This window comes from Streptomyces uncialis (genome assembly GCF_001905345.1).
GTDB classification, from domain to species: domain Bacteria; phylum Actinomycetota; class Actinomycetes; order Streptomycetales; family Streptomycetaceae; genus Streptomyces; species Streptomyces uncialis.
The window spans coordinates 230,687-288,357 of the sequence record NZ_LFBV01000006.1; the positions used below are offsets into that span (position 1 = coordinate 230,687).

A 57,671-nucleotide genomic window follows, 5' to 3' on the forward strand; every position below is an offset into this window, starting at 1 on the left:
CTCCCTTACGCCTTCGGGACCGCGCCGCCGCCCGGGGGGACCCGGATGCCGCACCGCCCGGTGCGCGACAGTTCCTGGTGGTGCCAGGACAACGACTCGGCCGCGTACAACCGCTGGACCGACCCCCGTCCCGCCGACTGCCGGCCGACGGAGGCCGAACGCCTCGCCGACTACCGCACGCAGTACGCCCACGCGCTCGTCGTCGCCTTCAACTACGACCGGCCGGTACGGGGCCGGGGCGCGGGGATCTTCCTGCACGTGGACGGCACGGGTCCGACGGCGGGCTGTGTGTCGGTGCCCCGGCAGGCGATGGCGGATCTGCTGCGCTGGGCGGACCCGGCCCGCCGCCCCCATATCGCGATCGGCACCAGGACCGGGGCCACGGCGTTGTACCGCTACTAGCCGGGTTCACAGCCTTCTGCGCAGGCCGTCAGGACGGTGGCCGCGAGTTCGTCCGGCTGGGCGTACTCCGTTCCTGTGCCGTCGCTCGTGGGTTTCGCGCAGTTCCCCGCGGGTCGCCTTCGCTTGCGCTTCCGAGGTTCGTCCGGCTGGGCGTACTCCGTTCCTGTGCGGTCGCTCGTGGGGTGCGCAGTTCCCCGCGGGTCGCCTTCGCTTGCGCTTCCGAGGTTCGTCCGGCTGGGCGTACTCCGTTCCTGTGCCGTCGCTCGGTGGTTTCGCGCAGTTCCCCGCGCCCCTTTGGGGCGCGTCCTGCTTGTTCTTCGGGTCGGTGCCGGTCGGGATTCTCCGTCCTCGATCCGACACGCTCGGTAAGACGTTCCGTGACTCGACTGAAGAGCATCGGAGTCTGCGGGCAGAGATTCCCGCCCACCCCCTCCCGCAGCAGCGCGACCGCGCGAGGAGGAGGGTATGAACCCCGGCCCCCGCTCGCCGACAGCCCGCAGCCTGCCGACAGCCCCAGGTGGGCGCCCCTTCAGGGGCGCGGGGAACTGCGCGAAAACGAGGACCGCTCCGCACCCGAAGAGCGACGGCAAGGGGGCAGCGCCTAAGGGGCGCGGGGAACTGCGCGAAAGACGAGGGCGGACCCTCACCCGAAGAGCGACCGCAAGGGGGCAGCATCCAGGGGCGCGGGGAACTGCGCACCCCACGAACGACCTGTGCGGGGACAAGTACGCCCAGCCGGAGAGACCTCAGAGGCGCAAGCGAAGGCGACCCGCCAGGGTGGGACGGGGCCGAGGGGCTGTCACGCAGCTCGCAGCTACCCCGTGTTCTGCGCCAGCCGCAAGAGGTGCTCGGCCAGCGCCTGCCCCCCCAGCGGATCCCTGCTGATAAGCATCAACGTGTCGTCCCCCGCGATCGTCCCGAGGATGTCGTGCAACTCGGCCTGGTCGATCGCGGAGGCGAGGAACTGCGCGGCGCCGGGCGGCGTCCGCAGGACGACGAGGTTCGCGGACGCCTCCGCGGAGATCAGCAGCTCCCCGGACAGCCTCCGCATCCGCTCCTCCTTCGCGGACTCCCCGAGCGGTGCCCGGGGAGTCCGGAACCCGCCCTCGCTGGGGACCGCGTAGATGAGGTCCCCGTCGGTGTCCCGGATCTTCACCGCGTTCAGCTCGTCGAGGTCCCGGGAGAGCGTCGCCTGGGTGACGCTCAGCCCGTCGTCGGCGAGCAGCTTCGCGAGCTGGCTCTGGGAGCGGACCGGCTGCCGGTTGAGGATGTCCACGATCCGGCGGTGCCGCGCGGTCCGGGTCTGCGGCACCGCGGGCCCGGCCTGCTCGTTGTCCTGCGCGTGCGTCATCGTCGCTTCATTCTCCGGCTCGTCCGTCCCCGTGGGCTGCGTCGAGAACACCCGGCAGCGCCCGCAGGAACGTCTCCGCCTCGTCGTCGCGGAAGTTCAGCGGCGGCATCAGCCGGACGACATCGGGGGCGGGCGCGTTGACGAGGAGACCGGCGTCCTGGGCCGCGCGCTGCACCTGGGCGGCGAGCGGTTCCGTGAGCACGATACCCAGCAGGAGCCCCGCGCCCCGGACCCGGCGGACCAGCGGGTGTCGGAGCGACTCGATTCCGTCCCGGAGTGTCCCGCTCTGCCGCTTCACGTTGTCCAGCAGTCCCTCGGCCCCGATGGTGTCAAGGACGGCGAGTCCGGCGGCGCAGGCGACGGGGTTGCCGCCGAAGGTGGTGCCGTGGTGGCCGGGCTTCAGCAGGTCGGCGGCGGGGCCGAACGCGACGGTGGCGCCGAGCGGGAGCCCGCCGCCGAGCCCCTTGGCGAGGGTGACGACATCGGGGCGCACCCCTTCGTGGGCCTGGTGCTCGAACCAGTGGCCGGTGCGGCCGACGCCGGTCTGCACCTCGTCGAGGACGAGGAGGGTGCCGGTGGCCTCGGTGATCGCGCGGGCCGCGGCGAGATAGCCGGGCGGCGGTACGACGACGCCGTTCTCGCCCTGCACCGGTTCGATGATCACCAGCGCGGTGTCCTCGGTGACGGCGGCGCGCAGCGCGTCCACGTCCCCGTACGGGACATGGGTGACGTCGCCGGGCAGCGGGAGGAACGGTTCCCGTTTGCCGTCCTGGCCGGTGAGGGCGAGGGCGCCCATGGTGCGGCCGTGGAAGCCGCCGGTGGTGGCGACCATATGGCCGCGCCCGGTGAGCCGTCCGATCTTGAAGGCGCCTTCGTTGGCCTCGGCGCCGGAGTTGCAGAAGAACACCCGGCCCTCGCGGCCGAAGAGCTGGAGGAGGCGTTCGGCGAGGGCGACGGGCGGTTCGGCGACGAAGAGGTTGGAGACATGGCCGAGGGAGGCGATCTGGGTGCTGACGGCGCCGACGACGGCGGGGTGGGCGTGGCCGAGCGCGTTGACCGCGATGCCGCCGACCAGGTCGAGGTACTCGTTGCCGTCGGCGTCCCACACCCGGGCGCCCGCGCCGCGTGCGAGAGGCAGCCGGGGGGTGCCGTAGTTGTCCATGAGGGCGCCCTGCCAGCGCCGGGTCAGTTCCTCGTTGGCGGTGGTCACCGTGCTCCTCCTTCGGCGCTGTTGCGGGGTGACGGCGCGGTGCCGTCGGGCACGACCATGGTGCCGATGCCCTCGTCGGTGAAGATCTCCAGCAGGATCGAGTGCGGCACCCGGCCGTCGATGACGCGGGCGGTGTGCACGCCGTTGCGGACGGCGTACAGACAGCCCTGCATCTTGGGGACCATGCCGCTGGCCAGGTCCGGGAGCAGCTTCTCCAGTTCGCGGGCGGTGAGGCGGCTGATGACCTCGTCGCTTTTGGGCCAGTCCTCGTAGAGGCCCTCGACATCGGTGAGGACCATCAGCGTCTCGGCGCCGAGGGCCGCGGCGAGCGCGGCGGCGGCGGTGTCGGCGTTGACGTTGTAGACATGGCCGTCGTCGGCGGAGCGCGCGATGGAGGAGACGACGGGGATGCGTCCGTCGGCGAGCAGTGCCTCGATGGCCCCGCTGTCGATCTCGGTGATCTCACCGACCCGGCCGATGTCGACGAGTTCCCCGTCGATCTCGGGGCGGTGCTTGCGGGCGGTGATGGTGTGGGCGTCCTCGCCGGTCAGGCCGACGGCGAGCGGCCCGTGCTGGTTGAGCAGTCCGACGAGTTCGCGCTGCACCTGTCCGGCGAGGACCATCCGGACGACGTCCATGGCCTCGGGGGTGGTGACCCGCAGGCCCGCCTTGAACTCGCTGACGAGTCCGTGCCGGTCGAGCTGGGCGCTGATCTGGGGGCCGCCGCCGTGCACGACGACGGGGCGCAGGCCCGCGTGCCGCAGGAAGACGACGTCCTGGGCGAAGGCGGCTTTCAGGTCCTCGTCGACCATGGCGTTGCCGCCGAACTTGATGACGACGACCTTGCCGTGGTGGCGGGTCAGCCAGGGCAGTGCCTCGATGAGGATCTGCGCCTTGGGGAGGGCGGTGTGCTTGCGGGTGCTCATGGCTCCTCGGGTGTCCTCGGCCCGGCGCGGCCCCTGCGGGCGCGTGGCGGGCTCGGCTGGGGTCGTGCGCGGGCCGGTCGCGCCCGGACGTCCGGCGGGCCGGTCGCGGGCCGGGTCGGGCGGGTGCCGTCCGGGGTCGGTCCGGTCAGGAGGAGTACGCGCTGTTCTCGTGGACGTAGTCGGCGGTGAGGTCGTTGGTCCAGATGGTGGCGCTCTCGCCCCCGGCGGCGAGGTCGGCGGTGACGACGACCTCGCGGTAGCGCATGTCGACCAGGTCGCGGTCCTCGCCGACGCCGCCGTTCTTGCAGACCCAGACGCCGTTGATGGCGACGTTGAGCTGGTCGGGCTCGAACGCGGCGGAGGTGGTGCCGATGGCGGACAGGACGCGGCCCCAGTTGGGGTCCTCGCCGTGGATGGCGCACTTGAGGAGGTTGTTGCGGGCGATGGAGCGGCCCACCTCGACGGCGTCGGCCTCGGTCGCGGCGCCCACGACGTCGATCCGGATGTCCTTGCTCGCGCCCTCGGCGTCCCCGATGAGCTGGCGGCCGAGGTCGTCGCAGACCGCGCGGACGGCCTCGGCGAACGCGGCGGTGGCGGGCGTGACCCCGGACGCGCCGGAGGCGAGCAGCAGCACGGTGTCGTTGGTGGACATGCAGCCGTCGGAGTCGACCCGGTCGAAGGTGACGCGGGTGGCGTCGCGCAGTGCCCCGTCGAGTGCGGCGCTGTCGACGTCGGCGTCGGTGGTGAGGACGACGAGCATGGTGGCGAGGCCGGGCGCGAGCATCCCGGCGCCCTTGGCCATCCCGCCGACGGTCCAGCCGTCGCCCCGGGCGACGGCGGTCTTGTGGACGGTGTCGGTGGTCTTGATGGCGATGGCGGCCTTCTCACCGCCGTCCTCGTCGAGCTGGGCGGCGGCCGTCTCCACCCCGGGCAGCAGCTTGTCCATCGGGAGGAGGAGCCCGATCAGTCCGGTGGACGCGACGGCGACCTCCCCGGCGTTGAGCCCGAGGACGGTGGCGGCCTTCTCGGCGGTGGCGTGGGTGTCCTGGAACCCCTGGGGGCCGGTGCAGGCGTTGGCCCCGCCGGAGTTGAGGACGACGGCGGAGACCTGGCCGCCCTTGAGCACCTGCTCGGACCACAGGACGGGGGCGGCCTTGACGCGGTTGGAGGTGAACACGCCCGCGGCGGCGAGTCGGGGCCCGTTGTTGACCACGAGGGCGAGGTCCGGGTTGCCGTTCGACTTGATCCCGGCGGCGATCCCGGCCGCCGTGAATCCCTGTGCTGCGGTGACGCTCACTGCTGCTCCTTGTCGGCCGCGCGGGGCGGCGGGTGTCCCGTCGCCCGGAGCGGGCGGGGAGGGTACGGGTTCCTTCGGGCGGGGGCCGCCGTCCGGCTCAGGGGGCGATCCCGACGGTGGAGAGACCGGTGGTCTCGGGCAGGCCGAGGGCGATGTTCATGCTCTGGATCGCGCCGCCCGCGGTGCCCTTGGTGAGGTTGTCGATGACGCTGATGACGATGACCCGCCGCGCGGACTCGTCGTACGCGACCTGGAGGTGCGCGGCGTTGGACCCGTGCACGGACGCGGTGGCGGGCCACTGGCCCTCGGGCAGCAGCCGTACGAACGGCTCGTCGGCGAAGGCCTTCTCGTACGCGGCGCGCACGGCGGCGGCGTCGACGCCGTCCTTGGCGCGGGCGGAGCAGGTGGCGAGGATGCCCCGGGACATCGGTACGAGGGTGGGGGTGAACGACACGCTCACCGGCTCGCCCGCGACCGCGCCGAGGTTCTGGCTCATCTCGGGGGTGTGCCGGTGCCCGCCGCCGACCCCGTACGGGGAGGCCGAGCCCATGACCTCGCTGCCGAGCAGATGCGGCTTGGGCGTCTTGCCCGCGCCGGAGGTGCCGGACGCGGCGACGATCACGGCCTCGGGCTCGATCAGTCCGGCGGCGTAGGCCGGGAACAGGGCGAGGGTGACGGCGGTGGGGTAGCAACCGGGCACCGCGATGCGCTTGGACCCCTCCAGCGCCACACGGGCGCCAGGCAGCTCGGGAAGCCCGTACGGCCAGGTCCCGGCGTGCGGGGAGCCGTAGAACCGCTCCCAGTCGGCCGGGTCCGTCAGCCGGAAGTCGGCGCCCATGTCGATGACCAGCACATCGGGGCCGAGTTGCTCGGCGACCGCGGCGGACTCGCCGTGCGGCAGCGCGAGGAACACCACGTCGTGTCCGCCGAGCACCTCGGCGGTGGTGACCTCCAGCACCCGGTCCGCGAGCGGCACGAGATGCGGCTGGAGCGCGCCGATCCGCTGTCCGGCGTTGGAGTTCCCGGTCAGTGCCCCGATCTCGACCTCCGGATGCCCGGCCAGCAGCCGCAGCACCTCTCCCCCGGCGTACCCACTGGCCCCGGCAACCGCCACGCGAACCGACATACCACTCCTCCTCCTGGAGGGCATGACTATACGCAGTGCCGCAGTTTTATGCAACGGTGGGGCGACGCCACCCGGCGTGCCGGTTGCGACGGAGATTTTTAGTTGGCACATGGAGAACGCTGGTTGGCAAATCTTGATCCCCTCACGCTGTGTTGCGGGCAGTACCAGCGAAACGCCCCCGTCGCCGGTCGAGTGGTGCTTCTCTGGATGAGTGGGCGAGGCAGCGAGAGCGAAGATCCCGTCGGATTCAAGTCAGCTGGACCACCTTGTCACGGCGTACGACGGGGACGCCGGACTGCGGGATCGGCTGCGGCTCGGGGACGACTGGCCGCGTCGGTGGAGTTCGACGTGGCAGGTGGGCGCCGACGAGGTCTGCTGGCCGGTCCGGGACATGGCTCACGTACCGGTGATGTCGTCCCGGCCGATGCGGGGGTTCACGTGGCGGGCGAAGCAGCGGCACCGCCCCGGCCTGGAGGCGATGGCGTCAGCGGGCGGGAAGCATGGCTTCGAGTCGCTGAAGGAAGTGAGCCTGCTGGTCGCGCTGGACTTCTTGAAGGCATCGGAAGTGCTGTCGCAGCCGTTCCGGCTTGATTTCGAGCATGCGGGCGGGCGTGCCTGGCACATCCCGGACTTCCTGGCCGTGATCGGCGGTGGGATGTGGTTGCTGGACGTCCGCCCGATGGAGCTGATCAAGGAAGAGGACGCGCTGAAGTTCGCGGCGGCCAGGGAAGTGGCGGCTGCCTGCGGCTGGCGGTACTCGGTGGTCGCGGGCTGGCGACCGCATGTCTGGAGCGTCCTTGACCACCTGTCCTCGCGCCGGCGGCCGGCTAGGGACCTTCTCGGCATGCGCGAGCAGCTGCTCACCGCTATCAGCGGGCAGAAGGGGCAGGCGATGACGTTCTCCGACCTGGCGGAGGCGACCAGCGTGCCTTCCGTTGGCCGGGCGAACATCGTCCGGCTGCTCTGGCACCGCGAGCTCGGCGTTGACCTGGGCAGTCCCTTGCGCCACAGCTCACTGATCTGGGCGGTGTGATGGCAGCGAGGCGCTTCTTGCAGATCGCGCCGGGTAGGCGGGTCGCGCTCAATGGCGTCGAGTGGACGGTTGACGACGTCCACGGTCAACTCGGCCGGCTCGTCCTCGTGGATGACGACGGCCGCGCGGAGACCCGCTCGTTCCGTTGGCTCATCAACCATGCTGACCTGCGGCTTCTTCCGGTAGTCGAGTCAGGGCGCCCGCCGCCGGTCGCCCGGCAGCCGAGGACAATGGCCGACTTGACCAAGGACCAGTTAGAGCGGGCCCGGCTGCGGGCGGCGCACGTGCTGGAGGCCGAGACGGGGTTCCGGGAGGGCCACCCGGCTCGGGCCCTGCCGGGTGAGCCCCGGCCGGCCTACGACCCGGACCGCACGACGTTGACTCAGCGTCGGTACGCGAAGGCTGCGGAGATAGAGGCGATGCCCCGTCCGGAGGCGGTCCGGTGCGGTCTGCAGCACCTCAGCTACCGGACGCTGGTACGTCTGTCGGGACTGGCGGGCGACAGTCTCCTGCTGGCCTGCGCAGACGGGCGCTGGACGCGGCGACGCAGCGGGCACCGCACCATCACGAAGGAGGTCCGGGAGGCGATCTTCGCAGTAAAGGCCGAGTGCGGCCCACGCGCCCGCCTGAGCCAGGGTGCCAAGCACCGGTTGATGCACCAGTACATGCGTGAGCGGTTCCCGACGTTTCCCACTGAGAAGATTCCTTCACGCTGGACGCTCGCGGCCGTCTGGAAGGAGTGGTTCGGGCCCAGCGGAGCCCGGCCGCGTTACGGGCGGACGGCGGAGGCGGCCGCGGAGGCCGGGGTCTCCGGCCGGGTGGTGGTCCACAGGCCGGGCCAGGTTCTGGTGCTGGACTCGACCCCGATGCCGGTGAAGCTGCGCGAGACCGTGTTCGGCGACGCGATCACCGCGACGCTGACCCTCGCACTCGATCTCTACACGCACGGACTGCCGGCCTTCCGGCTCACGCTCCAGTCCGACACCTCGGTCGACATCGCGATGCTGCTGCGGGACGTGATGCTGCCGCTTCCGATGCGGGACGGCTGGGGCGAGGACATGGAATGGCCCTACGCAGGGGTGCCGGCCGAGGTGATCGCCGAGTTCACCGGGCACCGGGTCGCCGCTCTGCCGTTCTTTGCCCCGGAGACAGTCACCACCGACCACGGCGGCCCCTACAAGAATCACGACCTGGTGGAAGCCGAAACGGAGATCGGCTGCCGGATCCTGCCTGCTCGCGTCCTGCGGCAGACCGACAAGTTCGCGGTCGAGCGCCAGTTCCTCACCATCCAGACCATGCTCTTCGAGCACCTGCTGGGATTCACCGGCGGTGACGTCGCGGAGCGCGGGGCCGACCCGGAACGCGATGCGAGCCTCACACTCACGCAAGCCGAGCACATCATCGCGACCTGGATCGTCCAGATCTGGCAGAACCGTAAACTAGGCGAATACGCACCGAGTTGGGCACCGGGTGAAGACCACAGCCCCAACACCCTGTTCGCTGCCGCCATGGAACAGGGCGGCTTCGACCTGGACTTCCCCGAACCGAGCTTCTACTACAAGGTCCTGCGCAAACACCACGTGAAGATCCATCCTCGTCGCGGGGTGAAGATCCTCGGGCTCTGGTATCACCACCCGGTCTTCGACGAGCCGCGCTTCCAGCAACCCTCCGCCCGGGGCGGCAAACACGCGGGCAAGTGGGTTGTCCGCAGTGACCGGAGGGACCGCCGGCAGGTGTTCTTCCAGGACCCTGCCGACCACGAGACCTGGCACATTCTGCGCTGGAGAGGGCTGCCGCCCGAAGGTGAGATCCCTGCTTTCTCGGACAAGACTGCCGACGCCCTGCTGACACGCGTGAGGGCGAACAAGATCAGGATCCATTCCGAGAGCGAGCTCCTGGAACATCTGCTCGGGATCCTCGGCTCGGTCACCCCAGTCGACCAATGGCCCAGCCAGGCCAAGAGGAAGGCCGGAAAGAAGCAGCGCGTCGCCCAAGCCCGCGAGATCACCCGCGCACAGGCTGCGGCCGCTGACCGCCCCGCCGCACCCGCCATCGCGGATGAGCTAGCTCCGGCTGAGATGCCCGCGGCCTGGGCCGAGCACGCCCGCACGATCGACCACGCGGTCGACGCCGACCGCCGTCGACGACGCGAAGAAGCCCTCGCCGACGTCAAGCCCGTGGCCCCGGCAACGCTGCAGGAGGCCCTGAACCGGCGTCCCATGTTCCGGCTTCCGCCCCCCGACGACTCGGAAGCCGATACACCTGTCCAGGAGGACCACACGTGACCCGAGCCCTCTCTCACGATGATCCGCTGGACGGTCTGCCTTCACGAGCCAGGATCGCCGAGCTGATCCTGGGCAGCCGCCCGCCCCTCGACACCTACGTTGGCTGGCAGCACTACCGCACCCACTACGAACTACTCGTCCCCGCTCCGACGATCTCCCCGCAAAAGTGGTCGATGCTCCCTGAGAGCCGCCGGTACGACTACGACCTCTACCGGGAGCTGACGAACGCGAACCTCCCGCTGCAGGACACCCCCATGCATGACAAGGTCGGCAAGCTGATCCGGCGCCGGTTGAGCGGCAACACGAGGTAGAAGAACGACCCGACCCGCGCCGGCGTCATGATCAGCGGCTGGGGCAACTACGGCAAGACCGCGTCTGTTTGCTCAGCCGGGGCCGTCTTCGAAAAGCAGTGGCTTGAACTCCACAGCTACCTCAACCCCCAGGCTCTGCCGGGCACCCGCGATCTCCACGCACCGGTCGTCTATGTCTCGACCCCGGTGACAGCAACGCCGAAAAGCCTTTGCACGTCGATCTTAGGCTTCTTCCGGGCCCCGACGCGCAAGTCGGCCACGCTGCCGGAACTGGTACGGCAGGTCGCCGACTCCCTTTACGACCATGGCGTCAAAGCTCTGATTCTGGACGACATCAGCCGGCTGCGGATGCACAGAGCCGACGACCAGGACGTCCTCGACCTGATGCGGGCCCTTATGAGCCTGGACGTCACTCTGATCCTGACCGGCGTCAACATCTCCGGCATCGGGCTGCTGCGTGAGGCCAAGTGGAACAAGAAGACCCGGCAATGGGAGATGCCACCGCTGGAGTCGACCCGCATCCACGGTTTGGAGGTCACCCAGACGGAACACCGCTTCGAGCTCATCGAGATCGACCGGTTCCGCTACACGACCCCGAAACAGATCGCGGCCTTCGTCAATCACCTGAAGGGAATCGAGAAGCACCTGCGGCTGATGAACGCGACGCAGGGCATGCTCACCGGCGGCGGTATGCCGGAGTACTTGATGCGTCGCACCGGCGGTGTCATCGGCCTGCTGGGACGCCTGCTCGAAGACGGCGCCCAGGAAGCAATGGACTCCGGGAAGGAAATGATCGACGAGAGCCTGCTGGACGAGATCGTGCTCCGGCGGGACGAGCCCGAACAGCCGCCGGACGAGCCCGTCATTCCGGCCGCCCCGCGGACCGCCGTCAAGAAGCCCACGCAGGCGAAACGACCCCGGAACACCGTTTTCGATGACCCTGGCCCCGCTGCCCGCGCGGGCGCCTGACGGAGAAGCCACGATGCATCCACTGCCCCGGAATCTCGAACCTGCCTCAGGAGAGTCCCTTGTCAGCTACCTGCTTCGGCTAGGGCATCGCCTCAGCCTCCCGCCTCTGCAACTGATCCGTGCGGCGGGCTGGACCGATCGCGTCCAAGCCCATCACATCCCAGGCAGTCTGCTGCTGAATCTCACCGGGCCGGAGGCCCAAGGATTCGCCCGACTGACCCGCCAGACAGCCGAGGAAGTGTCGGCACTGACACTGACACAGTGGCGAGACCGGTATCCCCCCATCGCCTGGTCTTCCGTGTCCGGACCGGGACCGGGACAGAGGCCGGACCCATGGCTCTTCGTCGGCTCCCCACGGTATTGCCCCACCTGTCTGGCGGGCGACTGCACCCCAGCCCAGCGATTCCACGGCGGTCCCTGGCGCAAGCTATGGCACCTACCCTTTGTCTTCAGCTGCGTAGAACACCAGACCTATCTGGAAGCAAGCTGCCCGCGCTGTGGGCAGCCGCGCGCCATATCAGGGCGCCTGATTGAGCGGGCCAACGATCACACCCTGCACCCAGCGCAATGCCGGTGGACGATCGGCACCCCAACCCGGAAACGAAAGTCCCGCGCCTGCGGCGGCAGACTCGATCAGCGAGTTGCTACAGATCCTTACCGTCGGCCACACCCAACATCGGACATCCTTCGGTTCCAGCAGTCCCTGCTTGCCCGCCTAGAACCGCTGACTCCGGCCTCGGACGCATCCGAGTACTTCACTGATCTCCGGCTGGCCACCGCACTGATCGCTACTACTTGGCCAGTAGGGCAACATCTTCTCGACACCACCTTCACCGGGCATGTGGCCGCGTACGTCCACTCCGCTTCAGGGAATTCGAGTACCAGCAACGATTTGCAGCACTCTCGCTTGCGCGATGTACCGCCCCGTGACCCGATCGCCTGTGCCGGACTCCGACGCGCCGCACACGCCTTACTCGAAGCAGACGATCTGTCCGAACACCTTTCCCACATCGTCCACACCCCCGGGGAACGGCCGACACGTACGCCCTGGGTACGCATCTACGCCCGACATGAAAACTCGTGCTCACCGCGATTCCGAGACGCAGCCGAACCCCTGACCCGCACCTACCGCAAAATCGGCGGCCCACAGGGATTCCGAGCACCACTGCGGGACGACTACCGACCAGAACACATCCCCGCATACCTGGAACTGGACTGGTATGAAAGATACTTCGCACCTATTACCGGCATTGCCCCGAAGGTGCTACGCCGAACCGCTGCAGTCCGGCTCGTCCAATGGGCCATAGGCGGACCTCTCGACGAGGCCGCGGCCTACCTCGGCATCACCCCAAGCCTGGTGCGGTTCAGAACCAACACCGACTTCAAACGCTGGGAGCGCGCAGGACGCAGTCCAGCCGAGTTCGAACGAGTCCTCCGCGAACTCGGTGCCGAACTCCGAGCACCCCGGCGACCACTCATCGACTACCAGCGCCGACGCGAGGCGCTCAGGGACTGGTCCCTTCCTCCGGATGAATGGGACGCCCTGGTCAGCGAGTTGCCACCGCTTCCCGGCCCCATCCGGCCACCGGTCGGCGACCGCAAACGCCAGGACGCCTCCGTCTACATCTGGGTACAGGTCACACAAGGCGAGCACCTCTTCGCCCCACGCCCCATCGAGGCCGAACAGCCTCAAGACGTCCAACGCGAATGGGCTCTTCGCCGCAACACCACCTGGTATAACCTCGTCCGGCCAAATACCTTTCGACACTATGCCGACCTACGGAAACTCCTCGCCGGATATGCCCAACAGCTCGCCCGGGGCATCGACTCGGGTACAGGCGGGTCATTTACAGTCAACCAATAGTCCGACGCGTTCAGAGCGTGACCTGCCCACCAAGAATTCCGGTTACAGCGTTGCAGGCAGGGCTCGCACGCGTCACAGAGAGAAAGCAGTACTGCTCCGGCCACGACCTGGCCAAGGCATTCTCACTCGTCACGAAACTTCGAGGTTAATGAGGGTGGCTTGCTGCCAGGTCGTTGAGCACGGCGTTTACTGTGGACCAGCAGAGGTCGGCCGTGTCGAAGTCTGCGCTGTGTTTGGCTCGCTTTTCCGCGAGGGGGTGGACCAGGTTGCGGTAGGTCCGTAGCAGGTCCGAAGCCATTTTTGCGTCTTGGTCGATCCACTGGTTGGTGTGGGCATGCTGAATGAGGTCCTGCAGCCGGGTGTCGCGGGCGGGGCGGGTCAGCGGCACGGTTGCGTTTCTGACGTCGGCGGCGTGGACGAGGACGCCTTCGAGGAGGCTCCCGAGCATGATGACAGCGGAGGTGTAGGCGCCGTGTTCTTGGCAGATGCGGGCTTCGTCGAGGCGAAGTTGAACGGCGCGAGCCAGGTCGGGATCGGAGACGATGTCTGTGATGGCCACCTTCAGCTGTACGCGCTGCGGGCGAGGGGGTTCGTCGGGGTCGTACTCGATGAGGAACGGCTGCCCCTTGCGGTAGTCGATGCGGCGGCCTTCGAGGGCGAGGACTTCCTGGAGGCGCTGGATGACGGCGTCGTAGTCGGCCGGTTGTTGTTGGTATTCCCGTCGGTTGGCCAGGCGCAGGATGACGCGCTCGGTGTCTCCTGTCTGGTCTTCCTGCCGTTCGCACAGGATGGTGTGGACCCAGCGGTGGCGAGGGCTTCCGTCGTGGTCGGGGACGTCTTCCCAGCCGGCCCGGCGGAGGAATGGAGCCAGTTCCCAGCCCGCTCGGCGTTTCATGCCCGGCTCGTCACCGCAGATCATGGCGGCCAGTTCTTCAAGGGTGCTGTCGTCGAAGTTGTCCATGTCAGTGTTCCTCGCTGTCTTCGTCCGGCTCTCCGTCGTAGGGGTCCGCGTCTTCGTCGGGTTCGGCCTCGGCCAGGCCGACCGGCGTCCAGGGCATGTCAGTCGGCGCGTCATCTATGGATGACTCGCGGACCGTTCGGGGATGGATGCCCAGCTCGGTCAGGCGTTCCCACAGAGGTTCCAAGGCCTCGTCTGGTGAGAGGGCGAAGGCGCTGCTGCGTATGCGCCAGAACGTCCAGCCGGCGCGGCGAAGCTCCCGCTCGCGCTCGGCGTCGTCGTGGATCTGCTTCGGGGTGGAGTGGTGAGGGCTTCCGTCGCACTCCACTGCGAGGCGTCCGTGACCTCCGGTGACCACGAGGTCGATGCGTTTCCCGTTGACTTCCCACTGGGGCACCACGTCGTAGCCGCGTTCCTTGATGCGCAGGAAGACACGCTGCTCGAAGAGCGAGTCGAAGGGCTCGCAGCGTCGGTCTGCGCTGACGTGGGCGGGCTGGTGTGGGTGTGTGTAGGGCGGTGGCGGGCTCACCATGTAGGTGAGCAGGGAGCGCCTCAGGTCTTTGCTGCTGAGCTGGTCGACGGTCAGGGAATGGAAGAGCCACATCTGGTCGCGGGCCCGGCTGGCGGCCACGTTGAAACGTCGTTCATTGTTCCGGCCGGTCGCGGCGATGACGTTGGCTCCGTCGACGACCATCGACAGGAGAATGACGTCGCGCTGGTCTCCCTGGAACTGCTCGGGTGTGCCGACGAGGATGCTGTGGCGTTCGCGGGCCGACACGTCGATGCGCTGGTCGACGAGGTCCTGTACCAGGCGGGTCTGGTCGCCGTGGCGCAGGATGATCACGCCGATACTGCGGTCGGCGTAGGCAGGGTTCTGGGTGAGGCGGTGCAGTTCGTTGACGACAGCCTCTGCCTCCGGCCGGTTGATGAGTTTGTCCCGGCGTCCTTCGCAGTACCCTTCGGGCACATGGACGACCTTCAGCGGCGGGAGGCGGTCGGAGCCGTGCTGGCGCAGCAGGACCAGCTGGTTGTCGGGATAGAACTGCATGGAGGACCATTTGATGATCTCCGGCATGCACCGGAAGTGCTCGGTGAGACGGATCACTTCAGTGAAGCGGGACTGCAGCAGTTCGTACAAGTTGGACTTGGGGTCGAAGCCTTCGCGCTGCCAGGGTTCGAGGCCGGCCATGCGCTCGTCGAAGATCTGGGTGATCCGGTCATGCTTGCTGCCGCTGTAGAACGGGGCGCATTGCCGGTCGTCGCCGACGACGATGATGCGGGGTGCGAGCCAAAGCAACAGCAGGCCGTCCAGGCCCACTTGGCTTGCTTCATCGACGATGACGACGTCGAAGGAGTCCGGCTCTGGACTGATCGTTTCCGCTACCTGGTTCAGCGGCATGATCCACGCCGGTACCGCTCCTTGCGCTGTCTGCATGGCTGAGCGCGCGTGACGCTGGTGGCGTTTGCCGTACTCGGTGGTTCCCTTGCCTGCATTGGCCACGGCGCTGGCGTACGCAGCAAGGGCCTGTTTGTGCTTGGTGGTCATGCGGCTGACGCAATGGAGTGCTGCGCGGTCGCAGACCAGCTGTTCCACCAGGTCGTGCAGCCGGCCTTGGATCTGGGCCAGTTCGCCTTCGAGTTGCTCTTCGCGTCCTGGGAGCAGGTGGGTGTCGAGGAAGTCCTGAGCCTGCCTCCATGCCCAGGCCTGGGGCAGCACGGCGAACCGGGAGCGCCAGTGCGGGGCGAGGGGATCGCCGGCGAAGTCCTTGGCGAGTTCGGGGTGGGCATCGGCAAGGCACTCGAAGAGTTTCCCGGTCTCGCGCCGGTCTGCCTCACGCTGGTATGCCGCAGCCAGTGCCTCCACCGCCTGCGCGTAGGCCTGCGCATCACGGGCCGCTACGGCATCCACCGCGCGCTGCAGCTCTTCCACGCCATGCGGGTGAGGCGGCGGAAGACTCTTGAGAAGCTCTTCGAAGCGTTGTGTTGCGGTCCTGATGTGCAGGAGTTGACGGGCCTGGGCCGTGGCCTGGCGGATGTCGCGCCACTGCTCGGCGGTGGTGACCGGTGTCTGAATGCCGTCGGCCAGCAGGGTTGCGTGGAGCTGGCGGATGACCTCCACGCAGGTGTCGATGGCCTGCAGGATGACGGCCCTGTCCAGGAGCTCGGACGTCATCAGTTCGGCGGTGTCCTGTCCGACGGCCGATCCGACGCCGGTCCACCGGCCGCGCAGGGTGCGGGCGTGGGCACGCATCTCCAGTTGCCGTACGACCGCGGTGATGTGCGCCCGGCTGGCCGGCGCCATGCCTTCTACCCGGCACTGTTCGAGGAGGAATCGGGCTTGCTTGACGACGGCCGGTCGGGGCCATCGCGTGTTCAGTTTTCCGGTGCGCAGGACGTGTTGCTCCAGATTGCGGCCCGCGATCAGGAACTCCTTCTCCTCGCTTTCAGACAGGCGCGGGATCTCCACTTCCAAGAAGGAGGCGGCGGCTATCTCGTCGTGGGTCTGCTGTGCACGCTGTGAGGCGTTTCGGATGCTGTCCCACAGCTGCTGCCATCGCTGGGCGATGCCGTCCTGCAGCGCACGCGTGGACCAGACATTCGCCTGCCAGGAGGTGGGGTCCGCGGACAACCCGACCCTCTGCAGGGCCTGCTGAGCTCGGTCCAGGAGCGCTTCCAGCACCATGAGCCGCGCGTCACCGTGGTCCGCCAGTTCCTGCGCCAGCGGTGTGACCGGCTCGCGGCCGACGGCTTCCTCGGCTTCTTGAAGTTCCGTGATGCGGCGGGAAACCTCCGTCGAGTCCGGCAGCGTTGCCGGGTCCGGGCAGTACTGGATGCGGGCGTCGAGCATTCCGGGGCCGTGTTGGGCAACCAGCAGCCACAGTCGCTCAGCTTCGTCCGTGGTCAGGGGCGGGACCTGTGGGGCCTGGACATCCAGGGGCGGCAGCCACTGATATTCAGCTGCGCCGTGTTCCACTGCCTGCACGATGTCGTCGAGCCGCCCTCGGTAGCCCGGCGCGATCTCGGGGTGCTCGTACCACTCGACCTCGCGTACCTGACGCAGACGGTCTTGGACTTTGGCCTGCTCTGCCATGAGCTGGTGCCGCTGCGTCTGTTGGTCGTCGATGCGCTGTTGGAGCCGAGCAAGGTTCGTTGTCGCGTTCAGGTGGGCCAATGCTCCCAGCGACTGGCTCAGATCGGAGTTACCGCCCTGCCACTGATCGCCTTGGATCACGCACATGCTGCGCAGCTTGGACGGCAGCTGGTCGCGCAGCACGTTCAGAGCCTGGCTCTTGGCGCTGGTGACCAGGACTCGCTTGCCGTCCGCGAGGAGTGCGGCGATCAGGTTGCTGATGGTGTGTGTCTTTCCGGTGCCCGGCGGGCCCTGGACCACGACACTGGTGTCGCGCTGCAGCCGGTCCAGGACATCGCGCTGGGCAGCGTTGGTGACCATCGGGAACAGCGGATCCGGTCCCAGTGCCGGCGGCACGGAGCCATTCCTGCTCCCCCAGGCCGTCCGGTGCTCCGGTTCAAGGTCATACAGCAGCTGCGCCAGCCCCAAAGGAGCCCGTGCTTCGGGACGTTTCAGCGCCCGGGCGATGCTCTCGTAGAAGCCGAGGACGGAGCGCTGGCTGTGTTCGCGCAGGATGAGCGCGGGCGCGAGATGCAGTGACCGCGTCTGGGGTTCAGCGGTGCGGTCGGGGTGCTGGCCGGTGGGGTCGAACGGGAGCACGCGGTCGACTCCGAAAGCCCGCTGCGCCCACGAGCGCACGGCCTGTGCAGCCCGGTCCGACAGCGGGTGGAAGGGGACGTCCTCGACAGCGGAGCGCACGACCCCCAGCAGCTCCGACGTGTAGCCGTCGGACTCGCTGAGGAAGTCGGTGTCTTCCAGACGGCCGGGGTGCTCCGGCACGAGAGAAACGGTCACGTTGATCGATGCCGGTTCAACGGTGAGGGTCACCGGTGTGGTCACGATGTGCCGGCGGACCCGGGCCGAGGGACGACCGGCTCCGAGTTGCAAGAGACCTACAGCCAGGACTACTTCGAAGGTGTCACTGTCCTGATCGATCTTCTTGGCCATCCGGTACAGCTGCCGGTGCAGTCGCCGCTGCGGCTCGGCCGCCAGCTCTTCCTGCGACCATCGCATCCACTTGCCGGCCCACGTCTCGTACGCCTTGCGTTCTTCGGAGCTGCCGCTCTCCAATGCCGGCTGGTTCTCCTCCACAACCGCCTGGAAGTCGGCCATTCGATCATTCGGGGTGCTGTCGATCAGGCCGGGAGGTTGTGGTCCGGCGGTGGCGGCGGCCTCGGCGGAGACCCTGCCATGCAGGATCGCCGGCAGCCGCGGTGCCTCTTGGGGCGGACGGTGCTTGACCACCATGATGCGAGGATCAGCGTCCGCAGCAGGGCGCACGGTCCCATCGGGAGCGTCCGCGAGCCATACCGTTTCCGGGTACTTGGCACAGTCGCGGATGGTCTTGGAGACGGCGCCCCGCACCAGCTCCTGCAGACAGTCGATCAAGACGCGAGTGTCACGGACGGCTTTGGGATCGCTGCCATCTCGTACTGCCGGGCGGGCCATCACATCCCCCAAACGCCTACCACTGTGGCAAGCCTTTCAGGATCCATGACTGCTGCACGCCAGGCAATGTGGGGGACTCGCGCACAAACATTTCCGGACATGAAGACAGTCCGGTGTGCCTCTCTCTCGGTCCTGCCGGGCTATGAACGGATCAGCCGCTGCAGCACGGCGCATCACGAGACGGCACAGGCCCACACTCAGAGAGGAAGACACCCTGGCCACAGCCTTCCGTCGCAGGTTCTGGCTGTATTGAGCCGCAGCGTTGATCACGCGGCTGATCGGTGGCTGGCCGCCGAGTGCGGTGTGGCAGCAGTGGTGGTTGTAGGTGTGTAGGAAGTCTTCCAGGGCCTCTGTGCATTCGGTGTTGCTGGTGTAGGGCCGCAGGTAGGCCCACTCGTCGAGCAGGGTGCGGTTGAAGCGTTCGACTTGCCGTTGGTCTGCGGCCGTAGGCGCGGGTGAGCTTGCCGGTCCACGCTGAGGAGATCCCGGGCCTGCTGGAGCGACTGGCCGAGGTGCCCGATCCCCGAGATCCGCGGCGTGCGGCACGCTCGGGCCGTCGTACCCGCACTGACCGCGTACGCGGTTCTGACCGGAGCGGCCTCCCTGCTGGCGGTCGGCGAGTGGATCGCAGACGCCCCGCCGTCTGGTCCTGGAAAGCCTTGGCATACGACCCGATCCGCTGTGCCCGAAGCGGAGCCGGCCGTCGGAGGCTACGGTACGGCTGTCACGGGAATGCCCTCCCCCCAGTGGTCGGTGAGCCCGGACGCCTGCAACGGACTGCCAGCGCCGTCCCGTACCCAACGCCTGCACGCACGTGAAAGCACCTGGGCGGGATCAACGACCGAGTGACCGGTCAGGACCGAACTGGACGTAGTTTTTCGCATCACTGACCACTTTGAGCCAAGTAGGGATCCCCGTTCCTTCCGTATCAGATACTGCTCTGACTCTCGGTAGTTACAGGCATAAGTCGCCCCGGGAGCTGGGTTGGGGACGATGTCGGGAGTGAGATGCAGCTGACCCGTGCCGAAGTGATCAACTTTCGCGCCTTGGAGAGAGTGGACGTCCGGGTTGATCCGAAGGCCACCCTGATTGTTGGACGCAACAACAGCGGCAAGACATCATTCGTCAATCTCTTCGAGAAGTTCTTCGGTGAGGAGGACACGAGGTTTGTCCTGGAGGACTTCTCCACCTGTCGTATCGCCGACATCGAGCAAGCGCGGCAGATTTTCGGCGAGGCGCAGACGGAGGCTGACCGGGGCGACACGGAGACGAGCGAGGACCTGCTGGCCAAGGCGTACGACCTCGTCCCGGCCATCCGGTTGGTCCTTACCATCGAGTACACGGAAGACGACGACCTCGCGCCACTCACGGGTGTGATCCTCGACCTGGACGATGCCTGCTTCGAGGTCAAGATCGAGGCGGCTTTGGAGGTTGCCCGCCCGCACGACTTCCTCAAGGATTTCTGGTCGGCCAGCCAGAGGAAGCCGTTCGATCGCATCAAGTGGCTGCGCAAGAACTTCTCGGACTACGTCGCCACGGCTTACCGAGCGGTCAGTCCCTTGGATGAGAACGTCCGCAAGGAGATCAAGCGCGGCGCCGCCGAATCCATCCTGTCGGTGAAGTTCGTCTACGCGCAGACCAAGGTGGACGACACGCCGACCGACAAGGCCCGCACGTTGTCGAAGACGTTCGAGGCCTACTACAAAGTCAACAGCGGGCAAGAGGACCGCCACCAAAGCATCGAGCAGATCGAGACCGCTCTGGCGTCCGCCTCGCAGCAGCTCGACGACAACTACGCCACGCTGTTCGACCCGATCTTCGAGGACCTGCGCACCTTCGGGGTGGGCACCATCACCCCAGTCCAGAAGCCCCGCATCGTCTCCCTCATCGAGGCCTCAGGAATCCTGCGCGGAAGTACCCGCATCCAGTACCCGTCCGGGGACGACAACTTCCACCTTCCCGAAGGCCACAACGGGCTGGGCTACAGCAAGTTGATCTTCACGATCCTGCAGGTCATCAGCTTTCACCAGACCTACGAACGCACCACGCCCAAGCCGGCGCTGCAGGTGCTGTTCATAGAGGAGCCGGAAGCCCATCTGCATCCACAGATGCAGGAGACGTTCATCAAGAACATCCAGGACTTCATCGACCGCAAGACGGGCTGGAAGGTGCAGGTGTTCATCACCACGCACTCCTCCCACATCGTCGCCAGCAGCGGCTTCCAAACCGTGCGCTACTTCGACCGTTCCGAGCCGCAGCTCACGGTCAAGGACCTCTCGACCTTCCAGGCAAACGTCAAGGCCACCCCGCAGGGCGACGAGACCCTGCGCTTCCTGCGCCAGTACATGGTCCTGCACCGGTGCGACATGTTCTTCGCCGACAAGGTGATCCTTATCGAGGGCACCGCGGAACGCCTGCTGCTGCCCGAGATGGTCCGACGCTGCGCCAAGGCGCTGCTGCACCAGTACGTATCGGTAATCGAGGTCGGCGACGCCTACGCCGTCCGCTTCCGGGAACTGCTCGCCTTCCTGAACGTCAAGACCCTCGTCATCACCGACATTGATTCCGTATGCCCCAAACACCGCAAGGCCTGCCCACCCGGCCAGGGACAGACGGTCACCTCGAACCAGACGCTCAAGAACTGGCTGCCCGCAAAGTCCAGCATCGCCGAGCTGCTCGCCACCGACCCGGCCGAGAAGGAGCAGGGACACGTCCGCGTCGCTTACCAGATCCCGGAGAGAGATTCGGGAGTCTGCGCGCGGAGCTTCGAGGATGCCTTCATCATCGCCAACGCAGAACCCCTCGCGCGTGACTTCCGCCAGCTCGCTCTGAAGGCGGCCTTCGCCAAGGAGGTCGGGGCCGACCCCACCGCTGACCACATCGAAGCCAATGCCTACGACATCGCACAGCAACTCAGCGACCACAAGACCGACTTCGCCTTCGACGTCATGCTCGTGGAGGACTGGGCTGTTCCCCGCTACATCGCCGAAGGACTGCAGTGGCTCGCCTAGACACCCTCGAAGCCGTCGCCACGGAGATGGAGGCCCGGCGCAGCTTCCTCGTCGAAGCAGGAGCCGGCGCCGGCAAGACGACCACCCTGGTCCGCACCTTGCAGCACCTCCTGAACCACCACCGCACAGACCTGGAGGCACACGGTCGGCGGATCGCCTGCATTACATACACGAACGTCGCCAAGAAGAAGATCCACGAACGCATCGCCGCGGACCCCCTCATCGACGTCGGCACCATCCACGAATTCCTCTGGAGTGCCATCCAGCCCTACCAGCGTGAGCTCTGGCTGCAGATCCTCGACTACAACAAGGACCTGACCAAGCCCGAAGACCTCGATGACGTCACCGCTCCCCCAGTGATCGAGTACTCCGACCGCGGGCGCAGGCTGAGCGAAGGGCGCATCTCCCACGACGACGTCATCGCGCTGTCGCTCCGCCTCGTAACAGCACACCCCAAGCTCATACGCATCATCGCCAGCAAGTACCCCATCATCTTCGTCGACGAGTACCAAGACACCTCACCCAAAACGATCCAGCTCCTGCTGGACCACCTGGCGGGCGCCGGCCACGAGAACTGCGTGGTCGGCCTCTTCGGCGACTCCATGCAGAAGATCTACGAGTCCGGTGTCGGAGCGGTGAAACGCCCCGGCCTCCTAACCGAGATCACCAAGCACGAGAACTACCGGTGCTCACCTCCCGTCGTCGAGGTGCTCAACCGGATGCGTCCCGACCTCATCCAGGACGCCATCGGCGACCAGCAGACAGGCGAGGTCCACCTGTTCCTCAACACCGGCACCCCAGCCGGCCCTGAGCGACTCACCGCCGCCGAAGCAACACTTGCCCAGAACGGCTGGACTCGGGAGAACAGCAAATATCTCCTGCTCACTCACCGCAGGATCGCGGGCACACTGGAGTACGCCAACCTCCTCGAACAGTACAGAAAGTTGAGCCGGTACGGCCCCGACGACCTCATGGCACGCAATGAGCCCTACATCCAGTACCTGACGCGCGTCGAGTCCGTGAGCACGGCCTTCCGCAACAACGACTTCGCGGAGCTGACCAGCCTCTTAGACGAGGGATGGACACGGATTACCCGTCACTCCGACAAACGCGCCATCAGTCAGGCCATCCGTGCACTCGACGCCGTACGTACGAGCGGCACCATCGGCGACGTGCTCGACCTGATGGGCGACGGCCACCTCCTCGCCACGCCCGGAAAGCTCAAAAGCCTCGAACGCCGCAGAACCGCAACGGGTCTCGATGAGCGCGACCAGCGACGAGCGGATTTCTCGAACAACCTCCGCAACGTGTCCTACCGGGAAGTGATCAGCGTCACAAATTTCATCGACGAACTCACCCCGTTCTCAACCCAGCACGGCGTCAAGGGCGACGAATTCGAGAACGTCGTGGTGGTGGTCGACGACAGCGCCTGGAACAGGTACAACATCGGCAAGATGCTCGCAGGCACCGACAAACCCGACCGTACCGAGCGCTCACGCAACCTGTTCTACGTGTGCTGCTCGCGAGCCCAGCGCGGCCTGGCCGTGGTTTTCGTCAACGATCTCCCGGAAGGGGCGGAGTCCACTCTTCAAGACTGGTTCGCTTCAGGGATCATCCATCCTTGAGATGGGCCCTAGCGTGATGCCTGCGGACCGGCGGATCCCAAGATCATTCACGGAATTGCGGTTTGAATCAAATCCAACGAGTCTCATCAACGACCGAGGCGAGCATCGCGCTGTTCGGGTAGATGGAGGGCATTTACAACTCCCGGCACAGCCAGAAATGGCTCCGCTACCTCAGCCCACCGAGTTCGAAGGGAAGCACCACACCGGCCAGGCAACGGCCGAACGCACCTGAAAACCGACAACCCGCTCTGACCATCCGATAAAAGTACCCACCGCACGCCGGAAGAACCTCAGACAGCACCCTCGGCCACATGGCGGTTCGCTTGGACGGCGCCCCCCTCAATCCCATACATATGGGTCCAGATCAAGAGCGGCGTCGCCCATTGCCTCGCTTACCCCGAACGAGCTCCGCGGCGACCCACTGCTCGAATTCGCTGATAGGGACCACTGGCACGTTGGAGGCAAGCACTCGGGGAGCCATAAGATCCCTGCTGGTGACGATGGCGGATGTAACAGTCCAGCTGGTGCTATCGCGATCCCCAAGGAAGTGAGTCAACGTTTCCGCAAGGTTTTGGCGTACCCACTCTGTGCGGCGACCAAGCTTGAAGAGAGCACTTTTGTCGCCGCGCAGTAGAGCATCGGCTTCGTTGGCCATTTCGGTCGGATTACGTGACATCTCGAAGTCCTTGGCTTCGATAACGATGATCACGCGTCTAGCCGCGTTGATACCAAGCGCATCGATGTCGCCCAGATCGTGACCCTCGACTGACGTGAGTCTACGTCCCGCGATTTTGGAGACACCCCTGACAGCGAGGGAACAGCCTCCAGCCCTGAGTGTGTCGACGACACGCGCTTCGAAGGCCTTGTTCTCGTCCTGCCGAATCACTCCCAGCAGTTTCTTCATCGACGATGACGTGCTGCGCAACCGTCCGGAGTAGATGAGGTTGACCCAATACGAGCCACTGCTCCAAGTGTGTCTAGCTCCCCAGACGAGTTGAGAGCCGTCCCCTGTGCCCACACGGATGAGCGGGCGTCGAACGTACGACCATTCACGGTTGTAGCGCCACGGCCACGCATCGGATTTGACAGAAAGGAACTTGGCCCGGGGACGCAGTGCGAGCCGATCGAGGAAGGTCTGCGCTTTCTCATGTTCCCAGTGCAGCGTCGTGGACAAGTGATTGGCAACAACCGACTCTGAAAGGGTGTAGGGCTCTGATTGGCAGCGCTCATCCCCCAGGGCGATGACCTCGCCGACACCCTGGGCCAAGTCGGTGAGAGAGAAGCCGAACTCGGTGACCATTGCTTCCTCTACCTGTGCGGTGGGCCCTTGGGGCTCGGATCCCCGGCGGGAATGACGAGTCGGTGCCGCAAGCAGGAGTGCCTCTGCTCGGGCTGTAGCAAGGGCGTTGGAGCCTGATTCGTATTGGTCGCCGCGGGAGACACCGAGTCGGCCGGAGGGCAACAAGGCAAGTTGAGCCTCTGAGAAGTCGTGGTGAATGGCTTCCGAGAGAGTGGCACGAGAGATGAGTTCTGCAGACAACGCCATGAGGTGGTCGTACGTGTCCAGGGTGAGTGACGAGTCCCCACTGGGAGGTTGGGCAGCGACGTATTCGATGAGGAATCGGCTGGCCTGAGCAGCTTCCACTTGGCGCTTGGTGGTCCTGACAAGGTTCTCGGCCGGCTGGCTTGCCTCTCCGAAGCAGGCGATGCGCGATGGGAGGATCTGGTCATTGAAAGCCTCGTCGTACAGGAGCGCTTCGTGCCGCGAAATCAGCGACTCGATGAGTCCCTCGGCCGCCAGACCGGCCACCATATCCTCGATGAGCGCGAAGTAGTGCCCCACGACCTTCTGCAGAACCTGGGTACGCTTCTCCGAGGGGATGGTCTCCACTGGCGTACCGGCGCTATCGAGGTACCGGCCCAATACGTCAAGAACCGTGGCGGAAGCGGCAGGTTGTACCAGTCGAGCCGTAGGGAGTGGACCGGGACGCAGCGGAAGGCGTGGGTTCAGTTCGACGTGCATCATCTGTTTGGGACCCTCGGGCGCCAGTTGATCGATGAGCGCGTCAAGATCCTCCTCCACCAATCCGGCGGTTTGCGCGATGCCTTCAAGCAGGGCTCGTAGCAAGATGCGGTCGGCTCCATTTGCGTCTGCGAGAAGGCTGGCCATGCCCTCCGCGTAGAGGCGCAGATCGAGGAGCCCAGGTTTGGCGCCACGGACGCCGACCCAGGGACGTTCACTTTCTGTACCAGGATTGCCGTCCAACGCGGCCTGCCATGCTGAGGAATCGTCGAAGGAAAGGCTCACGTACAGCTCGCCCGTAGACGCGGCTAGCGGCAAGAGCTCGGGACGGGCGGTGGAAATCTGCCAGGTCCAGAAGGCTGCTGCCTCTACCGTCAGGTGATGGAAATCCTCCAGTCTGTCAGCAACTTCATAGTCGCCAGCGCCCAACCACACATTTATGTCTGGGACTTCGACGAGTCTCCCCACCTCGGGTACGTCTGCAAGAGGTCGATAGATCGGCGCCGTAGACGTGCCGTATACGGAGACCACCGGCACGAAGGCATGCCTCTGCGGGCTGGGAACGTCATGACGATCGTAGCGTTGCTGAACTTCAATGCGCAGCGCTCGAGAGTGGTCCTGTTCGACGAGAAGCATCGTAGGTCTCGCGTCGTCTGACAGGTAGTAGCTGTACTCGCAGTTCCGGTAGAGCCCGTAGTTGTCCAGTGCGCTCCACGACTGCACACGAGTCGTCTCGTGCAGCTCCGTTTCCGCTTGCGCAAATCGCCATAGGAACAAGGGGTCTGAGCCGTCCAGCTCTGCCATGACCTGAAGGTCGCTGAGAGAGGTCACGACGACCGGGCCGGTGCGACGCTGGGCGGCGAGTCCCAAGAACGAGGATCGGCCTACGCCTTCGTTGATGATGAGGCGAAGAGTGCACGCGTCCTCGGGAAGAGGCGGGCCGACAGGGTCAATAACGTTCTGCACCCGCAGACCGAGATCCCGGACGGGCCAGTGACCTGCCGGATTGGTGTCGTCGTAGTCGGACAGGTCATCCATGACCACGGCAAGGTCAAGGATCTTGTCCTCAGCAAACGTGAAGGTGCGGCGGGTGATCAGGTCGTCACCCACATGTTGAGCGGGCTCTGTCGGGGCCGCACCACACAACGTCAAAAGGCGGCTGGTGTCTCTCATCGTCTGATCGTGCAGTAGGCGCGCAAGCTGGGGTCGACACTCGTGCAACCCGGCTTGAACGATGAGTTCATGGCGCAGCGACGTAACCAGTTCGGACGGATTTGCAACGATCAAGCCGTCTTCCATGAGGAGAAGAGGTTTGAGTACGAGTCCATCGTCCGGCCCGGGCCCCGTGGTGAACGTGTGTTCGCCTGGTCGGATACCCCATCCAGCGAGGAGATCGGCGGAACTGGCTGGCAGCAGGTCAGACAGGTCGGTGAAGCGATAGCGGACGGCTTCCCGCAGGGCCGTGAGGTTCTTCTCTCCCGGAACGAACACCTCGTCGCCGTGTTGCTGCGGCGGAGCGATACCGCGGTGGAGCCCGGCCCGACACAGCGTGGCGTCGCTCAACCTCAATGCCGTGTGCGCCCACAGCTGTGTCGCCTTGACGAACTGCGCCGGCAATCCAGCCTGTCCATCAGGCCCGAGGATACTCCGCAGCATGAGATCGAGGGTGTGAGCACACCGTGATGTCAGTCCTTGCGCGACGAGACATGGCCCGCCGTGGAAGGAAACCTCGGCGGTGTACAGGTCGTCGTACAAGTCTTCTTGGGCACGGATCTGAGAGCCGCTGACCAGGGGATCCTTGAGCAGCGCCCGGAGCTTGCTGGGTGACAGCCGGGGTGCATCCGGACGGCTGGGGAGGCACGCGCCGATGGAAGCAAGGCGCTGAAGCCTCACAAGGCGCGGAATGTTCTGAGGAATCAACTGCAGAGCGGCTGCCGACGCGACAAGCACGGGGCCGTCTACATCGTGCCAAGGGCGGCCGGTCAAACGGGCAGCAGTCATGCACGTCTCCTAGGGCGGGCGGACGATCCATGATGCGGCCGAAGAATTTACTGCGACCAGCAACTGGCGCCTCCGTACGTCACGGTAGCGCCCAGGACTGACAACGGACGCCTCTTCCCAACCCCGAACGTCCGACGCCTACGGGATCGAGTTCACCAGGCGCTCGGCATCGCCGACGAGGAACTGGCTCACCCCATCCCTCACTCACAGTGAGCATCCAAGCTCATGATTCGCCAACTATGCCTCTCATGATTTGCCAACAAGGGTTCTCCACGCGCTCCCCACCTGCGCGTCTCAGTTCATGATTCGCCAACTAAAGATCTCGGTCACAGCCGGTGCGAGCGGGCGGTGCCGCTCGGGGACGGCCGGCCGCGTCCGTGGAGTTCGGCGTGGCGTGCGGGCGCCGATCGCCGCGTTCAGCGAGGAGCGGCCAGCACCGCCGCGAGGCCCTCCCGCAGGTCCTTGACGAAGAGCTCGGGCACCTCCAGCGACGGGAAGTGCCCACCGGCTTCGGGCGTCCCCCATCGGACGATCCGCCGGTAGCGTTCCCGCGCCCACGGGCGCGGACACTTCTCGACGTCGCGGGGATACATGGTGATCGCCGACGGGACGTCGACCCGGAGTCCGGGGTCCAGCGAGTTGTGGCTCTCGTAGTAGATACGGGCCGCCGACGCGCCGCTCCGCGTCAGCCAGTACAGGGTGACGTCGTCGAGGACCCTGTCCATGGGGATCTTCTCGAACGGGCTGTCCTCGGTGTCCGACCACTCGGCGAACTTGTCGAGGATCCAGGCGAGAAGCCCGACCGGTGAGTCGACGAGCGAGTAGCCGATGGTCTGCGGCCGGGTCGCCTGCTGCTTCGCGTACGCCGCGCGGTGGCGCCAGAAGTGGTGGGTCTCCTCGGCCCACCCGCGCTCGTCCGCCGTCAGCCCGTCCGTCGTCAACCCGGGCGGCCCCTCCGCGAACGTGGTGTGGATGCCGAGCACATGCGCCGGGAACCTGCCGCCGAGAACCGTGGTGATGTTGCCTCCCCAGTCACCGCCATGCGCCAGGAACCTGGCGTAGCCGAGCCTTCCCATGAGTTCCACCCATGCTGCCGCGATCCTCTCGGTGCCCCACCCGGTGGCGGCCGGCTTGTCGCTGTGGCCGAAGCCCGGCAGCGACGGGACGACGACGTGGAACGCGGGCGCGTCCAGGTCCTTCGGGTTCGCCAGCTCGTCCACCACATCGGTGAACTCGGCGACGCTGCCCGGCCAGCCGTGCGTCAGGACGAGAGGAGTGGCGTCCGCGCGCGTGGAGCGACGGTGCAGGAAGTGGATTCCCAGACCGTCGACGGTCGTACGGAACTGACCGATCCGGTCGAGGCGCTCCTCGAACGACCGCCAGTCGTACCCGGTGCGCCAGTGGTTCACGACATCGACGAGGTCGGCGAGCGGAACACCCTGTGCCCATCGGCGAGGACCGGGCGCGGCGGGATGGACCGTCTCGGCCTCCGGCAGCCGCGCCGCGGCCAGTCGCGCGCGCAGATCGTCGAGGTCGGCGTCGGTCGCGCGGGCTTCGAATGCTTGCACGTCGTCGCTGGTCGGGCGGGGCATGGAACCTCCTGGCCTTCGCGGAACCGGCTGCGGGCAGCAGCGAACCGGCAATGACGGTTCTACTACGCCTTCCCGTCCACCCGCAACCGGCTATGGTGGTTCCATGCGTACTGGGTTCCCCGACTTCCGTCTCGGCAGCGTGCTGGCGACCAGCTTCACGGGGACCTTGTCGGAGCGTCACGGCAACGCGGTGGAGCGCATTCCCACCCCGCACCGACTTGTCGACTGGCTGAAGGTCTACGACCTCGCCGTGGCGTCCTGCACCAGCGCCCAGCTCGAACTCGCCCGGGAACTGAGGGAGTCGATCCACGTCGCCGCGACGGCGGCGGCGCTCCAGGAGACCCTCCCTGCCTCCGCTGTGCAGGTCATCAACGACCGCAGCGCCCAGGGTCGGGCCGCGGCCGTCCTGACGCCCGAGGGCGAACGGCGGTGGCGGCTCAGCCCGGCCTCCTGCGTGGAGGACGCCCTCGGTGTGATCGCCGCCGACGCGATCAGCGTCATCGCGGGCGAACGGGACGGAAGACTGGCCTTGTGCGCCTCGCCGACCTGTCTGGCCGCCTTCTTCGACACCAGCCGGAGCCGCACCCGCAGATGGTGCGACATGAACACCTGCGGGAATCGCCAGAAGAAGGCGCGCTTCAACGCCAACCAGCGCAAGGACCCCGGTTCGGCGGAGTGATCGTCACCTTCGTCGGCGGACGGCGGCGCGCGGTGGCGACTGTCGGGCACGATGGCCGCCATGACGCACGTCGTACTCCTCCACTCCGTGCTGGGCCTGCGCCCCGTGGAGCTCCTTGCCGCCGAGCGCCTTCGCCGGGCCGGGCACGATGTCGTCGCCCCTGACCTCTTCGGTGGCGTGGCGGCGAACACCCTTGACGAGGGATTCGGGCTGTTGAACCGGGTGGGCTGGGACACCGTGACGCGGCGTGCCCGGTCGGCACTGGAGGACATGCCCGTGGACACGGTGCTGGCCGGAGTCTCCATGGGCGCCGGAGTGGTCAGCGCCCTGTTGCCCGAACGGACGGCTACCGCCGGGGTTCTGCTGCTGCACGCCACCGCGGAACTCCCGGCCGGCTCCCGCCCCGGCCTGCCCCTCCAGCTGCACGCCGCCGACCCTGACCCCTTCGCCCCTCCGGAACGCGTCGCCGCCCTGGAGGTGGCGGCCAGGAGATACGGAGCCGCCCTGGAGATCTTCCGCCACCCCGGCGTCGGCCACTTCTACACGGACCCCGGGTCACCGGAACACGACGCAGCAGCGGCCGAGCTGACCTGGGCACGGGTGGTTGGTTTCCTCGACCGGCTCGATCCGCGGCCCGCCCCTGACGTACGGCCGTAGAGAGGCCGAACGGGGCATGCTGGGTAAGTGTTCCGGAGGGCGAATCCCGTCGGCCGAAGCGGCGGAGCGACAGCCGGTGCGCCGGTGTTCGCGTCCCGGGTGGCCTGTCGGCGAGCGGCGGCCGGACGGCTTCCGCTGTCATCGGCTCCGCGTACGGTCTGGAAATGGTTGATCAGAGACTTCCTTTGGCGTCGGTGAGCGATTTCGCGATCTGGGAGCCCGTGCTGCGGCTCATGCTGACCGACGACACATACCGGTCCGCCGACCGGTCGGCCCGTGTCGCGGGACGTATCAGCCGATACGGCTGGAGCCTTGGCCATCAGGGGTCCCTGGCGGTGACGCGGAGCGCGGTGGAGGACATACAGAGGTCGCTCGCGCGCGGCGGGGTCCAGGAGGTCGCGTTCAGCGCGGAGGTCCAAGCGGACGGGACGACCACGCTGGGCCTGGTCTGGCCGAGCCCGGTCGTGGAACCGGCTGTCGGTTACCCGGACCTGGGGGTGCTCCTCCTGGCCGATGGCTCCCTTCCGGAGCCGTGGCTCCGCCGTCCCGAGCCGGTGCCCGGGGCGATGCCGGCACCGTCGGCGGATCCGGGGTTGCTGGAGCGGACGCTCCGCGAACGACTGCCTGACGCCATCGGCGCGACGGAGGAGGAGATATCCGCGGCCGGAGTACGCCTCGGTGTGCCGCTGCCCGATGAGCTCAAGGTGCTCTACCGGGTCACCCGGGTGGACGGGGGCGACGACTTCGAGGCGGCGGACCGTGCCGGGGAGGCGGTCGGCTGCGAGCTCTTCGGCCTGGAACACCTGGGCACCGTCGACGCGGCGGGGCGTCATCGCGGCTGGAACCCCGGCGCGAAGCGTGCGGTCCGCACCGGACCCGACACCGCGGTGCAGGGCCTGGCGGGCTCGCCGGGCTGGATCCGCTTCGGGACCAACGGAGGCGACGAGTTCGCCGTCGACCTGACTCCCGGCCCGGCCGGACACCTCGGACAGATCATCCTGATCGACCACGAGCAGAGCCTCGGTGCCGAGCTCGTGGCCGATTCCCTGACCGATTTCGTCCTGGGCCGGATGCGGGCGGACGGTCGTGACCACGGCGGGAGTCAGCTTCCCGCCGAAGTCGGGGTCCGGGTCGGGGTCGGGGTCGGGGTCGGACACCTTGAGACCGTCGAGGCCGCAGCCCATCTCGCCCTGGAGGTGCTGTCCGTCGGCCCTGGGGACGGCGAACCGTACAGCCTCGCGCCGGTCGCCGGACTGCCCCGGCTGCGCACGCTGACCGCCTCGCCCGGCGCGCTGGCCGACCCGCTGGAGGTCGCTGGGCTGACCGGACTGGAGTTCCTGGAACTCGGCGCGCGGGAATGGCGCGTCCTCCTGGACGCCGGAGCCGTCCCCCGCACTCTGAAAGCCGCGGCCATCACGGTGCGCGACCAGCACCACCTGCCCGTCGCGCCCCTCGCCAACGAGATCCTGGCCCTGTGGAACCGGCCCCGGATCGTACAGACGCTCCTCCACGGAGACCTCGGTCCCGGGGTCTGACCGGTGGGGCGCGTGGTTCCTCCACCGCCTCCCGTCGCGCTGGTCGTAGCGGGCCACCGCGAAGCCCTGCCCGGCCAGCGTCCGGCACAGCCCGTCCGGTACCCAGCGGCGATTGGCGCCCAGACCCGTGGCCACGAGGAGCGGTTCGCCCCCCGCCCCTTCGGTGAGCCGGTCGTAGGCCAGCCGCGCGGGGCCGTCACCGGCCCAGCGGGTGGGGCTCCAGAGGGATGACGGCGATGGGGACATGAGCGACCTCCAATTACTGCGATCGGTGTTCTCAGTTTTATGATAGAGGCTGTGCCCCAAGAACTGAAAGGACGGGTGGACGAGTTGACGCAGGAGCCTGTGATCGTCTGGCTGCGGCCCGGCCGGGGCGCCCGTGGCCCCGCGGCCGGAGTCAGTCACGCGGAGCTGGCCGCCGCCGCCGTCGGGGTGGCCGACCGGAGCGGTCTCGGGGCGGTGTCCATGCGTCAGGTCGCCAAGGAGCTCGGGGTCGGCCAGTCGTCCCTGTACCGCTATGTCTCCAGCCGTGAGGACCTGCTCGACCTGATGACGGACGCGGCGGCCGGGGAGACCGACCTCGGTGTCCCCTTGCGGGGCGATCCCGTCGAGGACCTGCTCGAACTGGCGCTCCGGACCCGGGCCGTCCAACTACGGCACCCCTGGCTGACCGACATCCCCCCCGAGCCTCTCCGGCTGGGCCCGTGCGGACTGGCGTACCTGGAGTACGCGCTGCGGGCCATGGAGAACGTCCGGCTGCCCGGCCCGGCCAAGCTGGAGGCGCTCGCCGTGATGAACGCGCTGATCGCGCAGTTCGTCCGGACGGAGGCGGGGAACACCCCGGCGAGCAGCGGTCGGCGGGCCGCGCAGGCCGCGTATCTGAACGGGGCGGCCGCCCAGGGGAATCACCCCCGGCTCGCGGCCGCCCTGGCGGAGCGGGTGGAAGGACAGGGGGTGACGGAAGCGGGCACGACCGAGGACGACCCGCACGGGCGGTTCCGGCGGACGATGCGCCGGGTGCTCGACGCCCTCGTCACGCCCGGGATCCCCGCGTAGCGGAACGGTACGGGGACGGGCTGGCTCCCACCCCCGCCGGGACGGCCGGGCGCCCGCACCCCTCGGTCTCCGGCTGGGGCGCGGCCCGCCTCACCTGCCGGTCTCCCACCGTCTCCCCGTCTTTCGCCGTTCCCTTCGCCGGGTCCGTGGGCGTGGCGCCCGGCGGACGAGCGGTTCCGCCCGGACCCACCGGCCGGGATGCGCGCGACACGGGCGTCCAGGTCCACCCCGAGCGGCGGTCCTTCGGCCGGACGGACGTTCTTGCGCACCCTCTCCTGCTCCATGGCCCGCCGTACCGCCTGCGCGGCCGGGGAGAACTCCTCCACGAACGCCGCCGCCCGGCCCTTCGTCCTGCGGTAGTAGAGCCAGCCCCGGCGCTCCGCGCCCAGCAGGGCACGGTCCAGCAGCACAAGGCAGACGGCGCCCGCGACGACGGCCGCCGTCACCACCCAGTTCTCCATGCCGGTGGAACGAACCAGCCCCGCGCCACGTTCCACGGAATGCCGGGGAGCCGGTTCCGGTCGGGGAGACGGTGCCATCAAGCCAGCTATGGGGAGGGGACATTGACGATGCGTCAACGACGGCGGGTACCCGTGGAGGCGACCGGGCCCGAGCAGGGGGCGCGGGCCGACCGTTCCGGACTGTCGTGCGGCGCGTGCGTCGACCGGGCGGACGGCTCATGACCCGCCCGGCCCCGGCGGCCCTCGACTGGGTGGCGTCCGTCGTCGGCGCCCCGGTCACCGGGGCCGACGCGCTGCGGGAGGGGTCGGGGCCCTGGCGGCTGCGGCTGGCGGGCGGCGGGAGCGCGCGGACCGTGGTCCTGCGGACCGGCGGGCCCGGCGGGGAGGTGCGCGAGCGGTTCGCCACCGAGGTGGCGGCCCTGGAGGCCGCCGCGGAGCGGGGTGTCGCCGCGCCCAGGGTGATCGCGTACGACCTGGACGGCACGGCCGCCGGCCGGCCCGCGCTGCTGACCAGCGTGGTACCGGGCAGCAGTCGTGTCCCGACGGCGGCCGACCCGGCCCGGATGCGGGCCCTGGGGGCGGCCGCCGCCGCGCTGCACTCACTGCCGATGACACCGCGCGCCGCGCTGCCGCGCCGCTCCCGGCCGCTGGCGGACGTGGACTTCGGGGCGCTGCGCCGGTCCCATGGCCCGTCGCCGCTCTGGCGGCGGGCCACGGAGGCGTTCGCGCGGGCCGCGGTCCCCGACGAGGCGGGTGTGCTGGTCCACGGCGATCTGTGGCAGGGCAACACCATGTGGGACGGCGGCACCCTGACCGGGATCGTGGACTGGGACTCGGCCGGTGTCGGTCACCCCGGGGTGGACCTCGGTTCGCTCCGCTGCGACGCGGCGCTCTACTTCGGCGAACGGGCCGCCGACGAGGTGCTGTCCGGCTGGTGCGAGGCGTCGGGGCGCGCGGCCGGGGACACCGCGTACTGGGACCTGGTCGCCGCGCTCAGCACCCCGCCGGACCTGGCGATGTGGCTCCCCGCGCTCACGGAACAGGGCGGCCCCGCGCTGGACCGGGCCACGGTGGCGGAACGCCGGGACCGGTTCCTGCGGGCTGCCCTGCACGGGCTCGACGCCTGACGGGTGTCCGGCCGGTGGACTCCTTGCCGGTCGGCCGGCCGAACCGCTGACCGGAACCGATCGGCTCCGGCCGACCTGTTCGGCTCCGGCCGGCCCACTCCGGCCGACCACGCCCGCCCCGCTCACCCGCTACGGGGACGACGAGGGTGAGGGGGACGTCTTCGGGACCGGGAGGTTGAACACATGGTCCGGGGTCACGATCTCGGTGATCGCCTGGCCGAACAGCGTGCTCGGTTCCTGCTTGTCGTGCAGGATGTCCGTGTTGAGGAGGACGACGAGCGTCGCCTTCGGCCCGGGCAGATAGATCGTCAGGGACTCGTACCCGGGCAGTGAGCCGTTGTGGCCGATCCACCCCTGGACGTTGAAGATGCCCAGTCCGTATCCGGCGCCCGGGATCGACGTGGGAGCGGTCTTCAGCCGCTCGGCCTGGGTCTCGGGGGTCAGCAGGGTGCCGTTGGCGAGGGTGGGCGCCCAGATCCGCAGGTCCCGGAGGTTGGAGATCATCGCACCGGCGGCCCAGCCCCACGAGGGGTTCCAGTCGGCGGAGTCCTCGACCTTCCCGTTGGCGGTCTGGTCGGTGTAGCCCTGGGCGTGCGGGCTGGGGAACGCGGCGTCCGTGGGGAAGGAGGTGTGCCGCATCCCCGCGGGGTCCAGGACGTTTCGCTGGATGAACTCGTTGATCGGCGTTCCGCTCACCTTCTCCACCACCAGCCCGACGAGGATGAGGTTGGTGTTGGAGTACTCGAACTCCTCGCCCGGCTGGAACTGCACCGGGTGCTTGAAGGAGTAGTCGAGCAACTCCTGCGGGGTGAAGGGGCGGTCGGGGTCCGAGGTCAGCGCCTTGAAGAAGTCCTCGTCCATCGAGTAGTTGAACAGTCCGCTACGCATCCCGGCGAGCTCCCGCAGCGTGATTCTGTCGCCGTTCGGGACGCCGTCGATGTATCTCCCGATCGTGTCGTCGAGGCCGATCTTGCCCTGGTCGACCAGTTCGAGCATGGCGGTCACGGTGAAGGTCTTGGTCTCGCTGCCGATCCGCATGTACAGGTCGGGGTCCATCGGCGCCTTGGTGTCCTTGTCGGCGACACCGAAGGAGCGGACGTAACTCCCCTTGCCGGACGCCCAGAGTCCGACCGTCACACCTGGTACCCCGGCCTCCGACATGACCTTCTTGACCGCGGAGTCGAGCTGGGTGGCCGTGGCACCGTCGAGGTCGGGGAAGGCCGGGTCCGTCGCGGACGGTGGGGCGGAGACGGTCCGCTCCGGGGACAGGGTCTGTGCGGAGGAGACCCCCGTCGAGGCCGGGACGACCAGCATCCCGGCCGCGGCGAGCCCTACGCACGCCCTGCGCCAACGTATCGGTGAGCGCTTCACAGTGGCCCTCCCGTCTGTTGTGGCCCGTACGGCCCACAAGACGACGTCACCCCTTCGGACCAGGCTAGGCCCGCCCGCGAACCCCCGCACGGCGACTTCCCCGCGCCCCGGGACGTACGGCGCCGTGAGCCGTTGTCCCCCACGGTCCGCCTTCGCTTGCGCCCTTGAGCTTCCTGTGCTGGGCCCACTCGTTCCGGTGCGGGTCGCTCGTGGGGTGCGGTTCCCCGCGCCCCTGGATGCTGCGCCTCTCCGTTGTCCGACGGGTGCGGGTGTGTCCTCGTCTTTTGCGCAGTTCCCCGCGCCCCCGGATGCTGCGCCTGCCCGCTGTCCGTCGAGTGCGGGTCCGCCCTCGTCTTTTGCGCAGTTCCCCGCGCCCCTGGATGCTGCGCCTCTCCGTCGTTTGTCGGGTGCGGGTCCGCCCTCGTCTTTTGCGCAGTTCCCCGCGCCCCTGGATGCTGCGCCTGCCCGCTGTCCGTCGAGTGCGGGTCCGCCCTCGTTTTTGCGCGTGCCCAATTCGGGGCCCGCGGCAGCCGTCGCGTCGGTGGGCCGACGGGGACCGTTACCGGCGGGAGCCCTCGTCCAGCCGCAGGCTCCACCGGCCCGCGCCACCCGCCAGGGTCACTGTGGACAGCGGCGGCGCGTCGATGCTCCAGTACGTGTCCGGGGGCACATGAAGCGCGTACACCAGCACCGCGCGGACGACCGCGGGTTCGGCGACGGCGACGATACGGACCCCGTCGTCGGCGGGACGGGTGTCGAGCCAGTGACCGACCCGTGTGATGAACCTCAGCAACGACTCGCCCCCGTGCGGCGCCGACCGCGGATCGCGCAGCCAGCTGTCGAACGCCTGGGGCTCCCCCGCCGCGACCTCCATCAGGGTGCGTCCCCGCCAGCGCCCCATGTCGCAGTCGCTGAGGGCGGGCTGGGCGAGCGGCGCGAACCCGAGGGCGGTCCCGGTGGCGCGGCTGCGCGGGGTCGGCGAGCAGTAGCGCAACTCGGCCGCCCCCAGCGGGACGAGCGTCGGCGCGGCGAGCCGGACCTCGTACCAGCCGGCCTCGTCGAGCGGCCGGTCCTCGTCGAAACGCTCCGCGAGCAGCGGGGAGCTGCGGGCGGCGGCGATGAGCGTGACCCGAACCTGCATGCCGCGATCGTGGAGCCCGGGCAGGCCCAGGTCAAGGCTTGACAGAGGGTGACCTTCCGGCTCAGGCGGCCGACCCTCCGGGCGCCGCGTCCGCGGTACGGACGGCGGCCTCCCCAACTCCCCCACCCACCAAGGGAATGACTCCGGGAGAGTGCCCCCAGGGCATGCCCACGAGAATGCGCGCCACAACCGGCGGCGCTCAGGAGCGGAACTCCTCCCACGCGGCGCGCAACCGCCGCACACCCTCCGTGATCTCCGCCAGATCCGCGACCGCGGCGAAACTGATCCGCACATGCGGGGCGGGGGGTTCGGCGCAGAAGTAGGGCCGCCCCGGAGCGAGCGCGACCCCGTGCGCCAACGCCCCGGCCACGAGCGCGTTCTCGTCGGTGCCGTCGGGCAGCCGCAGCCAGAGCTGATAGCCGCCGGCGGGCAGGTGCGGGGCGGCGATCCCCGGCAGCGCGAGCCCCAGCGCGTGGCGCATCCGCTCGCGCCGGGCCCCCAGTTCGACGGCGACCGCCCGCAGATGGCGGGGCCAGGCGGGCGCGCCGACGAGTTCGAGGGTGGCCTCCTGGAGGGGCCGCGGTACGAAGAAGGTGTCGACGACCTGGATGGCGCGCAGCCGTTCCAGCACGGGCCCCCGGGCGGCCAGCGCGCTGACCCGGAAGCTGGGCGAGGTGGCCTTGGTCAGCGAGCCGACATGGACGACGACCCCGTCCGGGTCGTCGGCCGCGAGCGGCGGGGGCAGCGGCCCGCAGTCCTGGTGCGCCAGCCGCCGTACGAAGTCGTCCTCGATCACGAAGGCCCCGGCGTCGCGGGCGATCCGCAGGATCTCCGGGCGGCGTTCGGCGGACAGTACGGCGCCGGTCGGGTTCTGGAAGAGCGGCTGGCAGACGAGGACCCGGGCGCCGGTGGCCCGGAACGCGTCGGCGAGCAGCGCGGGGCGCACCCCGTCCGTGTCGACGGGGACGGGGACCGGCCGCAGCCCGGCCGCGCGGGCGATGGCCAGCATGCCGGGGTAGGTCGGTGACTCCACCAGGACCGGGGCGCCGGGCGGGGCGAGCGCGCGCAGGGCGGTGGTGAGCGCGGACTGGCCGCCGGAGGTGATCAGCACCTCGGCGGCGGTCATGGACCCGCCGATCCCGCGCGCGAACCATTCGCGCAGCTCGGGCAGTCCGTCCACGGGCGGACGGCCCCAGGCCCCGGGGCGGCGTCCGGCCCGCGCGAGGGCGTCGGCCATCGCCCGCTCGGGCTGGAGGGAGGGATGGAGGTAGCCGCCGTTGAACTCGACCACCCCGGCGGGGGGCGCGGCGAGGGTGACGAGGACCCCGGAGGCGTCGACCGAGCGGGGTACGGCGTCGGCGGTGGCGTCGGCGCTGAGCGCGAGTTCCTGCCAGGAGGTGTCCCCGGCGGGGGTGTCCCGGCCGGCGGTACGGGGGTCGGGTCCGGCGCGGAAGGCCCCGGCGCCGGGCCGGGTCGTCACAAGCCCTTCGGCGGCGAGCCGGGCCAGCGCCCGGGAGACGGTCACCGGACTGATCCGGTAGCGCTCGACCAGGGCCCTGCTGGACGGCAGCTTCTCACCCGGGGAGTAGCGCTTCACCTCGTCACGGAGGCGATTCACCAGTTCATCGGCGCTGCTACGCTCATACATGAGAGCTCAAGATAGCGCTACTTCGGCTGGGACGATAGCGGTGCACGCTCCGGTCGGCGAGGTGACGGCCTCCGGGGCGACCGGGGACGCCGGTGGGTCCCGCTCCCCCGGGTCCCGGCGCGGTGGCACCCTGCTCGCGGCCCTCGGCGTCCTCGCCTTCTCGCTCACCTTCCCGGCGACCGCGTGGGGGCTGGAGGGGTTCGGCCCCTGGTCGTTGGTGACGGTGCGCAGCGTGCTGGCGGCCGTGATCGCGGGCGGCTGTCTGCTGCTGACCCGGGCGCCGGTACCGGCGCGACGGCACTGGCCGGGTCTCGCGGTGGTCGCCGCGGGCACCGTACTCGGCTTCCCGTTGCTCACCACGCTGGCCCTGGAGACCTCCAGTACCGCGCATGCCGCGGTGGTCGTCGGGCTGCTGCCGCTGACGACGGCGGTCTTCGCGGCGCTGCGCACGGGTGCCCGCCCGTCGCGCGCGTTCTGGGCCGCCGCGGGCGCGGGGGCGGCGGCCGTGGCCGTGTTCACCTTCGGACGCGGCGGGGGCGCCCTGACGACCGCCGATCTGTATCTGTTCGGCGCGCTGCTGATCTGCGCCGCCGGGTACACCGAGGGCGGCAGACTCGCGCGGATCATGCCCGGCCGGGAGGTCATCTCCTGGGCCCTGGTGATGTGTCTGCCGCTGGCGGTCCCGGGGGCGCTGGTCGCGCTGTCCCGGGAGCCGGTGGCGCTCACCGCGCACGGGGTCGCCGGACTGCTGTGGGTCGCGGTCGGTTCGCAGTTCCTCGGGCTCGTGGTCTGGTACCGGGGAATGGCGGTGATCGGGGTGCCCCGGGCCAGTCAGCTCCAGCTCGCCCAGCCGCTGCTCACGCTGGTGTGGTCGGTGTTCCTGCTGGGCGAGCGTCTCCCGGTGGCCGCGCCGGTGACCGCCGTGGCGGTGCTGGTCTGTATCGCGGTGACCCAGCGGGCCCGGACCTGACGGCGCCGTCCGGCCCCCGGTCGTAGACTTGGCGGGTAGGGAACGGATCGTCGGCCGGGCGGCCCCGCATGGACGGTACGCCGGGTCCCCCGGGTGCGGCGCGCGCCCGGGCAGGACGAGGAGGGCCCGTCATGGAAGCAGTCAAGGGCGACCGGTTGCTGGTGCACGGCAGGACCGTCGGCCGGCGCGACAAGGTCGCGGAGATCGTCGAGGTCATGGGCGACGCGGGCACCCCGCCGTACCGCGTCCGCCACGAGAACGGTCATGAGTCGGTGATGGCGCCCGGTCCGGACTGTGTGGTCCGGCACCGGCACCCCGCCGCGCCACGGTGACCGCACGTCAGCCCCGGACCCGCGTGGGGTAGTGGTCCGCGACGACCCTGGCCATGGCGCCACTCGGGTCGTCGCGGACCTCGCGGCCCGAGAAGAAGACATGCCCGTCCACCCTCGGATGCTTCTTCTTCGCCAGGGTGAGATGACGGGACAGCTCGGCGGGGTCCTGCCACGGCGCGGGCTGCGCCGGGTCGCCCGACTTGTACAGCGCCTCCCCGATGTAGAGGTCGGTGTCCGTCCCCTCGGCCACCCCGGCCCACCAGGACATCAGCCGGGCGTAGTCGGCGGCCTCGAAGCCGATGTGCCAGTAGAGCTGAGGGCAGATGTAGTCGATCCAGCCCTCCCGTACCCAGGTCCGGGTGTCCGCGTACAGATCGTCGTACGTCTGGACGCCCGCGCGGGTGTCGGAGCCGCGGGGGTCGGTGGCCGCGTTGCGCCAGACACCGAACGGGCTGATGCCGAGCCGGACCCCCGGCCGCAGCTCCCGCAGACGCGCGGCGGTCTCCCGGACCAGCAGATCCGTGTTGTGGCGGCGCCAGGCGGCCCGGTCGGGGAAGCCGTCGCCGTGCTCGGCGTACGCGGCGTCGTCGTCGAAGTCCTCGCCCGCGACGGGGTACGGGTAGAAGTAGTCGTCCCAGTGGAGGGCGTCGACGGGATAGCGGCGGACCGCGTCCAGCATCGCCTCCCGGACGAACGCCCTGACCTCCGGCAGCCCCGGGTTGTAGTACAGCTTGCCGCCGTACGGGACGACCCAGCCGGGATTGCGGCGCGCCGGATGCGAGGCGGCGAGCCGGGCGGGGTCGGTGTGATGCGCGACACGGTACGGATTGCACCAGGCGTGCAGTTCGAGCCCCCGGTCATGGGCCTCCGCGACGGCGGTGCCCAGCGGGTCCCAGCCGGGGTCACGGCCCTGCGTACCGGTCAGGTACTGCGACCAGGGCTCATGGGTCGAGGGCCACAGCGCGTCGGCGGTGGGACGGACCTGGAGGATCACGGCGGTGAGCCGCCGCTCGACGGCCAGGTCCAGCCAGCCCAGCAGCTCGTCACGCTGCCGGGCGGCGGACAGTCCCGCCTTGGAGGGCCAGTCCCGGTTGGTGACGCTGGCCACCCACATGCCCCGGATCGCGTGGCCGTCCCGCGCGGGCCCGGCCGGGTGCGGCCGGGCGGTGGCGGTGGCGGGCTGGTGGTCACCGGCGATCGTCAGCCCGGCGAGCAGCGTCATCGAGCCCACCGTGAAACCCCTGCGATTCAGATGCCCCATGCGATCATCCCGTTCCTTCCGTTCTTCCGCGCCGCCGTCGTCCACGCCGGTCCGGCCGTCCCTCCGGACAGAATGCCCGACCCGGCGGCCGGGTCCCGGTTCGTTCCGGAGTACCGTGCAGACGGAGGCAGGCGCCTGCTCCATACGGGGTCCTGTCGGATCGAAGTTCACGAAAGGGACGAAGTGACGGACACGCTGACCGACATCACACGCGTCGGAGTGGTGGGCTGCGGCCAGATGGGAGCGGGCATCGCCGAGGTCTGCGCCCGCGCGGGCCTGGATGTCAAGGTCGCCGAGACGACGGGCGAGGCACTGGAGTTCGGCCGCACCCGGCTGTTCAGCTCCCTGGCGAAGGCCGCCGAGCGGGGGAAGATCAGCGCGGAGGAGCGTGCCGCCACGGAGTCCCGCCTGGGGTTCACCACCGACCTCGGCGAGTTCGCCGACCGTGATCTCGTGATCGAGGCCGTGGTCGAGAACGAGCAGGTCAAGACGGAGATCTTCCAGGTGCTGGACCAGGTGGTGACCCGCCGGGACGCGATCCTGGCGTCGAACACCTCCTCCATCCCGCTGGTGAAGCTGGCCGTCGCCACCTCCCGGCCGGACCAGGTCATCGGCATCCACTTCTTCAACCCGGCACCCGTGCAGCGGCTGGTCGAGCTGATCCCGGCGCTCACGACCTCCGAGGCGACGATCAGCCGCGCCCAGCTGATGGTCGAGAAGGCGCTCGGCAAGCACGCGATCCGGGCGCAGGACCGCTCCGGCTTCGTGGTGAACGCGCTGCTCATCCCGTACCTCCTGTCGGCGGTGCGGATGTTCGAGTCCGGCATCGCCAGCCGTGAGGACATCGACAACGGCATGGAGCTGGGCTGCGCCCACCCGATGGGCCCGCTGAGGCTCGCGGACCTGATCGGGCTGGACACGGTCGCGTCGGTCGCGGACTCGATGTACGCGGAGTTCAAGGAGCCCCTGTACGCGGCGCCGCCGCTGCTCCAGCGGATGGTCGACGCGGGGCGGCTGGGCCGTAAGTCCGGGTCGGGCTTCTACCCCTACGGCTGACGGTTCCGCGGCCGGCGGTTCCACCGCTCGGCGCGTGCTCGCGGGTTTCGGGCCGCCGCTCCCTGTACGGGGGCGGCGGCCCGTTCTGCCGGACCCGGACCGTGGCGGCGCGGTGCCCGGCGGGACGTGCGGGGGGCGGTCGGGGGTGCCGCGGCGGTCAGCGGGACACGGTGTCCTGGCCGAGCCGCAGATGGTGCAGGAGCAGCAGGGCCGCGGCCATGTTCGCCGCCGGGACCTCGCCGCGGGCCACCAGATCGGGGACGAGTTTCAGCGGCACCCGCTCACGGCGGTCCGACTCGAAGTCGTCCACGGGATGGCCGGTGTACGTGGCCTCCTCGGTCCAGTAGACGTGGTGCACGGCGTCGGTGAGGCCGTTGGACACTCGTTCCTGTGCGGGTCGCCTTCGCTTGCGCCTCCAGGTCTCCCCACCTGAACGTACCTTCGCCCGTGCGGGCCGGACGGGAGTGCGCAGTTCCCCGCGCCCCTGGGCAACCGCACCTGAGCCCACTCGTTCCCGTGCGGGTCGCCTTCGCCTGCGGCACCAGGTCTCCCCACCTGAACGCACCTTCGCCCGTGCGGGCCGGACGGGAGTGCGCAGTTCCCCGCGCCCCTGGGTAACCGCACCTGAGCCCACTCGTCCCTGTGCGGGACGCCTTCGCCTGCGGCACCAGGTCTCCCCACCTGGACGCACCTTCGCCCGTGCGGGCCGGACGGGGGTGCGCAGTTCCCCGCGCCCCTGGGCAACCGCACCCGAGCCCACTCGTCCCTGTACGGGTCGCCTTCGCCTGCGGCGCCAGGTCTCCCCACCTGAACGTACCTTCGCCCGTGCGGGCCGGACCGGGGTGCGCAGTTCCCCGCGCCCCTGGGCAACCGCACCCGAGCCCACTCGTCCCTGTACGGGTCGCCTTCGCCTGCGGCACCAGGTCTCCCCACCTGAACGCACCTTCGCCCGTGCGGGCCGGACCGGGGTGCGCAGTTCCCCGCGCCCCTGGGCAACCGCACCTGAGCCCACTCGTCCCTGTGCGGGTCGCCCTCGCCTGCGGCACCAGGTCTCCCCACCTGAACGCACCTTCGCCCGTGCGGGCCGGACCGGGGTGCGCAGTTCCCCGCGCCCCTGGGCAACCGCACCTGAGCCCACTCGTCCCTGTGCGGGTCGCCCTCGCCTGCGGCACCAGGTCTCCCCACCTGAACGCACCTTCGCCCGTGCGGGCCGGACGGGAGTGCGCAGTTCCCCGCGCCCCTGGGCAACCGCACCCGAGCCCACTTGTTCCTGTACTGGTTCCACATGGGGCGCAGTTCCCCGCGCCCCTGAAGGGGCGCCCAACTGGGGCTGTCCTCCGTCTGCGGGCTGTCAGCAACCGGGGCCGGGGTTCAAACCACTCTCCTCGCGCGGTCGCGCTGCTGCCGAAGGGGGTGGGCGGGAATCTCTGCTCGCAGACTCCGATGCTCTTCAGTCGGGTAACGACACGTCGTGCCGAGCGTGTCGGATCGAGGACGGAGAATCCCGACCGGCACCGACCCGAAGAACAGACAGAACGCGCCCCAAAGGGGCGCGGGGAACTGCGCAAACCCACCGAGCGACGGCACAGCAACGAAGTACGCCCAGCCGGACAGACCTAGGAAGCGCAAGCGAAGGCGACCCGGCCCTGGCGGAGCTGGACGCGGCTGAGCATGGCCAGCCGGTGCACCCGGCCCCGGTCGTGCGCCGGGGTGTCCACCGCAGCCTCGGCGTGCTCGGCGGCCGACCGGACCGCGTGGCCGAACGGGTGCCCGTCCGTTCAGACGACCCGGTGCGCGGGCCGGGGCAGATAGGTGCCCCGGCCCGCGCGGGTGCGGCCGCGGTCGTTGCGGAGCACCAGGACCGCCGCGTCGTCGGTGGGCAGTCCCCGGGTGTGGCGCAGCAGTTGGCGGAAGACGGCGCGGATCACGGCGTCGGGCGCCAGGGGGTCGGAGCGGATGGCCTCGATCAGGGCGATCTCCAGCGGGAAGAACCTGCCGCGGGCGTCCCGGGCGTCCGCGACCCCGTCGGTGTGCAGGAACAGCGCCTCCCCGGGCAGCAGCGGCCCGCAGGGCACCAGCGCCGGTTCGGCGGGCAGCGGGAAGGGGCCGAGCGGCGGCAGCGGGTCGGCCTCGGTGACGGGGAAGGCCCGGCCCCGTACACCCCGGGGGCCGCTCAGCGACCGCAGCCGGTAGGGCCAGGGATGGCCGCAGTTGAGGGCGACGATGCCGCCGTCGGCGCGGATCTCCACCAGCAGGAGTGTCACGAACTCCTCGGCGACGGGGCTGTCCGGCCCCGGGTCGCCGCCGGGCCGCTCGCAGCGCGCGCGTTCCCCCAGATGACGGGCGAGCGCGCGGTCCAGCCGGCGCAGGACCCCGGCGAGTTCGGGTTCGTCGTGGCCCGCCTCGCGGAAGCTGCCGAGCACGGCGGCGACCGTGGAGAGCGCCGCGAGTCCATGGCCCCGGACATCGCCCATGACGATCCGCACCCCGTGCTCGGTGGCGAGGACGTCGTACAAATCGCCGCCCACGGACGCGCCCCGCTCGGCGGAGAGCTGACCGCCCGCGAGGGCGAGCCCGGCGACCCGGGGCGGCAGGGGCCGCAGCAGGACGTTCTGCGCGGCGGCGGCGACCTTGCGTATCTGGCGGACCTCGCGCAGCAGGGCGTACCGCACATGGACGACGAGCCCGGTGCCCACGGCGAAGAACACGGCGCCGGTGACGAGCCGGGCCCCGAAGCCCGCGTCATGGGCCAGCGGACAGACGAGCTTGTACGTGATCGCGACCGCGCCCCACAGCATGGGCAGGCCCAGCGCCCGCGCGGAGGACCGGAGCCACGGGGGAACCCCGGCCTTGATACGGATCATGCCGACGGCCCCCTTGTAGCCTCTGCCGCGCGCGGCCGACCCTTACGGGCCGGATCGATTCTCGCGACCGGGTGCCCCGGCTGGATGCGATCGGCCGGACTTGCCACCCGAACGAGTGAGGCCGGTGCCGCGCCACGCCGAAGGGGCGCGTCCGGAACTCCGGACGCGCCCCTCATCAGGCGTTTCGCGGCGGCGGGCGGCCTGTTCGCCGGGCCCGCGCGCCGGGCGGGTCAGGCGCCGCGCAGCACCGCGCCCGCCGCCTCGGCCGCGTGCGCGACGGCCGCGTCACGGGCCGCCGACGCCTCCTCGACGGTCAGCGTGCGGTCGGCCGCCCGGAACCGCAGCGCGTACGCGAGGGACTTCTTGCCCGCGCCGAGCTGGTCGCCGGTGTAGACGTCGAACAGCCGCACGTCCTCCAGCAGCGGTCCGGCGCCCAGCCGGAGCTGGTGCTCCACGAAAGCGGCCGGGACCTCGTCGTCCACGACGAGCGCGACGTCCTGGGTGGCCACCGGGAAGGTGGAGATCCGGGGCGCCTGGAGCACCCCTTCGCCCGCCTGCTGGAGGACGTCCAGGTTCAGTTCCGTCGCGCAGGTGCGGGCGGGCAGGCCGAACGCCTTGACCACCCGGGGGTGCAGCTCACCGGCGTGCCCGATCAGGGTCTTGACCCCGTCGGCCACGACGTGGAGCGCGGCGCAGCGGCCGGGGTGCCAGGGCCCGTACCGGCCGCTCTCGACGGCGAGCTCGACGCCCGCCTCCCGGGCGACGGTGCGCGCGGCCTCGACGGCGTCGGCCCAGTCGGCCGGACGGCCCTTGCCCCACCAGCCGGCCTGTTCGCGGGCACCCGCGAGGACGACGGCGACATGCCGGGGCTGGACGGGCAGCGCCGATGTCAGCGACACGATCTGCTCGTCGGTGGGGCGGTGGTCCACCGGGAGGCGGTCCGCGGTGTGCTGCTCGGCGCGGGGGTGGAAGACCAGCCCGGTCTCGAACAGCGCGAGGTCGTGGCTGCCGCGTCCGTCGTTGCGGCGCAGCGTGGCGAGCAGGCCCGGCAGCAGCGTCGTACGGAGCGCGGGCTCCTCGTCGGACAGCGGGTTGACGAGGGTGACGACCTGGCGGTCGGGGTCGTCGGCGGTGAGTCCGAGCTGGTCGAGGGCGCGCTCCCCGAGGAAGGGGTAGTTGAGCGCCTCGACGTATCCGGCCCCGGCGAGCGCCCGGCCGACGCGGCGGTGCAGCCGCTGGCGGTCGGTGAGCCCGCGGCCCGCGGGGGGCCTCGGCAGGGTGGAGGGCAGGTTCTCGTAGCCCTCCAGCCGGATGACCTCCTCGGCGAGGTCGTTGGGGTCGGTGAGGTCGGGCCGCCAGGTCGGGACGGTGACGATCAGCTCGTCCTGCCCGTAGACGTCGCAGCCGACCTCCTGGAGGCGGCGGACGACCGTCTCCCGGCCGTAGGTCACGCCCGCGACCTGGTCGGGGTGGTCGGCGGAGATCCGGATGGTGTGCGGGGCGTCCGGGCCGATGAACTCGGTGACGCCCGCGTCGGCGCTGCCGCCCGCGAGGAGGATCAGCAGATCGACGGTGCGCTGCGCGGCGGCGGAGGCGGCGAGCGGGTCGACGCCGCGTTCGAAGCGCCGGGACGCCTCGGACGACAGCTTGTGCCGCCGGGCGGCCCGCGCGACGGTCACGGGGTCGAAGTGGGCGGCCTCGACGACGACCTCGGTGGTGCCGGTGACCTCACCGGTGGACGGGTCGGTGACCGGGTCGGCGATCTCGGTGTGGGCGCCGCCCATGACGCCCGCGAGGCCGATGGGGCCGCGGTCGTCGGTGATCACCAGGTCCTCGGCGTCGAGGACCCGCTGGACGCCGTCGAGGGTGGTCAGCTTCTCGCCGGGGGTGGCGCGGCGGACCCCGAGGGGGCCGTCGACCCGGCCGCGGTCGTAGGCGTGCAGCGGCTGGCCCAGCTCCAGCATCACGTAGTTGGTGATGTCGACGGCCAGCGAGATGGGGCGCATCCCGGCCTTCTGGAGGCGGCGGCTCAGCCAGATCGGGGACCGGGCCTCGGGGTCGAGTCCGGTGACCGTGCGGGCGGTGAAGCGGTCGCAGGCGCGGGGGTCGGTGACCTGGACCGGGTAGCCGTAGGCGTTGGGTCCGGGCACGTCGAGCAGCGCCGGGTCGCGCAGCGGCAGCCCGTAGGCGGTGGCCGTCTCCCTGGCCACCCCGCGCAGCGACAGGCAGTAGCCGCGGTCGGGGGTGACGGCGATGTCGAGGACCTCGTCGACGAGTTCGAGGAGCTCGATCGCGTCGGTGCCGACCTCGTGCTCGGGCGGGAGGACGATGATGCCCTTGGTGCCGTCGTCGCCCATGCCCAGCTCGTCGCTGGAGCAGATCATGCCGCGCGACACCCGGCCGTACGTCTCGCGCTCGGCGATCGCGAAGCCGCCGGGCAGCTCGGCGCCGGGCAGCACGACGACGACCTTGTCGCCGACGGCGAAGTTCCGGGCGCCGCAGACGATCTCCTGCGGGGCGCCGGTGCCGTTGGCGGTGCCGACGTCGACGGTGCAGAAGCGGATGGGCTTCTTGAAGCCCTCCAGCTCCTCGATGGTCAGGACACGGCCGACGACGAGGGGGCCCTTGAGGCCCGCGCCGAGCTGTTCGACGCTCTCGACCTCAAGGCCGGCGGAGACCAGCCTGGCCTGTACGTCACGGCCGGTCTCGGAGGCGGGGAGATCGACGTACTCCCGCAGCCAGGAAAGCGGGACCCGCATCAGATCTCCATCCCGAACGGCCGGGTGAACCGGACGTCACCCTCGACCATGTCTCGCATGTCCTCGACGTTGTGGCGGAACATCAGCATCCGCTCGATGCCGAACCCGAAGGCGAATCCGCTGTACTTCTCCGGGTCCACGCCGCAGGCGGTGAGCACCCGGGGGTTGACCATGCCGCAGCCGCCGAGCTCGATCCAGCCCTCGCTGCCGCAGGTGCGGCAGGGGCGGTCGGGGTTGCCGACGGACTCGCCGCGGCAGACGTAGCAGAGCATGTCCATCTCGGCGGACGGCTCGGTGAAGGGGAAGTAGTTCGGCCGCAGCCGGGTCTTCATGTCCGAGCCGAACAGCGACTGGACCATATGGTCCAGGGTGCCCTTGAGGTCGGCCATGGTCAGGCCCTCGTCGACGGCCAGCAGCTCGATCTGGTGGAAGACCGGGGTGTGCGTGGCGTCCAGCTCGTCGGTGCGGTAGACGCGGCCGGGGCACACCACGTACACGGGCAGCTCACGGGCGAGCAGCGCGCGGGCCTGAACGGGCGAGGTGTGGGTGCGCAGGACGATCCCGGAGGCGTCCTCCGCGGCGCCGGCGCCCTCGGGGCCGGCGACGAAGAACGTGTCCTGCATCTGCCGGGCGGGGTGGTCGGGCGTGAAGTTGAGCGCGTCGAAGTTGAACCACTCGGCCTCGGCCTCGGGGCCTTCGGCGATCTCGTAGCCCATGTCCACGAAGACGTCGGAGACGCGCTCCATGAGGGTCGTCAGCGGGTGCCGGGCGCCGGCCGGGACGCGGTCGAAGGGCAGCGTGACATCGACCGCCTCCTCGACGAGCACCCGGGCGTCCCGCTCGGCCTCCAGTTCGGTCTGCCGCGCGGCGAACGCCTTGTTCACGGCTCCCCGGGCCTGGCCGACGCGCTTGCCCGCCTCGGCCTTGGCCTGCGGGGGGAGCGCGCCGATCTCGCGGTTGGCGAGCGCCAGGGGGGAGGTGCCGCCGCTGTGGGCGATCTTGGCCTCCTGGAGCTCGGCGAGGTCACCCGCGGCGGCGAAGGCGGCGAGCGCCTCGTCCCGCGCGCGCTCGATCTCTTGCGGTTTCAGTGCCTCGACCTCGACCGGGTCGTACGACTTGTTCGGTGCCGACATCTCTTCCCGTGCTTCCGATTGGCTGGCGGATGGTCCCCGTCCCGGCTCATGGACGCCTCGTCCCGCTGGGGCGACGTGTCGTCCCGGAAGTGGGGACGCAAAAGTGCCAGGGGCCGATTCTAACGGGGTCGGGAGGCGCGCCCGCGCCGTGGCCCGGTGGCCCCGGACGGGGCGGAGCGGCTTCCCTGGCCGCGGGCCGGTGCTCCCGGCCGCGGGTGGGGGCGCCCGTGGTTCCTCAGACCAGATAGGCCGGGGTCGCCACGGGCAGGGTAAATCGGAACCGCGCGCCCCCGTCGGGGCCGCGTCCGACGGTGATCGTGCCGCCGTGGGCCTCGACGATGCCCTTGACGATGTACAGGCCGAGCCCGGTGCCGCCGCGCTTGCTGCCCCGCCAGAAGCGGGTGAAGACACGGTTCATGGACTCCTCCGGGATGCCTGGCCCCTCGTCGCTGACCGTGACCGCGGTGCCGGTGATGCCCGGCTCGCGCGGACCCGGTGAGGGTTCCACCTCGATGGTGACGGTTCCCTCGCCGTGGCGCACCGCGTTTTCCAGGAGGTTGCTCAGGACCTGGTCGACCTTGTCGGGGTCGGCCCACAGGGCGGGCAGCGGCTGGCGCAGCCGGACCAGGAATCGGTCGACGGGCTGCCCGGCGGCCACATGGGCCTGGACATGGCGCCCTACGGCGGCGCCGATGTCGACCGGCTGGCGGCGCACCTCCAGGCGTCCGGAGTCGATCCGGGAGATGTCGAGGAGTTCCGCGATGAGCCGGGTGACGCGGTTGGCGTCGGCGTCGACGGTCTCCAGCATCAGTTTCTTCTGCTCGTCCGTGAAGCGTTCCCACTTGGCGAGCAGGGTCGCCGTGAACCCCTTGACGGAGGTCAGCGGGGAGCGCAGCTCATGGGCGACGGTCGCGATGAGTTCGGCGTGGCTGCGTTCGGTGCGGCGTCTGCCCTCGGTGTCCCGCAGGGAGACGACCACCCGCCGTACGGGGCCCTTGGGGGCGGTACGGACGTAGCGCGCGGTGACCATGACCTCACGGCCGCCGGGCAGCAGCAGGTTCCGCTCGGGCTGGCCGCCCCGGATGACGAGTCCGCCGTACGGGTCGGTGAGCCGCCACCAGCGGCGGCCCTCCAGGTCCTCCAGCGGCAGCGCGAGCTCCAGCGGGGCGCCGAGGGCGTCGGCGGGGCTGACGGCGGTGATCCGGGCGGCGGCGGCGTTGAAGCAGATGACCCGGCCGGTCTCGTCGGCGACGACGAGTCCGTCGGGCAGATCGTCCGCGGTGATCCCGAACGCGCCCGGTGCTTCCTCTACGCCCTGTGCGTCCTGGCAGGACGCGGCGGCCGGATCGCGCACGCCGTCCGCGTCCGCCGTGCCGCTGGTGCCGACAGCCATGTCCCCGTATCCCACCTCTCGAACTGGTGCAGTGGGCCCCCGAGTTCGTCACCCTACTAGCCCCCGGTCCCCTACTACCAGTCACCGGTGGCCTACAGGGATCTTGGGCGGCGCGGGACCGACGGGGGTGGTGCGGACGTGCGCCCCGGTGCGCGTGCCGGGCGCATGTGCCCCGGGGGCACGCGGGCGGACCCGGGTGCGCGGAGCGCGTACGGAGGCGGGTGTGGGTACGCGGGTCGGGTACGGGTGCGCGGAGCGGGTACGCGGGTCGGGTACGGAGATGGGCGGGTATGGGTGCGGGGGTCGGCGTGCCGGGGCGGCGGGTGCCTAGGCCCGGCAGCCGCCGGTGGTGCGCTGGGCGCGGGCCGAGGCGTAGAGGCAGACGGCGGCGGCCGTCGCGAGGTTCAGGCTCTCGGCCCTGCCGTGGATCGGGACGCGGACCACGGCGTCCGCGAGGCTGCGGGTCTCCTCGGGCAGGCCCCACGCCTCGTTGCCGAAGACCCAGGCGGTGGGTCCGCCCATGGTGCCCCGGTCGAGTTCCGTGTCGAGGTCGTCGTCACCCGCGCCGTCGGCGGCGACGATCCGTACGCCCGCCTCGCGCAGCCGGCCGACGGCCGTCTCGACGGGGACGCCTACCGCGACCGGCAGATGGAAGTGCGAGCCGACCGACGCGCGGACCGCCTTCGGGTTGTAGAGGTCCACCGACGCGTCGGTGAGGACCACGGCGTCGGCGCCGGCCGCGTCCGCGCAGCGCAGTACGGTGCCCGCGTTGCCCGGGTCGCGGACATGGGCGAGGACCGCGACGAGCCGGGGCCGGGCGGCGACGATCTCCTCGAAGGGGGTGTCGAGGAAGCGGCACACCCCCACGAGGCCCTGCGGGGTGACGGTGGTGGAGATCTCCGCGACGACGGTCTCGTCGGCGAGGTGGACGCGGGCGCCCGCGCGGTGGGCAGCCGCGAGGATGTCGGGGTAGCGGTCCGCGGCGTCCGGGGTGGTGAAGAGCTCCACGAGGGTCGGGGCGCCGCCCGTGCGGTGGGCCGCGGCCTCGCGTACGGCCTGGGGGCCCTCCGCGAGGAAGAGCCGCTCCTTGCCGCGGAAGTTGCGGCGGGCGAGACGCTTGGCCGCGGAGACCCGCGGGGAGCGGGGAGAGATCAGCTCGGGGGCCGGGGTCATGGTTGCCTCTCCTCGGGGTCGGCGCGGGGGCTGCGCGGGGCTTCGGCGGGGGATGCTGCCCGGTCGGTGTGGTTCCCCGGGTGCGGGTGCTGCGTTTTTCGCGCAGTTCCCCGCGCCCCTGGACGGGGCCCGGCGCTGCCTGGCTGGGGCTGATCGCCGGGTGCGGGTGGTGCGCTTTTGCGCAGTTCCTCGCGCCCCTGGACGGGGCCCGGTGCTGCCTGGCTGGGGCTGTTTCCCGGGTGCGGGTGCTGCGTTGTTTGCGCAGTTCCTCGCGCCCCTGGACGGGGCCCGGTGCTGCCTGGCTGGGGCTGATTGCCGGGTGCGGGTGGTGCGCTTTTGCGCAGTTCCTCGCGCCCCTGGACGGGGCCCGGTGCTGCCTGGCTAGGGCTGTTTCCCGGGTGCGGGCTCAGCCGAGGGGCGAGGAGCGGGCTTTCCGCAGGCGGTCGGGCGGGCAGCGCGGCGGCGGTGGACGGCCCGGGGGTGACAGGGCGGGGAACGGACGAACCCGTGGGCCTCGGAAGGTCCACGGGTCCGGACGTCACCACGGAAAGCGAGCGCAGCGATCAGGCGGCGGCGCGCGGCGCGTTCACATCGCTCGGCAGGGCCTTCTGCGCGGCCTCGACCAGCGCCGCGAAGGCGTTGGCGTCGTTGACGGCGAGCTCCGCGAGGATCTTGCGGTCGACCTCGATGTTCGCGGCCTTCAGCCCCTGGATGAAGCGGTTGTAGGTGATGCCGTTGGCACGGGCAGCGGCGTTGATCCGCTGGATCCAGAGCTGACGGAAGTCGCCCTTGCGCTTCTTGCGGTCGTTGTAGTTGTAAACGAGGGAGTGGGTGACCTGCTCCTTCGCCTTGCGGTACAGGCGCGAACGCTGCCCGCGGTAACCGCTGGCCTGCTCCAGGATCGCCCGGCGCTTCTTGTGGGCGTTGACTGCCCGCTTGACGCGTGCCACTTGTTAACTCCTTGTAGCGGGGCCGTGGTGGTCCTCACACGGCCCGGTATCGAATGGGTCCCGGTCCTGACGTCGTACGGCCCCGGTGTGCGGGGGCCGCGACATCACTTGCCGAGAAGCTTCTTGATCTTCTTGGCGTCGCCCGGAGCCATTTCGGCGTTGCCGGTGAGGCGACGCGTCACACGGGACGACTTGTGCTCAAGCAGGTGGCGCTTGCCGGCACGCTCGCGGAGCACCTTGCCGGAGCCGGTGATCTTGAAGCGCTTGCTGGCACCGCTGTGCGACTTGTTCTTCGGCATAGCGCCGTTCTCTCCTCGTCGGTGGCGCCCCGGTGCCCGGTCCGGGGACCGGGCACTGTGGAGCGTCCTGTGTATCGATGGACATCCCCGGACACGAGGCCCAGGGATCACGCCTCGGCGGACGCCTCGGCCGGAGCCTCTTCCTCGGCGGCGGCCTCGGGAGCCTCGGGGGCCTCGTCGGCCTCGTCGGCGTCCAGGAGCTCTTCGCCGTCGGCCGAGGAGTGCTGCACACGGCCGGGCTGGAGGGCCTGGCGCTCGGCCTTGCGGGCGGCCTGGGCCTCACGGGCCTCGGCCATCGCCTCGGTCTTCTTCTTGTGCGGACCAAGAACCATGATCATGTTCCGGCCGTCCTGCTTCGGGTTGGACTCCACGAAGCCCAGGTCCGCGACATCCTCCGCGAGGCGCTGGAGCAGGCGGTAGCCGAGCTCCGGACGGGACTGCTCACGACCACGGAACATGATCGTGATCTTGACCTTGTCGCCCTGCTTGAGGAACCGTACGACGTGACCCTTCTTGGTGTCGTAGTCGTGCGGGTCGATCTTCGGCCGGAGCTTCATCTCCTTGATGACCGTGTGCGCCTGGTTCTTGCGCGCCTCACGGGCCTTCATGGCCGACTCGTACTTGAACTTCCCGTAGTCCATGAGCTTGCAGACCGGCGGACGGGCGGTCGCCGCGACCTCGACCAGGTCGAGGTCGTACTCCTGCGCAAGCTCCAGGGCCTTGGCAAGCGGAACAATTCCGACCTGCTCGCCACTGGGACCGACAAGTCGAACCTCGGGAACGCGAATCCGGTCGTTGATGCGGGGCTCGGCGCTGATGGATCCTCCTCGGTAGCACCACGCGACGGTCTGGCGGACAGCCGCGTAAAGTCTGTGTTCGTCCGACCTGACCGCGCCGGTACATGAAAAATGCCCCGGACGATCACGGGCGGGGCTCCTTGCATACCGGAACACCGCCGCGACACATCGCGGGGCGTGACTTCGGGCGTGCCATGTCTCTCGACATGACCGCCTGACCGGTGACCCGCCACTCCTAGGAGCGGCCAGGTGGGAGAGCGGAGCCTCCACTTGTGGGCCGGGCACGTGAATGCCCGACCGGTCGTTGCCCCAGATTAACAGTTCCGCGACGGCACGGCTAATTCGCGCCGCCGGGGCCTCACTCCCCTGCCGGACGGGACTGCGCCTATCGTGTGAGGCATGAGTGACGCCACCCCTGACAGCACGGCCGCAGCGGACAGCGACGGCGCGGCCCCCGATTTCGACACCCTGACCCGTGACATCGCCGATGTCCCGGCGGTCGAGGTGATCACGACGGTGGCGGTCCATCTGATGAGCGCCGCCGCGGTGAACCTCGGTCTCGCCGAGGACGGCTCGGACCACAAGGACCTGGACGAGGCCCGCAAGCTGATCCACGCGCTGGCCGGGCTGGTGGACGCGGGCGGCACGGAGATCAGCTCCTTCCACGCGGCTCCGCTGCGTGACGGTCTGAAGTCGCTCCAGCTCGCCTTCCGCGAGGCGTCCGTCGTCCCCGACCAGCCGGGCCAGGGGCCGGGCGAGAAGTACACGGGAGCGCTCTACGGCTAGATCCGCCCGCGCACGCAGGAACGTGGACGAAGGGCCCCGCCGTCCGGCGGGGCCCTTCGCGTTGTGCGGTGGGACAGGGCGGTCAGCCGCGGAGGTACAGGGGCCGGCCGGGCAGGGTGCTGCCCGGCGGCAGCAGGGCGAGGTCCAGGCCGTGGACGAGCCGGGCGCGCAGCGCCGGATCGGCGGCGAGGCGTTCGGCGACGGCCCGCATGGCCTCGGCGGGGACGGCCGCCGGGTCCAGGACGAGGGCGAGGATGCCGTCGGCGCGGCCCGGCCCCAGATACGCGCCGGCCACATCGGGCTCGGCGGCGAGGACGGCTCGTACGGCGTCGGTGACCACCGGGTCGGCGAGCGGGTCGAGCGTGGTGCGGCCCTCCGCGAGGGCGAGCAGCGCACGGCCGGTCAGCTCGTACGCGACGGGGCCCGCGAGGTCGATGACGATCGTGTCGGCCTTCTCGTGGACGGCGGCCTGGATCGCCTGTTCCAGCGGGACGGCGACGGGCCGGGCGGCCGGGTCCCAGCGGGTGAGCGCGTCGGTGGACGTGAAGGCGGGCAGGGCGGTGCGGCCCCGGGCCTTCAGGGTGGGCACCGCCATGTCGCTGGTCTTCTCGCGGCGCAGCCCGTTCGCGTCCTCCTCGACCTCGCCGAGCAGCGCGACCATCGGGACGAGGAGACGGGTGCCCTTGAGCGCTTCGAGAAGGGGTCCCTCGGCGGACCGGTCGGCGGCCCAGGCGGCGAGCGCGGCGCTCAGCACGGGGTCGGCGGAGCCGTCGTCGTCGGAGTAGCCGGGCTGGGGGATGTTCTTGTTCGCCACGGTGCCCGAGCCTATCGGCGCGCCGCGCGGCGGTGCGGTGGGGTCCCGGGGGCCGGAGCGGTGCGGTGGGTGGGTCCCGGTGCGGGCGGCTCACGCCGTGTGCGGTACCCGCACCGTCGGTGCCGGGTCCGGTCCGGTCGGGTCGGGTCGGGTCGGGTCGGGTCGGGGTCAGTCCACGGGGACCAGGGTGAGGTATGCCAGCCCGAGCACTCCCCGGTAGCCGTCGAGCCAGCTCGCGCGGTGCCGGTCGGCGCGGGCGCGGGTCTCGTCGGCCAGCGGGTGGTCACGGTGGGCGGCCAGCCACTCCTCGGTGTCGGAGAGGTATCCGGACTCGAACTCCTCCCATTCGCCGCTGTCGGCGCTCTCGATCCAGGCGGGCCGGAATCCCGCCTCGACGGCGAGAGCGACGAGCGCGGCGAGGTCGTGGTACTCGTCGGCGCGGGCGTCCGGCCACATCCCGGTCAGCTCGGCGGGGGTGGGGGGCCGCTGCCAGAAGCCCTCGCCTAGCAGGACCCGTCCCCCGGGCGCGACCCGCTCCCGCAGCGCGTGGAGCGCGGCGGCGGTGTGCTTGGGCGGCGTCTCGTCGCTGAGCGCGTGACTGGCCCCGAGGCACAGCACGAGGTCGGCGGGGCCGCGGGGTGTCCCGGCGGCGGACCCGACGACGAACTCGACGCGACCGGCCAGCCCCCGGGCCACGGCGTTCGCGCGTCCCCGGGCGATGTCCTCGGCGTTGAGATCGATCCCCAGGCCGGTGGCCCCCGGCGTCGCCTCAAGGACCCGGAGCATCAGTTCCCCCCAGCCGCAGCCGATGTCCAGCACCGTCGCGGGGCCGGTCCGGGCGAGTCTGGTGACGATCCGCGCGGCCCTGGCCTCGGAGAGGGGGCCGTGGAAGGTGAGCCGGGTCAGGCGTGGGGGAAGATCGGTTCGGTCCATGTGACGCCACGCTAGCCATCTCAAGGTGACATGGACACCGGGTTTCGGCTCCGCGCGGACGGCGGCCGGTCGGTGTCCAGACCGGTCGCGGTGGCGGTACCGGTGTCCCCGCTCCCGTGCCGACGTCCGGTGGGAGGGCGCCGGGGATTCTCAGCGGAAGCTGAGGTTCGTCTCAGAGGTTCCCCAGTATGGGCACGGAGCATGCCCGGCATGTCGTGGTCCCGGGGTGTGGTGGTGGCGGTCTTCGTGGGGGTTCTTGTGCTGGTCGGCTGGGCGGGGAGCGGGTTCGTGGCGGTACGGGACGAGGGAGGCGCGGGGCGGGCCGGTGGGGGTCCGGCGGCCCGGACGGCCGGGGCGGGCACGCCGGACGTGTCGCGGGCACCGGGCGCGGCCCGGGCGGAGGAGGCGGCCCGGGCGGAGGAGGCCGCCGCCGCACAGGCCGGGCGGCGGCTCGACCGGGCCATGGCCGGGGTGCGGGTGAGCGGCGGGGCGCGGTTCTCGGTGGCGGTGGTCCCGGTGGACGACGACGGGGCGCCCGTCGCGTACCGGGGGGCGTCGGTGTTCGTCACGGCGAGCGTCGTGAAGGTCGACGTACTGGCCGCGTTGCTGCTGGGGGCCCAGGACAAGGGGCGGCGGCTGACCGGTCGGGAACGGGAGCACGCGGCGGCGATGATCGGGCACAGCGACAACGCCTCGACGACCACGCTGTGGGAGGCGTTGGGCGGAGCGCCGGGGCTGGACGCGGCCAACGCGCGGTTCGGGCTGACCGGCACGACCGCGGGCACGGGTGGGCTGTGGGGGCTGACCCGGACGACGGCGGTGGACCGGATAGCGCTGCTGCGGGCGGTGTTCGCGGCGGGCGCGGACCCGGAGCTGAACGGGGAGTCACGCGGTTACGCCCGGGAGTTGATGGCCGGGGTGGTCGCCGGGCAGGACTGGGGGGTGTCGGCGGCGGGTGACGGGGAGCAGCCGGCGGCGCTGAAGAACGGCTGGCTGCCGCGCGGCACGACCGGGCTGTGGGTGATCAACAGCACGGGATGCGTCTCGGTGGACGGACGGCGCTATCTGCTGGCGGTGCTGTCGGACGGTCATACGTCGATGCACGAGGGGATCACGCTGGTGGAGCGGGTGTCGCGGGGGGCCGTGGGGGCGGTGGCCGGCCGGTGACGCCCGGGGTGCCGCTGGGGTGCGTGTACGCCCGGGGCCACCCGGGACGGTGAGGTGTCGCGTCGGGACGGTGCGGTGCCTTGTCTGTCGGGGTGGTGCGGGTCCCGGAGTCGCGGGGTGCCGGGGTGGTGGGGTGGTGGGTCCCGGGGACGGTGACATGTCGGGGTGGTGGGGCATCGGGGCGGCTGGGGCGTCGGGGTGGTGGGGGTCCCGGGACTGTGGGGGGTGCCGGGGTGCGGGTCAGGCCGGGGTGCTTCGGCGGCCGCGCCACAGGACGACGGCCACGGCCAGCAGGGCGACGCCCGTTCCGGCGGCGAGGGGGCCCGCCCAGCCGTTGTCCTTCTTCTTCACGGGGACGGCCGGGCCCGCCCCGAAGTAGCGCTTTCCGTAGACCGCCGCGCGCAGTTCCGGTTCCCGGGTGCCGCCTTCGCGGATCGCGGCGGCCGGGTCGATCATGCCGAAGCCCCGGGAGTCGTCCCTGCCCTGCTCGGGGGCGTCCCCGGCGGTGTCCTCCAGGAGCCGTTTGATCTGTGCGGGGCTGAGGTCCGGGTGGGCGGCGCGGACCAGGGCGACCGCGCCGGAGACGAACGCGGCGGCGGCGCTGGTGCCCCAGCCCGTGTAGTACTGGCGGTCGGGGTCCAGCAGGACGATGTCCTTGCCGGGGGCGCTGACGGTGGCGTACCAGCGGCGGGTGGAGAACGGGGCGCGGGCGCCGAAGCGGTCCACGGCGGTGGCCGCGATGACCC

42 protein-coding genes and 3 pseudogenes (2 of these 45 running past the window's edge) are annotated in these 57,671 nt (G+C 70.0%); 18 read left to right on the top strand and 27 right to left on the bottom strand.

Annotated features, from left to right (window positions below):
* A protein-coding gene (locus tag AB852_RS23560) for a L,D-transpeptidase family protein (protein ID WP_073792176.1) crosses the window boundary here: on the top strand, nucleotides 1-402 show its 3' portion. Its footprint begins 318 nt before the window's first position; only the last 402 of its 720 coding nucleotides appear in the window; its start codon lies off the left edge, out of view; its stop codon occupies nucleotides 400-402.
* An 814-nt stretch (nucleotides 403-1,216) separates the two neighbouring features.
* Here the strand turns inward: AB852_RS23560 and AB852_RS23565 are convergent.
* From AB852_RS23565 to argC, 5 genes are all read right to left on the bottom strand, one after another.
* Nucleotides 1,217-1,753, bottom strand: a complete 537-nt coding sequence (locus AB852_RS23565; protein ID WP_073792177.1) for an arginine repressor — start codon at nucleotides 1,751-1,753, stop codon at nucleotides 1,217-1,219.
* A 7-nt stretch (nucleotides 1,754-1,760) separates the two neighbouring features.
* Nucleotides 1,761-2,963 carry an acetylornithine transaminase gene (locus tag AB852_RS23570; RefSeq protein ID WP_073792178.1) on the bottom strand — a complete coding sequence of 401 codons (1,203 nt, stop codon included), beginning with the start codon at nucleotides 2,961-2,963 and terminating at the stop codon, nucleotides 1,761-1,763.
* Entirely contained in the window at nucleotides 2,960-3,889 is a 930-nt protein-coding gene (argB, locus tag AB852_RS23575) for an acetylglutamate kinase (RefSeq protein ID WP_073792179.1), read from the bottom strand. The genes AB852_RS23570 and argB overlap by 4 nt, the downstream gene beginning before the upstream one ends.
* Before the next feature lie 145 nt (nucleotides 3,890-4,034).
* Nucleotides 4,035-5,186, bottom strand: a complete 1,152-nt coding sequence (gene argJ / locus AB852_RS23580) for a bifunctional glutamate N-acetyltransferase/amino-acid acetyltransferase ArgJ (RefSeq protein WP_073792180.1) — start codon at nucleotides 5,184-5,186, stop codon at nucleotides 4,035-4,037.
* A gap of 97 nt (nucleotides 5,187-5,283) precedes the next feature.
* On the bottom strand, nucleotides 5,284-6,312 hold the full coding sequence (gene argC / locus AB852_RS23585; protein ID WP_073792181.1) for an N-acetyl-gamma-glutamyl-phosphate reductase: 1,029 nt from the start codon (nucleotides 6,310-6,312) through the stop codon (nucleotides 5,284-5,286).
* A gap of 211 nt (nucleotides 6,313-6,523) precedes the next feature.
* Between argC and AB852_RS23590 the strand changes: the two genes are divergently transcribed.
* From AB852_RS23590 to AB852_RS40930, 5 genes and pseudogenes are all read left to right on the top strand, one after another.
* On the top strand, nucleotides 6,524-7,345 hold the full coding sequence (locus AB852_RS23590) for a TnsA-like heteromeric transposase endonuclease subunit (protein WP_079184869.1): 822 nt from the start codon (nucleotides 6,524-6,526) through the stop codon (nucleotides 7,343-7,345).
* The gene (locus tag AB852_RS23595; RefSeq protein ID WP_073792386.1) at nucleotides 7,345-9,630 is read left to right on the top strand and encodes a transposase; all 2,286 of its coding nucleotides are present in this window, start codon (nucleotides 7,345-7,347) and stop codon (nucleotides 9,628-9,630) included. The genes AB852_RS23590 and AB852_RS23595 overlap by 1 nt, the downstream gene beginning before the upstream one ends.
* Nucleotides 9,627-9,941: a hypothetical protein gene (locus tag AB852_RS40925; protein WP_245876885.1), complete on the top strand. Its 315-nt coding sequence runs from the start codon at nucleotides 9,627-9,629 to the stop codon at nucleotides 9,939-9,941. Before AB852_RS23595 ends, AB852_RS40925 begins: the two co-directional genes overlap by 4 nt.
* A 27-nt stretch (nucleotides 9,942-9,968) precedes the next feature.
* Nucleotides 9,969-10,910 (top strand): TniB family NTP-binding protein, encoded by a 942-nt coding sequence (locus tag AB852_RS23600; protein ID WP_245876886.1) that lies wholly within the window; start codon nucleotides 9,969-9,971, stop codon nucleotides 10,908-10,910.
* A gap of 13 nt (nucleotides 10,911-10,923) precedes the next feature.
* Nucleotides 10,924-11,376, top strand: a pseudogene (locus AB852_RS40930) (TniQ family protein); the annotation flags it as partial.
* 798 nt (nucleotides 11,377-12,174) lie between these two features.
* On the opposite strand, the gene AB852_RS40935 reads toward AB852_RS40930, so the two are convergent.
* From AB852_RS40935 to AB852_RS23620, 4 genes and pseudogenes are all read right to left on the bottom strand, one after another.
* The gene (locus AB852_RS40935) at nucleotides 12,175-12,678 is read right to left on the bottom strand and encodes a hypothetical protein (protein WP_245876902.1); all 504 of its coding nucleotides are present in this window, start codon (nucleotides 12,676-12,678) and stop codon (nucleotides 12,175-12,177) included.
* A gap of 241 nt (nucleotides 12,679-12,919) precedes the next feature.
* A complete protein-coding gene (locus AB852_RS23610; RefSeq protein ID WP_073792182.1) occupies nucleotides 12,920-13,735 on the bottom strand; it encodes a hypothetical protein in 816 nt (271 codons plus the stop codon).
* A 1-nt stretch (nucleotide 13,736) separates the two neighbouring features.
* Nucleotides 13,737-18,251, bottom strand: a complete 4,515-nt coding sequence (locus AB852_RS23615) for an AAA domain-containing protein (protein ID WP_245876887.1) — start codon at nucleotides 18,249-18,251, stop codon at nucleotides 13,737-13,739.
* Between the two features lie 303 nt (nucleotides 18,252-18,554).
* Nucleotides 18,555-18,757 (bottom strand): annotated as a pseudogene (locus tag AB852_RS23620) (integrase core domain-containing protein); the annotation flags it as partial.
* A gap of 561 nt (nucleotides 18,758-19,318) precedes the next feature.
* Between AB852_RS23620 and AB852_RS23630 the strand changes: the two are divergent.
* Complete coding sequence (locus AB852_RS23630) at nucleotides 19,319-21,322, top strand: ATP-dependent nuclease (protein WP_073792184.1); 2,004 nt, start codon at nucleotides 19,319-19,321, stop codon at nucleotides 21,320-21,322.
* The gene (locus AB852_RS23635) at nucleotides 21,310-22,947 is read left to right on the top strand and encodes an ATP-dependent helicase (protein ID WP_073792185.1); all 1,638 of its coding nucleotides are present in this window, start codon (nucleotides 21,310-21,312) and stop codon (nucleotides 22,945-22,947) included. Before AB852_RS23630 ends, AB852_RS23635 begins: the two co-directional genes overlap by 13 nt.
* A 364-nt stretch (nucleotides 22,948-23,311) precedes the next feature.
* On the opposite strand, the gene AB852_RS23640 is transcribed toward AB852_RS23635, so the two are convergent.
* Together AB852_RS23640 and AB852_RS23645 are read right to left on the bottom strand one after the other, a co-directional pair.
* The gene (locus tag AB852_RS23640) at nucleotides 23,312-26,971 is read right to left on the bottom strand and encodes a hypothetical protein (RefSeq protein ID WP_143201271.1); all 3,660 of its coding nucleotides are present in this window, start codon (nucleotides 26,969-26,971) and stop codon (nucleotides 23,312-23,314) included.
* 416 nt (nucleotides 26,972-27,387) lie between these two features.
* Nucleotides 27,388-28,563, bottom strand: coding sequence for an epoxide hydrolase family protein (locus AB852_RS23645; RefSeq protein WP_073792187.1), 1,176 nt, complete (start codon nucleotides 28,561-28,563; stop codon nucleotides 27,388-27,390).
* Nucleotides 28,564-28,666: 103 nt separating this feature from the next.
* On the opposite strand from AB852_RS23645, the gene AB852_RS23650 reads away from it, so the two are divergent.
* The 5 genes from AB852_RS23650 (at nucleotide 28,667) to AB852_RS23680 (ending at nucleotide 34,078) form a co-directional block, all read left to right on the top strand.
* Nucleotides 28,667-29,242 carry a CGNR zinc finger domain-containing protein gene (locus AB852_RS23650; RefSeq protein ID WP_073792188.1) on the top strand — a complete coding sequence of 192 codons (576 nt, stop codon included), beginning with the start codon at nucleotides 28,667-28,669 and terminating at the stop codon, nucleotides 29,240-29,242.
* 60 nt (nucleotides 29,243-29,302) lie between these two features.
* Nucleotides 29,303-29,899, top strand: a complete 597-nt coding sequence (locus AB852_RS23655; RefSeq protein ID WP_073792388.1) for a dienelactone hydrolase family protein — start codon at nucleotides 29,303-29,305, stop codon at nucleotides 29,897-29,899.
* A 164-nt stretch (nucleotides 29,900-30,063) separates the two neighbouring features.
* The gene (locus AB852_RS23660) at nucleotides 30,064-31,434 is read left to right on the top strand and encodes an SMI1/KNR4 family protein (RefSeq protein WP_073792189.1); all 1,371 of its coding nucleotides are present in this window, start codon (nucleotides 30,064-30,066) and stop codon (nucleotides 31,432-31,434) included.
* Between the two features lie 297 nt (nucleotides 31,435-31,731).
* The gene (locus tag AB852_RS23670) at nucleotides 31,732-32,490 is read left to right on the top strand and encodes a TetR/AcrR family transcriptional regulator (RefSeq protein WP_245876888.1); all 759 of its coding nucleotides are present in this window, start codon (nucleotides 31,732-31,734) and stop codon (nucleotides 32,488-32,490) included.
* 679 nt (nucleotides 32,491-33,169) lie between these two features.
* Nucleotides 33,170-34,078 carry an aminoglycoside phosphotransferase family protein gene (locus AB852_RS23680; protein ID WP_073792190.1) on the top strand — a complete coding sequence of 303 codons (909 nt, stop codon included), beginning with the start codon at nucleotides 33,170-33,172 and terminating at the stop codon, nucleotides 34,076-34,078.
* Nucleotides 34,079-34,207: 129 nt separating this feature from the next.
* Here the strand turns inward: AB852_RS23680 and AB852_RS23685 are convergent, their stop codons facing one another.
* From AB852_RS23685 to AB852_RS23695, 3 genes are all read right to left on the bottom strand, one after another.
* On the bottom strand, nucleotides 34,208-35,392 hold the full coding sequence (locus AB852_RS23685) for a serine hydrolase domain-containing protein (protein ID WP_073792191.1): 1,185 nt from the start codon (nucleotides 35,390-35,392) through the stop codon (nucleotides 34,208-34,210).
* A gap of 616 nt (nucleotides 35,393-36,008) precedes the next feature.
* Nucleotides 36,009-36,590, bottom strand: coding sequence for a histidine phosphatase family protein (locus AB852_RS23690; protein ID WP_073792192.1), 582 nt, complete (start codon nucleotides 36,588-36,590; stop codon nucleotides 36,009-36,011).
* A 199-nt stretch (nucleotides 36,591-36,789) separates the two neighbouring features.
* Nucleotides 36,790-38,238, bottom strand: a complete 1,449-nt coding sequence (locus AB852_RS23695; RefSeq protein ID WP_073792193.1) for an aminotransferase-like domain-containing protein — start codon at nucleotides 38,236-38,238, stop codon at nucleotides 36,790-36,792.
* Between AB852_RS23695 and AB852_RS23700 the strand changes: the two genes are divergently transcribed.
* Nucleotides 38,237-39,208 (top strand): DMT family transporter, encoded by a 972-nt coding sequence (locus AB852_RS23700; protein ID WP_073792194.1) that lies wholly within the window; start codon nucleotides 38,237-38,239, stop codon nucleotides 39,206-39,208. The two genes, AB852_RS23695 and AB852_RS23700, sit on opposite strands and share 2 nt — an antisense overlap.
* 131 nt (nucleotides 39,209-39,339) lie before the next feature.
* Nucleotides 39,340-39,540 carry a DUF1918 domain-containing protein gene (locus AB852_RS23705; protein ID WP_073792195.1) on the top strand — a complete coding sequence of 67 codons (201 nt, stop codon included), beginning with the start codon at nucleotides 39,340-39,342 and terminating at the stop codon, nucleotides 39,538-39,540.
* Between the two features lie 7 nt (nucleotides 39,541-39,547).
* Here the strand turns inward: AB852_RS23705 and AB852_RS23710 are convergent, their stop codons facing one another.
* Nucleotides 39,548-40,801 carry a glycoside hydrolase family 10-like protein gene (locus AB852_RS23710; protein WP_073792196.1) on the bottom strand — a complete coding sequence of 418 codons (1,254 nt, stop codon included), beginning with the start codon at nucleotides 40,799-40,801 and terminating at the stop codon, nucleotides 39,548-39,550.
* Nucleotides 40,802-40,960: 159 nt separating this feature from the next.
* On the opposite strand from AB852_RS23710, the gene AB852_RS23715 reads away from it, so the two are divergent.
* Nucleotides 40,961-41,857 carry a 3-hydroxybutyryl-CoA dehydrogenase gene (locus AB852_RS23715; protein WP_073792390.1) on the top strand — a complete coding sequence of 299 codons (897 nt, stop codon included), beginning with the start codon at nucleotides 40,961-40,963 and terminating at the stop codon, nucleotides 41,855-41,857.
* 157 nt (nucleotides 41,858-42,014) lie between these two features.
* Here AB852_RS23715 and AB852_RS23720 read toward each other — a convergent pair.
* The 9 genes and pseudogenes from AB852_RS23720 to infC form a co-directional block, all read right to left on the bottom strand.
* A pseudogene (locus AB852_RS23720) lies at nucleotides 42,015-42,236 on the bottom strand (NUDIX hydrolase); the annotation flags it as partial.
* Nucleotides 42,237-43,635: 1,399 nt separating this feature from the next.
* Complete coding sequence (locus AB852_RS23725; protein ID WP_079184873.1) at nucleotides 43,636-44,721, bottom strand: PP2C family protein-serine/threonine phosphatase; 1,086 nt, start codon at nucleotides 44,719-44,721, stop codon at nucleotides 43,636-43,638.
* A gap of 230 nt (nucleotides 44,722-44,951) precedes the next feature.
* Nucleotides 44,952-47,480, bottom strand: coding sequence for a phenylalanine--tRNA ligase subunit beta (gene pheT / locus AB852_RS23730; RefSeq protein ID WP_073792197.1), 2,529 nt, complete (start codon nucleotides 47,478-47,480; stop codon nucleotides 44,952-44,954).
* A complete protein-coding gene (pheS, locus tag AB852_RS23735) occupies nucleotides 47,480-48,613 on the bottom strand; it encodes a phenylalanine--tRNA ligase subunit alpha (protein WP_073792198.1) in 1,134 nt (377 codons plus the stop codon). The genes pheT and pheS overlap by 1 nt, the downstream gene beginning before the upstream one ends.
* A gap of 235 nt (nucleotides 48,614-48,848) precedes the next feature.
* Nucleotides 48,849-50,006, bottom strand: coding sequence for a sensor histidine kinase (locus tag AB852_RS23740; RefSeq protein WP_073792199.1), 1,158 nt, complete (start codon nucleotides 50,004-50,006; stop codon nucleotides 48,849-48,851).
* A gap of 327 nt (nucleotides 50,007-50,333) precedes the next feature.
* Complete coding sequence (locus AB852_RS23745) at nucleotides 50,334-51,179, bottom strand: TrmH family RNA methyltransferase (RefSeq protein WP_073792200.1); 846 nt, start codon at nucleotides 51,177-51,179, stop codon at nucleotides 50,334-50,336.
* Nucleotides 51,180-51,742: 563 nt separating this feature from the next.
* Nucleotides 51,743-52,129 (bottom strand): 50S ribosomal protein L20, encoded by a 387-nt coding sequence (gene rplT / locus AB852_RS23750; RefSeq protein WP_073792201.1) that lies wholly within the window; start codon nucleotides 52,127-52,129, stop codon nucleotides 51,743-51,745.
* Between the two features lie 104 nt (nucleotides 52,130-52,233).
* Nucleotides 52,234-52,428 carry a 50S ribosomal protein L35 gene (rpmI, locus tag AB852_RS23755; RefSeq protein ID WP_019065473.1) on the bottom strand — a complete coding sequence of 65 codons (195 nt, stop codon included), beginning with the start codon at nucleotides 52,426-52,428 and terminating at the stop codon, nucleotides 52,234-52,236.
* A gap of 107 nt (nucleotides 52,429-52,535) precedes the next feature.
* The gene (gene infC, locus AB852_RS23760; RefSeq protein ID WP_073792392.1) at nucleotides 52,536-53,246 is read right to left on the bottom strand and encodes a translation initiation factor IF-3; all 711 of its coding nucleotides are present in this window, start codon (nucleotides 53,244-53,246) and stop codon (nucleotides 52,536-52,538) included.
* Nucleotides 53,247-53,624: 378 nt separating this feature from the next.
* Here infC and AB852_RS23765 point away from each other — a divergent pair, with 378 nt between their 5' ends.
* A complete protein-coding gene (locus AB852_RS23765; protein WP_073792202.1) occupies nucleotides 53,625-54,011 on the top strand; it encodes a DUF1844 domain-containing protein in 387 nt (128 codons plus the stop codon).
* Between the two features lie 82 nt (nucleotides 54,012-54,093).
* Here the strand turns inward: AB852_RS23765 and AB852_RS23770 are convergent, their stop codons facing one another.
* Together AB852_RS23770 and AB852_RS23775 are read right to left on the bottom strand one after the other, a co-directional pair.
* Nucleotides 54,094-54,825, bottom strand: a complete 732-nt coding sequence (locus tag AB852_RS23770) for an SseB family protein (protein WP_073792203.1) — start codon at nucleotides 54,823-54,825, stop codon at nucleotides 54,094-54,096.
* A gap of 168 nt (nucleotides 54,826-54,993) precedes the next feature.
* Nucleotides 54,994-55,758, bottom strand: coding sequence for an SAM-dependent methyltransferase (locus AB852_RS23775; RefSeq protein ID WP_073792204.1), 765 nt, complete (start codon nucleotides 55,756-55,758; stop codon nucleotides 54,994-54,996).
* 210 nt (nucleotides 55,759-55,968) lie between these two features.
* Between AB852_RS23775 and AB852_RS23780 the strand changes: the two genes are divergently transcribed.
* Complete coding sequence (locus AB852_RS23780) at nucleotides 55,969-56,925, top strand: serine hydrolase (RefSeq protein WP_073792205.1); 957 nt, start codon at nucleotides 55,969-55,971, stop codon at nucleotides 56,923-56,925.
* Nucleotides 56,926-57,165: 240 nt separating this feature from the next.
* On the opposite strand, the gene mycP is transcribed toward AB852_RS23780, so the two are convergent.
* Nucleotides 57,166-57,671, bottom strand: the final stretch of a protein-coding gene (mycP, locus tag AB852_RS23785) for a type VII secretion-associated serine protease mycosin (RefSeq protein ID WP_073792206.1). The gene runs 706 nt beyond the window's last position; 506 of the gene's 1,212 nt are visible here — the last part of the coding sequence; the start codon falls outside the window, past its right edge; its stop codon occupies nucleotides 57,166-57,168.

Bases quoted from the DNA above. Each gene is read 5' to 3' on its own strand.
- AB852_RS23655 (WP_073792388.1), top strand. From the start codon at position 29,303: ATGACGCACGTCGTACTCCTCCACTCCGTGCTGGGCCTGCGCCCCGTG.
- AB852_RS23775 (WP_073792204.1), bottom strand. From the start codon at position 55,758: ATGGACCGAACCGATCTTCCCCCACGCCTGACCCGGCTCACCTTCCAC.
- AB852_RS23565 (WP_073792177.1), bottom strand. From the start codon at position 1,753: ATGACGCACGCGCAGGACAACGAGCAGGCCGGGCCCGCGGTGCCGCAG.
- AB852_RS23630 (WP_073792184.1), top strand. From the start codon at position 19,319: ATGCAGCTGACCCGTGCCGAAGTGATCAACTTTCGCGCCTTGGAGAGA.
- AB852_RS23725 (WP_079184873.1), bottom strand. From the start codon at position 44,721: ATGATCCGTATCAAGGCCGGGGTTCCCCCGTGGCTCCGGTCCTCCGCG.
- argC (WP_073792181.1), bottom strand. From the start codon at position 6,312: ATGTCGGTTCGCGTGGCGGTTGCCGGGGCCAGTGGGTACGCCGGGGGA.
- AB852_RS23645 (WP_073792187.1), bottom strand. From the start codon at position 28,563: ATGCCCCGCCCGACCAGCGACGACGTGCAAGCATTCGAAGCCCGCGCG.
- pheT (WP_073792197.1), bottom strand. From the start codon at position 47,480: ATGCGGGTCCCGCTTTCCTGGCTGCGGGAGTACGTCGATCTCCCCGCC.
- AB852_RS23640 (WP_143201271.1), bottom strand. From the start codon at position 26,971: ATGACTGCTGCCCGTTTGACCGGCCGCCCTTGGCACGATGTAGACGGC.
- rpmI (WP_019065473.1), bottom strand. From the start codon at position 52,428: ATGCCGAAGAACAAGTCGCACAGCGGTGCCAGCAAGCGCTTCAAGATC.
- AB852_RS23695 (WP_073792193.1), bottom strand. From the start codon at position 38,238: ATGTATGAGCGTAGCAGCGCCGATGAACTGGTGAATCGCCTCCGTGAC.
- AB852_RS23660 (WP_073792189.1), top strand. From the start codon at position 30,064: ATGGTTGATCAGAGACTTCCTTTGGCGTCGGTGAGCGATTTCGCGATC.
- AB852_RS23765 (WP_073792202.1), top strand. From the start codon at position 53,625: ATGAGTGACGCCACCCCTGACAGCACGGCCGCAGCGGACAGCGACGGC.
- AB852_RS23610 (WP_073792182.1), bottom strand. From the start codon at position 13,735: ATGGACAACTTCGACGACAGCACCCTTGAAGAACTGGCCGCCATGATC.
- AB852_RS23650 (WP_073792188.1), top strand. From the start codon at position 28,667: ATGCGTACTGGGTTCCCCGACTTCCGTCTCGGCAGCGTGCTGGCGACC.
- AB852_RS23705 (WP_073792195.1), top strand. From the start codon at position 39,340: ATGGAAGCAGTCAAGGGCGACCGGTTGCTGGTGCACGGCAGGACCGTC.
- AB852_RS23685 (WP_073792191.1), bottom strand. From the start codon at position 35,392: ATGCTGGTCGTCCCGGCCTCGACGGGGGTCTCCTCCGCACAGACCCTG.
- AB852_RS23710 (WP_073792196.1), bottom strand. From the start codon at position 40,801: ATGGGGCATCTGAATCGCAGGGGTTTCACGGTGGGCTCGATGACGCTG.
- pheS (WP_073792198.1), bottom strand. From the start codon at position 48,613: ATGTCGGCACCGAACAAGTCGTACGACCCGGTCGAGGTCGAGGCACTG.
- AB852_RS23700 (WP_073792194.1), top strand. From the start codon at position 38,237: ATGAGAGCTCAAGATAGCGCTACTTCGGCTGGGACGATAGCGGTGCAC.
- AB852_RS23600 (WP_245876886.1), top strand. From the start codon at position 9,969: ATGATCAGCGGCTGGGGCAACTACGGCAAGACCGCGTCTGTTTGCTCA.
- AB852_RS23780 (WP_073792205.1), top strand. From the start codon at position 55,969: ATGTCGTGGTCCCGGGGTGTGGTGGTGGCGGTCTTCGTGGGGGTTCTT.
- AB852_RS23595 (WP_073792386.1), top strand. From the start codon at position 7,345: ATGGCAGCGAGGCGCTTCTTGCAGATCGCGCCGGGTAGGCGGGTCGCG.
- AB852_RS23745 (WP_073792200.1), bottom strand. From the start codon at position 51,179: ATGACCCCGGCCCCCGAGCTGATCTCTCCCCGCTCCCCGCGGGTCTCC.
- AB852_RS23740 (WP_073792199.1), bottom strand. From the start codon at position 50,006: ATGGCTGTCGGCACCAGCGGCACGGCGGACGCGGACGGCGTGCGCGAT.
- AB852_RS23690 (WP_073792192.1), bottom strand. From the start codon at position 36,590: ATGCAGGTTCGGGTCACGCTCATCGCCGCCGCCCGCAGCTCCCCGCTG.
- argB (WP_073792179.1), bottom strand. From the start codon at position 3,889: ATGAGCACCCGCAAGCACACCGCCCTCCCCAAGGCGCAGATCCTCATC.
- AB852_RS23680 (WP_073792190.1), top strand. From the start codon at position 33,170: ATGACCCGCCCGGCCCCGGCGGCCCTCGACTGGGTGGCGTCCGTCGTC.